This window comes from Bradyrhizobium betae (genome assembly GCF_050632175.1).
GTDB lineage: Bacteria > Pseudomonadota > Alphaproteobacteria > Rhizobiales > Xanthobacteraceae > Bradyrhizobium > Bradyrhizobium betae_B.
In genome coordinates this window covers 1231205-1288012 of the sequence record NZ_CP192576.1, presented here as the reverse complement: position 1 = coordinate 1288012, position 56808 = coordinate 1231205, and the positions used below count along the sequence as shown (strand labels likewise).

Annotated in this window: 48 protein-coding genes and 5 pseudogenes (2 of these 53 only partly in view); 25 read left to right on the top strand and 28 right to left on the bottom strand. The window is 65.2% G+C overall.

What is annotated here, in order from left to right; all coding sequences use genetic code 11:
* Positions 1-787: the 5' portion of a L,D-transpeptidase gene (locus tag ACQ86E_RS06460; protein ID WP_431204701.1), read on the bottom strand. The gene continues 5 nt to the left of window position 1, outside the view; the window shows 787 of its 792 coding nt (coding positions 1-787); the start codon lies at positions 785-787; its stop codon lies off the left edge, out of view.
* 304 nt (positions 788-1091) lie between these two features.
* Here ACQ86E_RS06460 and ACQ86E_RS06455 point away from each other — a divergent pair, with 304 nt between their 5' ends.
* The gene (locus ACQ86E_RS06455; protein ID WP_431204700.1) at positions 1092-1415 is read left to right on the top strand and encodes a hypothetical protein; all 324 of its coding nucleotides are present in this window, start codon (positions 1092-1094) and stop codon (positions 1413-1415) included.
* 52 nt (positions 1416-1467) lie between these two features.
* Here ACQ86E_RS06455 and ACQ86E_RS06450 read toward each other — a convergent pair whose 3' ends face one another.
* Entirely contained in the window at positions 1468-2229 is a 762-nt protein-coding gene (locus ACQ86E_RS06450) for an ABC transporter permease (RefSeq protein ID WP_431204699.1), read from the bottom strand.
* Positions 2226-3149, bottom strand: a complete 924-nt coding sequence (locus tag ACQ86E_RS06445) for an ABC transporter ATP-binding protein (protein WP_431204698.1) — start codon at positions 3147-3149, stop codon at positions 2226-2228. The genes ACQ86E_RS06450 and ACQ86E_RS06445 overlap by 4 nt, the downstream gene beginning before the upstream one ends.
* A gap of 273 nt (positions 3150-3422) precedes the next feature.
* On the opposite strand from ACQ86E_RS06445, the gene ACQ86E_RS06440 reads away from it, so the two are divergent.
* Entirely contained in the window at positions 3423-4139 is a 717-nt protein-coding gene (locus tag ACQ86E_RS06440; RefSeq protein WP_431204697.1) for a hypothetical protein, read from the top strand.
* Between the two features lie 428 nt (positions 4140-4567).
* Positions 4568-5557: a zinc-binding metallopeptidase family protein gene (locus ACQ86E_RS06435; protein ID WP_431204696.1), complete on the top strand. Its 990-nt coding sequence runs from the start codon at positions 4568-4570 to the stop codon at positions 5555-5557.
* Positions 5558-5575: 18 nt separating this feature from the next.
* Here ACQ86E_RS06435 and ACQ86E_RS06430 read toward each other — a convergent pair whose 3' ends face one another.
* Positions 5576-6424 carry an alpha/beta fold hydrolase gene (locus tag ACQ86E_RS06430; RefSeq protein WP_431204695.1) on the bottom strand — a complete coding sequence of 283 codons (849 nt, stop codon included), beginning with the start codon at positions 6422-6424 and terminating at the stop codon, positions 5576-5578.
* 125 nt (positions 6425-6549) lie between these two features.
* Here ACQ86E_RS06430 and ACQ86E_RS06425 point away from each other — a divergent pair, with 125 nt between their 5' ends.
* The 3 genes and pseudogenes from ACQ86E_RS06425 to ACQ86E_RS06415 all read left to right on the top strand — a co-directional run bounded on the left by ACQ86E_RS06425 (position 6550) and on the right by ACQ86E_RS06415 (position 10054).
* The gene (locus ACQ86E_RS06425; RefSeq protein ID WP_431204694.1) at positions 6550-7167 is read left to right on the top strand and encodes a CGNR zinc finger domain-containing protein; all 618 of its coding nucleotides are present in this window, start codon (positions 6550-6552) and stop codon (positions 7165-7167) included.
* 248 nt (positions 7168-7415) lie between these two features.
* Positions 7416-8264 (top strand): annotated as a pseudogene (locus ACQ86E_RS06420) (DUF3313 domain-containing protein).
* 852 nt (positions 8265-9116) lie between these two features.
* A pseudogene (locus ACQ86E_RS06415) lies at positions 9117-10054 on the top strand (LysM peptidoglycan-binding domain-containing protein).
* A gap of 283 nt (positions 10055-10337) precedes the next feature.
* Here the strand turns inward: ACQ86E_RS06415 and ACQ86E_RS06410 are convergent.
* The 4 genes from ACQ86E_RS06410 to ACQ86E_RS06395 form a co-directional block, all read right to left on the bottom strand.
* A complete protein-coding gene (locus tag ACQ86E_RS06410) occupies positions 10338-10568 on the bottom strand; it encodes a hypothetical protein (protein WP_431206414.1) in 231 nt (76 codons plus the stop codon).
* A gap of 25 nt (positions 10569-10593) precedes the next feature.
* Positions 10594-10911: a hypothetical protein gene (locus ACQ86E_RS06405; RefSeq protein WP_431204693.1), complete on the bottom strand. Its 318-nt coding sequence runs from the start codon at positions 10909-10911 to the stop codon at positions 10594-10596.
* A gap of 122 nt (positions 10912-11033) precedes the next feature.
* A complete protein-coding gene (gene hspD / locus ACQ86E_RS06400; protein ID WP_431204692.1) occupies positions 11034-11489 on the bottom strand; it encodes a small heat shock protein HspD in 456 nt (151 codons plus the stop codon).
* 238 nt (positions 11490-11727) lie between these two features.
* On the bottom strand, positions 11728-12801 hold the full coding sequence (locus ACQ86E_RS06395) for a tartrate dehydrogenase (protein ID WP_431204691.1): 1074 nt from the start codon (positions 12799-12801) through the stop codon (positions 11728-11730).
* A gap of 154 nt (positions 12802-12955) precedes the next feature.
* Here ACQ86E_RS06395 and ACQ86E_RS06390 point away from each other — a divergent pair, with 154 nt between their 5' ends.
* A complete protein-coding gene (locus ACQ86E_RS06390) occupies positions 12956-13780 on the top strand; it encodes an aspartate dehydrogenase (RefSeq protein ID WP_431204690.1) in 825 nt (274 codons plus the stop codon).
* Between the two features lie 3 nt (positions 13781-13783).
* Here the strand turns inward: ACQ86E_RS06390 and ACQ86E_RS06385 are convergent, their stop codons facing one another.
* From ACQ86E_RS06385 to ACQ86E_RS06345, 9 genes and pseudogenes are all read right to left on the bottom strand, one after another.
* Positions 13784-15088, bottom strand: a complete 1305-nt coding sequence (locus ACQ86E_RS06385; RefSeq protein ID WP_431204689.1) for a PQQ-dependent sugar dehydrogenase — start codon at positions 15086-15088, stop codon at positions 13784-13786.
* A 118-nt stretch (positions 15089-15206) separates the two neighbouring features.
* Positions 15207-15416, bottom strand: a complete 210-nt coding sequence (locus ACQ86E_RS06380) for a hypothetical protein (protein ID WP_431204688.1) — start codon at positions 15414-15416, stop codon at positions 15207-15209.
* An 83-nt stretch (positions 15417-15499) separates the two neighbouring features.
* Complete coding sequence (locus ACQ86E_RS06375) at positions 15500-16126, bottom strand: methyltransferase family protein (protein ID WP_431204687.1); 627 nt, start codon at positions 16124-16126, stop codon at positions 15500-15502.
* Between the two features lie 31 nt (positions 16127-16157).
* Positions 16158-17189 (bottom strand): NAD-dependent epimerase/dehydratase family protein, encoded by a 1032-nt coding sequence (locus ACQ86E_RS06370; protein ID WP_431204686.1) that lies wholly within the window; start codon positions 17187-17189, stop codon positions 16158-16160.
* 29 nt (positions 17190-17218) lie between these two features.
* Positions 17219-17755: a DUF962 domain-containing protein gene (locus ACQ86E_RS06365; RefSeq protein WP_431204685.1), complete on the bottom strand. Its 537-nt coding sequence runs from the start codon at positions 17753-17755 to the stop codon at positions 17219-17221.
* Positions 17756-17907: 152 nt separating this feature from the next.
* Entirely contained in the window at positions 17908-18576 is a 669-nt protein-coding gene (locus tag ACQ86E_RS06360; RefSeq protein ID WP_431204684.1) for an OmpA family protein, read from the bottom strand.
* On the bottom strand, positions 18576-18992 hold the full coding sequence (locus tag ACQ86E_RS06355) for a hypothetical protein (protein WP_431204683.1): 417 nt from the start codon (positions 18990-18992) through the stop codon (positions 18576-18578). The genes ACQ86E_RS06360 and ACQ86E_RS06355 overlap by 1 nt, the downstream gene beginning before the upstream one ends.
* A gap of 88 nt (positions 18993-19080) precedes the next feature.
* Positions 19081-19367, bottom strand: a pseudogene (locus tag ACQ86E_RS06350) (type II toxin-antitoxin system HicB family antitoxin).
* Positions 19368-19375: 8 nt separating this feature from the next.
* Positions 19376-22003, bottom strand: coding sequence for an ATP-dependent helicase (locus ACQ86E_RS06345; RefSeq protein WP_431204682.1), 2628 nt, complete (start codon positions 22001-22003; stop codon positions 19376-19378).
* Positions 22004-22241: 238 nt separating this feature from the next.
* On the opposite strand from ACQ86E_RS06345, the gene ACQ86E_RS06340 reads away from it, so the two are divergent.
* A complete protein-coding gene (locus tag ACQ86E_RS06340) occupies positions 22242-22415 on the top strand; it encodes a DUF1328 domain-containing protein (protein ID WP_431204681.1) in 174 nt (57 codons plus the stop codon).
* Positions 22416-22419: 4 nt separating this feature from the next.
* On the opposite strand, the gene ACQ86E_RS06335 is transcribed toward ACQ86E_RS06340, so the two are convergent.
* Positions 22420-22923 carry a thioesterase family protein gene (locus tag ACQ86E_RS06335; RefSeq protein WP_431206413.1) on the bottom strand — a complete coding sequence of 168 codons (504 nt, stop codon included), beginning with the start codon at positions 22921-22923 and terminating at the stop codon, positions 22420-22422.
* An 83-nt stretch (positions 22924-23006) separates the two neighbouring features.
* On the opposite strand from ACQ86E_RS06335, the gene ACQ86E_RS06330 reads away from it, so the two are divergent.
* Both ACQ86E_RS06330 and ACQ86E_RS06325 read left to right on the top strand, forming a co-directional pair.
* Positions 23007-24431, top strand: a complete 1425-nt coding sequence (locus ACQ86E_RS06330) for an FAD-binding oxidoreductase (RefSeq protein WP_431204680.1) — start codon at positions 23007-23009, stop codon at positions 24429-24431.
* 49 nt (positions 24432-24480) lie between these two features.
* Entirely contained in the window at positions 24481-24843 is a 363-nt protein-coding gene (locus tag ACQ86E_RS06325) for a hypothetical protein (protein WP_431204679.1), read from the top strand.
* A 6-nt stretch (positions 24844-24849) separates the two neighbouring features.
* Here ACQ86E_RS06325 and ACQ86E_RS06320 read toward each other — a convergent pair whose 3' ends face one another.
* The gene (locus tag ACQ86E_RS06320) at positions 24850-26517 is read right to left on the bottom strand and encodes a SulP family inorganic anion transporter (protein ID WP_431204678.1); all 1668 of its coding nucleotides are present in this window, start codon (positions 26515-26517) and stop codon (positions 24850-24852) included.
* A 184-nt stretch (positions 26518-26701) separates the two neighbouring features.
* Positions 26702-28198, bottom strand: coding sequence for a caspase family protein (locus ACQ86E_RS06315; RefSeq protein WP_431204677.1), 1497 nt, complete (start codon positions 28196-28198; stop codon positions 26702-26704).
* 410 nt (positions 28199-28608) lie between these two features.
* On the opposite strand from ACQ86E_RS06315, the gene ACQ86E_RS06310 reads away from it, so the two are divergent.
* The 3 genes from ACQ86E_RS06310 to ACQ86E_RS06300 are packed head-to-tail and all read left to right on the top strand — an operon-like array spanning position 28609 to position 32508.
* Positions 28609-29640, top strand: a complete 1032-nt coding sequence (locus ACQ86E_RS06310; protein WP_431204676.1) for a TRAP transporter substrate-binding protein — start codon at positions 28609-28611, stop codon at positions 29638-29640.
* A gap of 22 nt (positions 29641-29662) precedes the next feature.
* Positions 29663-31516 (top strand): TRAP transporter large permease subunit, encoded by a 1854-nt coding sequence (locus ACQ86E_RS06305; protein ID WP_431206412.1) that lies wholly within the window; start codon positions 29663-29665, stop codon positions 31514-31516.
* Between the two features lie 14 nt (positions 31517-31530).
* On the top strand, positions 31531-32508 hold the full coding sequence (locus ACQ86E_RS06300; protein WP_431204675.1) for a hydroxyacid dehydrogenase: 978 nt from the start codon (positions 31531-31533) through the stop codon (positions 32506-32508).
* Here the strand turns inward: ACQ86E_RS06300 and ACQ86E_RS06295 are convergent.
* Positions 32505-33670 (bottom strand): annotated as a pseudogene (locus ACQ86E_RS06295) (ABC transporter substrate-binding protein). The gene ACQ86E_RS06300 and the pseudogene ACQ86E_RS06295 sit on opposite strands and share 4 nt — an antisense overlap.
* A gap of 286 nt (positions 33671-33956) precedes the next feature.
* On the opposite strand from ACQ86E_RS06295, the gene ACQ86E_RS06290 reads away from it, so the two are divergent.
* From ACQ86E_RS06290 to ACQ86E_RS06275, 4 genes are all read left to right on the top strand, one after another.
* Positions 33957-36386: a bifunctional diguanylate cyclase/phosphodiesterase gene (locus tag ACQ86E_RS06290; protein WP_431204674.1), complete on the top strand. Its 2430-nt coding sequence runs from the start codon at positions 33957-33959 to the stop codon at positions 36384-36386.
* A 91-nt stretch (positions 36387-36477) separates the two neighbouring features.
* Positions 36478-37779 (top strand): MFS transporter, encoded by a 1302-nt coding sequence (locus tag ACQ86E_RS06285; RefSeq protein ID WP_431204673.1) that lies wholly within the window; start codon positions 36478-36480, stop codon positions 37777-37779.
* 157 nt (positions 37780-37936) lie between these two features.
* On the top strand, positions 37937-40522 hold the full coding sequence (locus ACQ86E_RS06280) for an EAL domain-containing protein (RefSeq protein ID WP_431204672.1): 2586 nt from the start codon (positions 37937-37939) through the stop codon (positions 40520-40522).
* Positions 40523-40661: 139 nt separating this feature from the next.
* Positions 40662-41567 (top strand): LysR family transcriptional regulator, encoded by a 906-nt coding sequence (locus ACQ86E_RS06275; RefSeq protein WP_431204671.1) that lies wholly within the window; start codon positions 40662-40664, stop codon positions 41565-41567.
* 44 nt (positions 41568-41611) lie between these two features.
* Here ACQ86E_RS06275 and ACQ86E_RS06270 read toward each other — a convergent pair whose 3' ends face one another.
* The 4 genes and pseudogenes from ACQ86E_RS06270 to ACQ86E_RS06255 all read right to left on the bottom strand — a co-directional run.
* Positions 41612-42037 carry a putative quinol monooxygenase gene (locus ACQ86E_RS06270; protein WP_431204670.1) on the bottom strand — a complete coding sequence of 142 codons (426 nt, stop codon included), beginning with the start codon at positions 42035-42037 and terminating at the stop codon, positions 41612-41614.
* A gap of 58 nt (positions 42038-42095) precedes the next feature.
* The gene (locus ACQ86E_RS06265) at positions 42096-42956 is read right to left on the bottom strand and encodes a VOC family protein (RefSeq protein ID WP_431204669.1); all 861 of its coding nucleotides are present in this window, start codon (positions 42954-42956) and stop codon (positions 42096-42098) included.
* Between the two features lie 102 nt (positions 42957-43058).
* Positions 43059-44069, bottom strand: coding sequence for an aldo/keto reductase (locus tag ACQ86E_RS06260; protein ID WP_431204668.1), 1011 nt, complete (start codon positions 44067-44069; stop codon positions 43059-43061).
* A gap of 152 nt (positions 44070-44221) precedes the next feature.
* A pseudogene (locus ACQ86E_RS06255) lies at positions 44222-44824 on the bottom strand (TetR/AcrR family transcriptional regulator); the annotation flags it as partial.
* A 127-nt stretch (positions 44825-44951) separates the two neighbouring features.
* On the opposite strand from ACQ86E_RS06255, the gene ACQ86E_RS06250 reads away from it, so the two are divergent.
* The 4 genes from ACQ86E_RS06250 to ACQ86E_RS06235 all read left to right on the top strand — a co-directional run bounded on the left by ACQ86E_RS06250 (position 44952) and on the right by ACQ86E_RS06235 (position 51715).
* Positions 44952-46184, top strand: coding sequence for a cytochrome P450 (locus ACQ86E_RS06250; protein ID WP_431204667.1), 1233 nt, complete (start codon positions 44952-44954; stop codon positions 46182-46184).
* Positions 46185-46322: 138 nt separating this feature from the next.
* Complete coding sequence (locus tag ACQ86E_RS06245; protein WP_431204666.1) at positions 46323-49952, top strand: AsmA family protein; 3630 nt, start codon at positions 46323-46325, stop codon at positions 49950-49952.
* Between the two features lie 376 nt (positions 49953-50328).
* Positions 50329-51447, top strand: a complete 1119-nt coding sequence (locus tag ACQ86E_RS06240) for a DUF2336 domain-containing protein (RefSeq protein ID WP_431206411.1) — start codon at positions 50329-50331, stop codon at positions 51445-51447.
* Positions 51448-51481: 34 nt separating this feature from the next.
* Positions 51482-51715 (top strand): hypothetical protein, encoded by a 234-nt coding sequence (locus ACQ86E_RS06235; RefSeq protein WP_431204665.1) that lies wholly within the window; start codon positions 51482-51484, stop codon positions 51713-51715.
* Positions 51716-51728: 13 nt separating this feature from the next.
* On the opposite strand, the gene ACQ86E_RS06230 is transcribed toward ACQ86E_RS06235, so the two are convergent.
* Entirely contained in the window at positions 51729-52361 is a 633-nt protein-coding gene (locus ACQ86E_RS06230; protein ID WP_431204664.1) for a class I SAM-dependent methyltransferase, read from the bottom strand.
* On the bottom strand, positions 52351-53292 hold the full coding sequence (locus tag ACQ86E_RS06225; RefSeq protein WP_431204663.1) for a cupin domain-containing protein: 942 nt from the start codon (positions 53290-53292) through the stop codon (positions 52351-52353). The genes ACQ86E_RS06230 and ACQ86E_RS06225 overlap by 11 nt, the downstream gene beginning before the upstream one ends.
* 226 nt (positions 53293-53518) lie before the next feature.
* Here ACQ86E_RS06225 and soxC point away from each other — a divergent pair, with 226 nt between their 5' ends.
* The 4 genes from soxC to ACQ86E_RS06205 are packed head-to-tail and all read left to right on the top strand — an operon-like array spanning position 53519 to position 56157.
* On the top strand, positions 53519-54790 hold the full coding sequence (gene soxC / locus ACQ86E_RS06220) for a sulfite dehydrogenase (RefSeq protein WP_431204662.1): 1272 nt from the start codon (positions 53519-53521) through the stop codon (positions 54788-54790).
* A complete protein-coding gene (locus ACQ86E_RS06215) occupies positions 54777-55325 on the top strand; it encodes a c-type cytochrome (RefSeq protein ID WP_431204661.1) in 549 nt (182 codons plus the stop codon). The genes soxC and ACQ86E_RS06215 overlap by 14 nt, the downstream gene beginning before the upstream one ends.
* A gap of 11 nt (positions 55326-55336) precedes the next feature.
* Positions 55337-55807, top strand: coding sequence for a DUF302 domain-containing protein (locus tag ACQ86E_RS06210; protein WP_431204660.1), 471 nt, complete (start codon positions 55337-55339; stop codon positions 55805-55807).
* A gap of 32 nt (positions 55808-55839) precedes the next feature.
* Positions 55840-56157 (top strand): hypothetical protein, encoded by a 318-nt coding sequence (locus ACQ86E_RS06205; RefSeq protein WP_431204659.1) that lies wholly within the window; start codon positions 55840-55842, stop codon positions 56155-56157.
* A 247-nt stretch (positions 56158-56404) separates the two neighbouring features.
* Here the strand turns inward: ACQ86E_RS06205 and feoB are convergent, their stop codons facing one another.
* Positions 56405-56808, bottom strand: partial view of a ferrous iron transporter B gene (gene feoB / locus ACQ86E_RS06200; RefSeq protein ID WP_431204658.1) — the 3' end only. 1468 nt of this gene lie beyond the right edge of the window; 404 of the gene's 1872 nt are visible here — the last part of the coding sequence; its start codon lies off the right edge, out of view; the stop codon is at positions 56405-56407.

The window sequence follows — 56808 nt, the reverse complement described above, 5'->3', positions numbered from 1 at the left end:
TCTGGTAGTAATAGCCGCGCGGCTGATAAACCTGCCGGGGCTGAGGCTGATAGTAGGAGCCCTGCTGGCCGTAGCCCTGATTGTAATATTGCTGCGGTTGCTGCTGATAGACCTGCGCATCATAGAGCGGACGGTTGCCGCGCGGCGCCGGATAACGCGCGCCGGTGTCGCTGCCGTCGGCCGGATAGATGTAGTTGTCGTCCTGCGGCATGTAGCGGCGGGCGGGCTGCGCCGGCGGCGTCAGGTTCACGGGATCGCCCGACGTGGCGTACTGCTCCTCGGCCGGCTGCGGGGCGCGCGCGACCGCGTTGTTGGTTCGGCCGCGCGGATTGCGGGCGAGCGCCACCTGCGCCGAGCCGGTCAGCGTCACCGTTGTGTTGAGCACGCCCTGCTGCTGCACCAGCGCGTAGAGCGTCGAGGCGTTCTGGCGCGACAGCCGCACGCAGCCGTGCGAGGCGGGCGAGCCGAGCCGGCCGACCGAGTCGGTGCCGTGGATGGCGTGGCCAACTTTCGTGAAGAAGATCGCGTGCGGCATCGGCGCGTCGTCGAATTCCTTGGAGTAGTGATCCTCTTCCATGCGGAAGGTGCGGAATGCGCCGTTCGGCGTTTCGCGCGAGGGGATGCCGGTCGACACCGGCCAGTGATAGCGCGCGACGCCGTCGACGGCGACGGTCATCTGCTGATTGTCCTTGTCGACGGTGATCTCGACCTTGGCCTGCGCCGTGCCGGCGCTCAAAAGCATCAGGGAGGTAAAAGCGATGAGATAGGAACGCATCTGGAAACGCATTTGAGTTCTGGCCTCCGGCCTGTTCACGCTAGGCGCCGCGGCTCTCCGTCCCCGGCGTGCAATATGCCTGCAATCCGGCATTCGTTCCAGCGGCCTGCCAAGCCATCGTTAACGTGATGCCGGGCGTAAGCAAGGCCGCTTGGTGCCGCGCAGGCCGCGGCCCTGCTGACATTTTCGCGAGCGGATCCGTTCATGATGGCGCCAATTCGTCATGAAGAGGCAACCAATTGGCCGCATCTGCGTTAGTGCAGCGCTGATCTCTCGGCCAGCGGCCATCGCGGCCGGCTCACCCTTAGGAAATCCAATGAACAGAGTTCGTGTCGCCGCCGCTTCGTTGCCGGCCGGTCGTTCTGCCCGCCTGCTCCTCGCAGGTGCCGCTATCCTCCTCGGCCTTTCGTGCCTGCCTCAGCCCGGTCACGCGCAAGGCATCGTGCGCGGCGCTCAGGAAGGCTCCTATGAAGGCAATCGGATCGCCGGCCCGGTGGGTGGCGCGGTCGGAGGCGTCGTCGGCGCTGGTGTGGGCGGTGCCGTGGGTGCGGTCGAGGGCGTATTCGGCATTCCCCACCGCGGCCATCGCCGCTGCCGCGGCTATTACGACGGCCACAATCGCTTCCACTGCTACAGGTGACGTCCACCGTCGTCATTCCGGGCTCGCGCTACGCGCGCTCCGAAATGACAGCTCAATTCTTCAACCGGTACCCGGTCCGGAAAATCCACCAGATCACGGCGAGGCAAATCACCAGGAACGTCAGCGTCATGCCGATGCTGACGGCAACGCTGACATCCGCGATCTCGTAGAAGCTCCAGCGGAAGCCGGAGATCAGGTAGACGACCGGGTTGAGCAGCGCCACCGTGCGCCAGGTCGGCGGCAGCATGTCGATGGAATAGAAGCTTCCGCCGAGGAATGTCAGCGGCGTCACCACCAGCATCGGGATCATCTGGAGCTTTTCGAAGCCGTCGGCCCAGATGCCGATGACGAAGCCGAACAGGCTGAACGTTACCGCCGTCAGGACCAGGAAGGCCAGCATCCATATGGGATGATGGATGTGGAGCGGCACAAAGAGCCCGGCGGTCGCCAGGATGATCAGTCCTAAAATGATCGACTTGGTCGCGGCGGCGCCGACATAGCCGAGCACGATCTCGACATAGGAGATCGGCGCCGACAGGATCTCGTAGATCGTGCCGGTGAATTTCGGGAAATAGATGCCGAAGGAAGCATTGGCGATGCTCTGCGTCAGCACCGAGAGCATGATCAGGCCCGGCACGATGAAGGTGCCGTAGCTGACGCCCTCGACCTGGCTGATGCGCGAGCCGATCGCGGCGCCGAACACCACGAAATAGAGCGAGGTCGAGACGACCGGCGAGACGATGCTTTGCAGCACCGTGCGCCAGGTGCGTGCCATTTCGAACAGATAGATGGCGCGGACAGCGCGATAGTTCATGACGTCCTCACGAGGTCGACGAAGATGTCCTCGAGCGACGATTGCGTCGTGTCGAGATCGTTGAAGCGGATGCCGGCGTCGCGCAGGTCGCTGAGCAGGCTGGTGATGCCGGTGCGATCGCCCTTGGTGTCGTAGTCGTAGACCAGCGTCGCGCCATTCTCGCTGAGGTCGAGCTCGTAATGGGCAAGGCTGTCGGGGAGCGAGGTGATCCTGTTCTGCAGGTGCAGCGTCAGCCGTTTCTTGCCGAGCTTCTGCATCAAGGTCGCCTTGTTCTCGACCAGCACGATCTCGCCCTTGTTGATGATGCCGATGCGGTCGGCCATCTCCTCGGCCTCCTCGATGTAGTGCGTGGTGAGGATGATGGTGACGCCGGATTGCTGCAGCGTGCGCACCACCTCCCACATGCCCTTGCGCAGCTCGACGTCGACGCCGGCGGTCGGCTCGTCCAGGAACAGGATCTGCGGCTCGTGCGACAGCGCTTTCGCGATCATCACGCGGCGCTTCATGCCGCCGGAAAGCGTGATGATCTTGTTGTCCTTCTTGTCCCAGAGCGAGAGGTCTTTCAGCACCTTCTCGATGTGCGCAGGGTTCTTCGGCTTGCCGAACAGGCCGCGGGAGAAGCTCACGGTCGCCCACACGCTCTCGAAGGCGTCTGTGTGCAATTCCTGCGGCACCAGCCCGATCAGCGAGCGCGCCTTGCGGTAGGAGGTCCGGATGTCCTCGCCGCCGACGAGGACACGGCCCTCGCTCGGATTGGCGATGCCGCAGATGATCGAGATCAGCGTGGTCTTGCCGGCGCCGTTCGGGCCGAGCAGCGCAAAGATCTCCCCGCGCTTGATATCGAGATTGACGTTCTTGAGCGCCTTGAAGCCGGACCCATAGGTCTTCGACAAATTGGCGACGGAGATGATGGAAGACATGATGGCCGGCAGATTGGGGAGGGAGGCTGGAACCGTCCCGGGAGGGCGGTCAGCGGAGCCCTGAAATAGGAATGCACTTGCGCGGCCGCAATTGCCGGGAGAAAAATGGTCTCAAAACAGGCCGTTCGGTGGCGGGTTTCGGGCAAGTGTTGCGCGATGGTCACGGCCCGCTGCTAAGATTGCGGTTCACGCGGCTCTTTGTTGCGTCTGCGAGCAGGGCGTGGCTACGATTCCGGCCAATCGCAAAGCGTAGTGTCCCCAGGGAAAAGATCGATGAGACCGAACGGCCGTCACACCGCCGGCGTCAGCCAATTGTCCACCATCCGCGTGTGGGCGATCTGCATGTTGCTGCTGTCAGCTGTTGCCATCAACCCGGCCCCCGCCAGGGCCGCGCCCAGCCAGGCCACCGCCACGACACATGTCTACCTGCTCCGGGGCGTGCTCAACATCTTCTCGCTCGGGCTCGACACGATCGGCGCCCGGCTGCAGGCGCAGGGCATCCCGGTGACCGTCGCGAACTTCGTGTCGTGGTCCTCGCTCGCCGATGAGGCCGCGGCCAATTACAGGGCCGGCCGCATCAAGACCATCGTCCTGGTCGGCCATTCCTCGGGTGCGACCGCGCTGCCCGACATGATCGCCAAGCTCAAGCAGCTCGGCGTTCCCGTGAAGCTCGCGATCGGCCTCGATTCCGTGTTCAAGACCAAGCTCACGACGGGTGCCGAGCGCTACATCAACATCTACATCGGTGACGGCCCGGGCGAGCCGGTGAGGGCCGCCGACGGTTTCCGTGGCAAGCTCGACAATGTCGACGTGCGCGGCACCGGCGTCGGCCATATCTCGATCGACAAGAACGAGGCGATCCAGCGCCGCGTCATCGCCGAGATCGACGCCGCAATCATGCGCTCGCGCGCACCGGCAACCGCGGTCGCCGAACCCGGCGCGCCGCGCCAGGCGCGGTCGGCAGCGGCGACGGCGCCCGCCAGGAACTGAAGCACTCACCTGCAATATCCAATCTGGTCACGACGCCGTCGACTTCATGGTCGGCGGCGTCGTTGTCTTGTCGGTTGTGGGGACGTCACCGCCAGACGGGCCAAGGGCTCGCCACGTTGGCGGCGAGCCCGCCAGCGGAACCTGGCGTTCGATCCGGCGTTGTTGCATCATGGCCCAGAAACGAAATGCCGGACCGATGTCGGTTCAGCCCGAGCGATGCTGGTCTGCCGTGCCGGTCGGCGAGACTGCGCCGGCCGAAAAGCCCCGTTTGCGACTGAATCGCTTGAGCGCGAAGCGAGCCGGCCTGTTGAGGCAGCAGGCACTGCGGATGCAGCGCGCGTTGCTCGCCGGCAAGAGCGACGGTCGCAAGTTTTCGCCGAAGTGACGAGCCGGTTGTCCGGCGTGCCGTATGTTTGGGACCAGAGCACGTGAAGCTATTTCAGTGTCCGTCGTGCCGGCAGCCTGTCTCGTTCGAACACACCGCGTGCGCGAACTGCGGCACGCAGTTGGTGTTCGATCCGTCGAGCATCAACCTGACCAAACTCGCATTCAATCAGTCCTGCCGTAACCGCGAGATCATCGGCTGCAACTGGTGTGTCAAGGGCGCGGATTGGTACTGCGACTCCTGTCGCCTCACGCGCACCATCCCGCATCTCGGCAGCACCAGGAACGTCATGCTCTGGCGGCGAGTGGAGGAAGCCAAGCGCCGTCTTCTCTATGATCTTCGCCGGCTCGGACTTCCGCTGGTCTCCCGCAGCGGTGACCGCGTGGCATTCGACATTCTCTCCGACGAAATCAATCCGATCCTGACGGGGCACCTCTCGGGCGTGATCACGCTCAACCTCGCGGAAGCCGACGATGTCGAGCGCGAGGCCCGCCGCGTGGCGTTCCGGGAGCCGTACCGCACCCTGCTCGGGCATTTCCGGCACGAGATCGGCCATTTCTACTGGGACCTGCTGGTCAACGGCACGACGTTCCAGGCGCCATTCAGGCTGATCTTCGGTGACGAGACGCAGGGCTATCAAGCGGCGATCAGCAGCTATTACGGCCGCACTGATCGTTCATACGACCGGAGCGGCTTCATCAGCGAATACGCGACGTCCCACCCCTGGGAGGATTGGGCGGAGACGTTTGCGCATTTTCTCCATATCCTGTCGACGCTGGACTCGCTGGCGGGTCTGCCGTTGTCCCTCGATGAGCGCGCCCGGCAGACCCTGACGGATCCCTATCTGGAGAGCGACTTCGAGGCGCTGCTGGCGTTGTGGAGCCCGCTGTCCCGCGGTCTCAACGAGCTCAACCGCTCGCTCGGGATGAACGATGCCTATCCGTTCGACGTATCGCCGGCGGTGAAGGGCAAGCTGCACCTCGTGCACATGGCGATCGTTGCGTTTCGCGAGCAGCAGAGGTTGGCGGCGTAACGCGGCGGACAGTTTTCGCTACGTCAGGAAGGCGCGGATGGCAGCCGCGATATCGCTCGCATGCGTTTCCAATGCGAAATGGCCGGTATCGAAGAACTGCACCACTGCGTTGGGATTGTCGCGCTTGAACGCTTCGGCGCCAGGTGGAATGAAAAACGGATCGTTCTTGCCCCAGACCGCGAGGAAGCGCGGCTTGTGCGTGCGGAAATAGCTCTGAAATGACGGGTAGAGCGCCACGTTGCTCTTGTAGTCCCCCATCAAATCGAGCTGCACCTCGTCCGCGCCCGGGCGTGCGAGATAGAAATTGTCGAGGTTCTGGCCGTCCGGCGACACCAGGGTCGCGTCGGGAACGCCGTGCGTGTACTGCCAGCGCGTCGCTTCCGGTGCGAGGAAAGCGCGCAACGCGTCACGGTTGGCGGGCGAGGGGTCCTGCCAATAGGCCTTGATCGGAGTCCAGCCGTCGCTGAGGCCCTCCTCATAGGCGTTGCCGTTCTGCGAGATGATGGCCGCGATCCGCTCGGGATGACTGAGCGCAAGCCGGAAGCCGGTCGGCGCGCCGTAGTCGAAGACGTAGACCGCGAAGCGATCGAAGCCGATGACTTCGGTGAAGCGCTCGATCACGCGCGCAACGTTGTCGAAGCTGTAGCGGAACGCTTCGCGCGGGGGCATGTCGGACTGTCCGAAGCCGGGAAGGTCCGGTGCCACGATGTGAAACCTGTCTGCGAGCAGCGGGATGAGGTCGCGGAACATATGGCCTGCACTCGGGAAGCCGTGCAGCAGCAGAAGCTTCGGTGCTCCGGCGCGGCCGGCCTCGCGATAGAACACCTTGAAACCATCGACGTCTGCGGTGCGGTAGTTGGGGGCCACGGTGGTTCTCCGAAGTAACCTATTAAATACTAAAATGGAGGTTACGTTTTGCGCGGGTAACTTGTCAATAGCAATTTTACAGGTTACTTAGTCAGCGCCGTCCACCGACTGGCCCAGGACCGCTCATGGACCGCCCGCCCGCCATGTTCATCGCCGACTCGCTCGGCCTCGATTTTCTGAATTCGGTCGCGACCCCGGTCGATACGCCGGTCGACTGGATCGACGATGGCGATGGCCTGATCGACTGGCTGGCCCAGGCGGGGCTGGTGCCGTCCGATGAACTACACGCGCTGAAGGCGCGCGCGAGGCCAGGCGAACTGGACAAGGTCGCCGGCGAGGCCCGGGCCTTGCGTGAGTGGTTCAGGGAATTCGTGCGCAAGCATGCCGGCCGGCCGCTCACGGCGGCGGCTCTGAAGGAGCTCGGTCCGTTGAACAGCCTGTTGGAGCGCGATGAAGCGTTCAACCGGATCGAGCCCGTGCATGATGACGGCGGCACATTATCGCTGCAAATGAAGCGGCGCTGGCGATCGCCGCAAGCGATGCTGCTGCCGGTCGGTGAGGCGCTGGCAAAGTTCGTCTGCGAGGAAGACTTCACCGACGTAAAGCAGTGCGAGGGTCATAATTGCACGATGCTGTTCGTCGACCACACCCGCAGGCGGGCGCGGCGATGGTGCATCATGGCGGTCTGCGGCAACCGCGCCAAGCAGGCCGCGCACCGCAGCCGGCTTAAGGGCAGGGATTGATCCGAGCGCGTCTCGCCTTCTCTGCTCAGGGCTTGAGCGGTCGATCTGCGCCGGTTTGACACATCCGTTAACACTTGCCCCCGGCCGGCACGTCATTCCGCCACGATAAAATCTGAATTATGCAGTTCCATCGGTTGACGTTGAAGGGCAGTCAAGTGGTGGAATTTGGTGTTCGAGGAGCGCGTCTCGCCTTTTCGTGCGACACGCTCTCGGCCTTGCCATCCCGGTGGGCGATCCTGACGTCTGTAATGGTTGCGCTCGGTGGGTGCGCGACCGCTCCGCTCGAGCGCGCAGGCTCGCTCAGCAGCTACGATCGATTGGCGGAGGCGAACGGCCTCGTGACTCGGTCCCAAATCCGCGTGAACAAGAAGGACGTGCTGGCAGCCAAGACGATCCGGATCGCGGCGACTGTCTTTCCCGCGCGACCGGATGTGGCGCTGAGTGAAAAGGAGCGCCGCCTGGTCGCAAACGCGATCAGTCGCGAGCTGTGTCTGCGCCTGAGCGAACGCTTTCGCATCGTTGCTGCCGATGACGATGCTGATCTCACGGTGCAGGCAACGGTGACCCACGCCACGCCGACCAATCCGACGGCCTCCGGTGCATCGAAAGCCCTGACGATCGCCAAGACCGTTGCACTCCCGGCGGTACCTGTCCCGGTGCCAAGGCTTCCCGTCGGACTCGGTACTCTCTCGGTCGAAGCCGAGGCGCGCGATTTCGCGGGCTTCCAGAAGGCGGCAATGGTCTGAGCGCGTAGCGCCAACTCGATCGGGAGTTCCGCGCGTGTCGCCAACGAGGGCGACGCATACGATCTCGCGGCCGATTTCGGCACCGACTTCGCCAAGCTGGTCACGACCGGAGAATCCCCGTTCGGCGGCATTCCTGCGCTGCCTCCGATGGACAGCATTCCCGTGCGGTTCGGAGGTGCGCCCAAATATGTCGCCTGCGAAGCGTTCGGACGGTTTCCCGGCATCACCGGTTTCGCGGGGCAGGGGCTCGGCTTGCCGCCGGCCTGGACGGATTCGGGCGCCAGGGAGAGTTCGACCGACAACCCGTCCCCGGCGCCGCAGCCGAATTCAGAGCAGTCGCTCACGCAATGATCCCTGACGTGTTCGTTGCGTTCGATCCCGACAATTTCGTAGCCGACCAGAGTCAAGGACATGCTGACCCAGCGAACGCGGACCCAAGGAACAACTCGCCCTCTGCGTCAAAACGCAGCGCGCGCCGATGCGCGTACGAACGTGGCAACCGTTCCCCTCTTCGCGGCCGATGAGGCGTGGAGCCGGGTGAATTCGGATCGGCGTGTTGCCGGCGAGACGGATGACCAGGAGGGGCTCCGCGAACCCGGTTTCTGGATGACGGCCATGGTTGCGTTTCTGCCCACGGTCGCAGGTTGCCTCTATCTCTTTCTGACCCAAGGATGAGGTGCGTATCGAGCGCGGCGGCCTTGCCTGCCGGCCTGTCCGCAGCCATGTCCGCAGCCTTGGCGCTCTTGCTGGCGGGCTGCGCGTCGAGCGCAAATCTCCCGCCCGTCTATCATCCTCCAGGGCCGCCCAGCGCCAAGGCGGTGAAAGAAGGCGTCACGAAAGCAGCGGCCGACATCAAGCTGACCGGGGGCTGGAGACATCCGCAGTCCGCCATTCCGACCACGGACCGGGATCGTATTTCGTCTGCCTGAGGCAGCGCGGTCCGTCAGCGGGCGGACGCGCCGCCTATTCGGTCTTTTTCGACGATGACAGCTATAAGGGAATCCAGAGTTCGGTGATTTCCGAGGCCTGCGAAGCCGAACCATGGGTTCCTTTCAACTGATGCCGCGATTCCGGGGCCGCCAGAATCAATCCTCTGGCCAGCGGGCGTCACGAACCGGGTTCCGTGCCCCAAATTCCACCCAATCGGTGGTCACTAAGCGTCCGGGGGAGGCCTCTTCCTTCCGTGGTGGGACTGCTGGACTGATGCTTGATCCAAGGCGAATTGTCGTGCTGGCAGCGGTTGCGCTGCTCGCCCTGGGCCCCGGCTTGGCCGTCGCCTCACCCGCCAAGTCGAAGCGCGCAGCGGTTGCGACCGCCGCGCCGCCACCACCTCCCGCTCCGATCGAGCCTCTGCCGCCGCCGAAGATCTACCTGTTCCGCGGCGCCATGGGGCCGATCTTCTCGACCGGCATGGACCGGCTTGAGGAGAAGCTGACGAAAGCCGGCTTTTCGGCCAACGTCTACGAATTCACCATTTGTCGATGGATCGGCGATCGCGCGATCGCCAGTTACAAGGAAAGCCCGGCGCCGATCGTGCTGATCGGCCACTCCATGGGCGGTCTGTGCTCGATCGTCATCTCGGAGATGGCGGCCAAGGAGAACATCCCGATCAGCCTCGTCATCGCCATCGATCCCGCGCATGCAACCGGCGACGTACCGCTCAACGTCGAGCGCTTCATCAACATCTTCCTGTCCGACAGCGTGCTCGGTGGCGGCGACGTCGTGGCCGTGCCCGGCTTTCGGGGCCACTACGCGAGCTACGACCTCAAGGAGAACAGCCGCGTCTCGCACATCAATATCGAGAAGTCGGACGACATCCATCGCCAGATCGTCGACATGGTGACGCAGTTGCCGCGCATCCCCCTCAGACCCAGGCCGATGCCGTGCCGCTGCGCTACCTCGTGCCCGGGAATACGCTGGTCGAGCTGTGGGACAGCGGCGTGCGGCTCCCCGTGCGCGCCGGCGACACCATGGCGAGCATCGCAGCCGCCAATCGCGTGCCGCTGTGGACGCTTGCCCAGAGCAATTCACTGGCGGAGAACGCGCCGCTCACCCCCGGCCAAACCATCATCGTCCCGCGCCATCTGACGCCGCCCGAACCGGTGGCCGCGATGGCGGCGCCCGCGCCGGGCCGGCGGTAAGACGGCTCTGCCGCCTCTTTTCACTGGCGCCGCGGCAGCCACCTCGATGCAGACACCGAGGTGGAGCGAGCAATCGGAGAAACGCGGCCCGCCGGTCGACGGGCCGCGGCGAGAAGCATCAGAAACAAGGCCCGTTCAGCAGCGTATTTGGCAGCGGGGCGGCCAGTTTCGGACCCGTGCACGACGAGACGTCCTTCCGTCGTGCAAACGCGCCATCGCCATGTCCTTCGGCCGCACCTCTTCAAGAACACTTCGAATGTCGGGAAGGTCTCGGACATCTCGGCTAGCCATGGCTCGCAGTGAGAGCGGTTACGTTCTGGATCGCCCTGTTTGGAGCTTGGAAGGCGAGCGGGAAGGTGGTCGCGGAGAGTCTTTCGATCGCGGAGCGTTCTTCCGACAAACGCCGCTCGATGAACCGCCGCTCGAACTCGGTCAGTTCGGTCTTGAGCAAACGCTGGTATCGGCCGATGTTATTGCGATGCGCGCGCAACAAGGCCAGTTCGTCATCAATCATCATCGTCTCCCGGGTCGCGTGTTGCCTAGGCCGCGAGGCCGGTTCGCAAGACGGATTTCGTGCGGACCGGTTTGCCACCCGGAGGCCCCTTCGGATGGTGATCGAGCATCGCGAGCGCTTCGAGAATCTCGTCGATGGTGGCGGCTCTGTCCGAGCCGGGGAGCTCTCTCAGCGCCGGGTTTGACGCGACGCTGGCTGCGTCCGAGGCCCAGGATGCCAGGATCGCCCGCTTCTCTCCGGTCGACAAAGCCGGGTCCGCGACGACGTCGCGCGGATGATCGTAGACAGAGCCGGGGTGCAAGATCGCTTTCAGGTCGATGATGTTGTCCGCATGATCGATCATGAGAGGTCCTCCTTCTCCTTTCGATAAAACCTCTGATTTGCATTCCGGGGTGCGCGATCAAAGGCTATGGTCGATCCCACCCGACGAGCGGGCGGGATCACCAGGCCTCCGACACACGAAATTCAGGCGGCCTTGCCCTCGAGTTGGTGGACGGTGCCGGATGGCGCGCCATTGATGGCAATTCGCCGCGGCTTCATGGCTTCAGGAATTTCCCGGATCAGTTCGATCCTGAGCAGACCGTTCTCGAACGCGGCACTCCGCACCTGAACATAGTCGGCCAGGTTGAACTGCCGCTTGAAGGGCCGCGCGGAAATGCCCCGGTAGAGATATTCGCGTTCGGCCTTGTCCGCCTTGTTGCCCTCGACGATCACCGCGTTCTGCTCGGCTGTCACCGAGATCTCGTCGGGTGAAAAGCCCGCGATCGCAAGCGAAATCTGGTAGCGATCCTCGCTGACGCGTTCGATGTTGTAGGGGGGATAATTGTCCTCGCCGGCACGCTGTGCCGTCTCCACGAGGTCGAAGAGGCGATCGAAACCAATGGTCGAACGCCACAGGGGAGAGAAGTCGTAAGTGCGCATAGCCAGATCCTCCAAGGAGCAAAATGGATACGAGCGGCACCGGACACGACCGGTGCCCGTCTCAGTCGCTCCCGACCCGTCAGGCGCCGGGAACGCCACCTCTCGGCGGCAACTGAAAAATAAAAAACGCCATTTTGGTTTCAAGAGGGGGTCCAAAAATTTTTCGAACCCCGCCCCTCGGGAAACAGGCGAACGATCGCTGACCGCTCGCGACGCGGTGCAGATGCTGTTCAGCTCCTTAAACGTTCGAGCCGTGGATCGCCTCGATCACGGCGTCGGTGACCTCGTTCGTCGTCGCCTTGCCGCCGACATCGGGCGTCAGCACGCCGGCCGCACAGACGCGTTCGACCGCCGCCATCAGGCGGCTCGCCGCCTCCTTCTCGCCGAGATGTTCGAGCATCTGCGCGCCGGTCCAGAACGTCGCAACCGGGTTGGCGATGCCCTTGCCTGTGATGTCGAAGGCCGAGCCGTGGATCGGCTCGAACATCGAGGGGAAGCGGCGTTCCGGATCGATGTTGCCGGTCGGCGCGACGCCGAGGCTGCCCGCAAGAGCGCCGGCGAGATCGGAGAGGATGTCGGCGTGCAGGTTGGTCGCGACGATGGTGTCGAGGCTCTTCGGATGCAGCGTCATGCGCACGGTCATGGCATCGACCAGCATCTTGTCCCAGCTCACGTCGGGGAATTCGGCTGCGACCTCGGCGGCGATTTCGTCCCACATCACCATGCCGTGGCGCTGCGCGTTCGACTTGGTCACCACGGTCAAGAACTTGCGCCGACGCGATTGCGCGAGCTTGAACGCATAGCGCATGATCCGCGTCACGCCGACGCGGGTGAACACGGCGACCTCGGTGCCGACCTCCTCGGGGAGGCCCCTGTGCGCCCGGCCGCCCATGCCGGCATATTCGCCTTCCGAATTCTCGCGCACGATCACCCAGTCGAGATCGCCGACGCCGACATTGCGCAAAGGCGAGGCGACGCCTGGAAGAATCTTGGTTGGCCGCACATTGGCGTATTGGTCAAAGCCCTGGCAGATCGGCAGGCGCAGGCCCCACAGCGTGATGTGATCGGGCACGTCGGGCGCGCCGACTGCGCCGAAATAGATCGCGTCGAATGTCTTCAGTTCGGCGAGGCCGTCCGCCGGCATCATCACGCCGTGCTTCTTGTAATAGTCCGAGCCCCAGTCGAACGTCTTGATGGTGAAGGCGAGGTCGCCGCTGCGTTTGGCCAGCGCCTCAAGCACGCGGACACCGGCGGAGATGACCTCGGGGCCGATGCCGTCGGCGGGAATCGCTGCGATCGAATGGGTGCGCATGGAAATGCTCCGTGAGAAGTATTTGTGTCGGCGGACCACGGGTGGGGCCCGCAGTGGGCTTTGGCGGGACGGACGGCCGGGCGAAGTCAATTCGCGCTGGTCTTGATGGAAAATGCTACGCTATGACCGCAGTCCAGAGGGAAGGTGATATCAGATGACGGATCAGAAAGCTTCGAGCGAATTGCGGGTGGCCATTGCCGGACTGGGCTCGATCGGCACCAAGATCGCGACCGCGCTCGATCAGGGCATCGAGGGCCTGACGCTGACGGCTGTCGCCGTACGCGATCCCGCAAAGCATCAGGCCTTCCTCGATGGCCTGCGCCAACCGCCGCAGATCATGCCGATCGACCAGCTCGGCGACGCCGCCGACATCGTGGTCGAGTGCGCGCCGAGCAGCCAGCTCCGCGCGATCGTCGAACCGGCAGTGAAACGCGGCAGGGCCGCGGTCGTCGTCAGCGTCGGCGGACTGCTCGACAATTTCGATCTCGTCGATCTCGGCAGGGCCAATGGCGGCCGCATCATCGTGCCAACCGGCGCTCTGATCGGTCTCGATGCGGTCAATGCCGCCGCGGTCGGCACCATCCATTCCGTGAAGATGGTCACGCGCAAGCCGATCGACGGTCTGAAGGGCGCTCCGTTCATCGTCGAGAACAAGATCGACATCGACAATCTGCGCGAGCCTCTGAAACTGTTCGAGGGCAGCGCGCGCGAAGCGGCGAAGGGCTTTCCGGCCAACGTCAATGTCGCGGTTGCGCTGTCGCTGGCTGGCATCGGGCCCGATCGCACCCAGATCCAGGTTTGGGCGGACCCCACTGTGACGCGCAATGTTCATCGCATCGAGGTCGAAGCGGATTCGGCGCGGTTCTCGATGGGCATCGAGAACATCCCGTCGGAGAATCCCAAGACCGGGATCATCACGGCGCTGTCCGTGATCGCGCTGCTCCGCAAGCAACGCGCCACGCTGTGTGTGGGGACGTAACTCTCACGCGCCCGTGACGCGCCAGATCACGTTGCCGACGTCGTCGGCCATCAGCAGCGATTTCTTGTCGGGGCCGATCACGACGCCGACCGGGCGGCCGTAGGATTCCTTCTCGTCCGGTGCGAGGAAGCCCGACAGGATGTCGCGGCCGGGCCCGGAGGGCTTTCCGTTCTCGAACGGGATGAACACCAGTTTGTAGCCGGACAATGTGCTGCGATTCCACGAGCCGTGCTGGCCGATCACCATGCCATCGGGGAAGCCGGGCAGGGTGCCCGCCGGCATCCAGCACAGGCCGAGCGAGGCGGTGTGCCCGCCGAGCGCGTAGTCCGGCGTGAGCGCCTTGGCAACCATCGCCGGATCCTGCGGCACGCGGTCGTCGACGGTCTTGCCCCAGTAGCAATAGGGCCAGCCATAGAAGCCGCCGTCGCGCACCGAGGTCAGATAATCCGGCGGCGTCTCGTCGCCGAGACCGTCGCGTTCGTTGACGACGGTCCAGAGCACGTTCGTGTTCGGCTCCCAAGCCAATCCAACGGGATTGCGCAGGCCGGCGCCGAAGATGCGAGGCGTGCCGGCGACGAGGTCGAGCTCGTAAACCGCGGCGCGGCCTTCCTCGACCTCCATGCCCATCTCGGCAATGTTGCTGAGCGAGCCGACACCGGCATAGAGCTTCTTGCCGTCGGGGCTCGCGAGCAGGCTGCGCGTCCAGTGGCCGCTCGGCTTGAAAGTGGTGAGCCGCTTGCCCGGCGCGGTGATGCTGTCGGCATTGGCGACATAGGGAAAGGCCATCACGCCGTCGGTGTTGCCGACATAAAAGGTGTCGCCGACCAGCGCCATGCCGAACGGCTGGCTGAGATTTTCCATGAAGGCGCCGCGCACTTCGGCGACGCCGTCACCGTCCTTGTCCCGAAGCAGCGTGATGCGGTTGGCGGAAACGCCGAGTGCTGCGGCGCGCCGCATCGTCGCCTGCATCGCGTAATGAAACACGGACCTTGGCGGCCCCGCGATCTGCGTTGCTTCGGCGATCAGCACGTCGCCGTTAGGCAGCACCTCGATCCAGCGCGGATGGTCGAGGCCGGTTGCGAACGCATTGACCTTGAGCCCGTGCGCGGCGGTCGGCTTCTGTCCTTCGCTCCAGCCCCGTGCTGTCGGCATCTTCAAGGTCGGCAGCGCGCCTTGCGGCTTCGCTTGGGGAATGGCGGGGGCCTGGCCCCATGCGGCCGCAGGCGTGGAGCCCGAGAGCTTCCGCCATTGCAGCGCGATGCCGCCGACGAACGCGACGAACTGCGCAAAGATGCTGGAAAAAGTCATGAGGAGCCCCCGATTGCGGGCGCATCCAACTGGTTGACGGGGCCGGCGTCAACCTGTGCGGCCCATTGTCGGGGCCTATTCCGTCGGAATGGCAGCCGATCGAATTTGCATGGAAGATTTAGCGGCCGATCTGCCGCTCCAACCGTCGCGCCGCGCGAAAATCGTCCATGTGATGGACGTTGGGCGCGAGCGCGGCCTCGCGCGCCAGCAGGTGATAGACCCGGGCCACCGTGCGCTGTTTCTGCTTCGTCCGGCCGGGCGGCAATCCGCGTGCCTTGCGGACGGCGGCAATGGCATGCTCGCGAAAATAATCGTAGGCGTCCGACATGGCTCGATGCTCTGCGATCAATGCAGGGTTCGAGAGGTAACGGATTTGAGGAGGGGTAGTTCCTGCGGAACGACCGCGGGCCCTTATCGCGGCGACAGGAACGGGATGATCATCGGCACGCGGCGGCAATAGGCGCCGTAGGCATCCTCGCCGAGCTCCTTGGACAGGAAAACCTCTTCCATCCGGCCCTTCTGCCACATGCCGAGCGAGATCAGGATCGCGCCGAGGATCGTCGTGACCAAGCCGATCGCGATCCCGGTGACGAGCATGCCGAAGATCAACCCGGTGTAGATCGGGTGACGCACGATGCCATAGGGGCCGGTGTCGATGACGCGGTGGTCTTCCTTGTGGGTGATGGTGTTGGACCAGAACTTCCCGAGATGAAGCCGGCCCCACCAGGCGAAGGCGATACCGGCGATCGAGAGCACCGCGGCGACATAGATGCCGCTGTTGCCGAGCACCCAGAGCGGCTTCCAGCCCAGAAGCTCCGCAACCCAGGGGGTGTACAGGATGCCGCCGACCAGGATCGGCAGGCTGTAGCGCTGCGACTCCAGCGTCATGACCTGCTTCTTGGTCCGGCCCTGCCAGAACGAGGCACCGACCCAACTGCAGAGAAAAGCGAGCCAGATCAGCGCCAGGAGTTCGGTCGGCCACGCGGTGGTCCAGCCGCCCCAGGCGACAGAGAGAAGCTTGCTGAAATCGAAGGACATGCCGAAATGTTCTTTGCGTTTGGCGGAGAGCTCAGCTCGCGCGCGAGGACAGCGCGTGATGCTTGATGGCGCCGGAGGGTGCTTCGCCGCCGCGGGCGAGCAGATGGGTGATGGTTTCGCGCAGCACCGGCTCGATCGGGCGCGGCGCGTAGCCGAGCTCGTTGCGGGCCTTGTCGATCGAAAGATCGCTCGCGGCCAGCGCGATGCGCACGCCCTCGGCGGTGCCGTTGGGCGGCCGGTGCGTGAAATTGTCGGAAATGTATTCGAGCATGATCGCGGAGAGCTCGGCGATCCTGCCGGGCACCACGATCGGAAACTGCCGGCGTCCGCTCATCGCCGACATCATCCGCAGGATGCGGCCGAGCGGGACGCAGTCACCGCCGAGGATATAGCGCTGGCCGATACGGCCGCGTTCCATCGTCAGCACGAGGCCCATCGCGACGTCGCGGACATCGACGAGGTTGACCAGGAAGTTGAGATGCGGCTGAACCTTCTTCTGGAGGAAGTACCAGAGCATCGCGGTCGGCGGCGTCAGATTGTGGTCGGCGGCGCCGATCGGCATGGTCGGCGTGCCGATCACGAGCGGAAAGCCGGCGGCCGCGGCCTTCGCGGCGTGATGCTCGGCGAGCGACTTCGAGCGCGTATAGGCGCCGGGCATGGCCTCGGCCGGCTGCAGCGCCTCCTCGGCGGCAACGCCGCCCAGGTCGGAATAGGGGAACAGGATCGATTCCGTCGAGCAGTGCAGGAACCGCGACACGCCGCGCTTCATCGCAGCCGCGAGTACGATCTCGGTTCCGCGGCAATTGACGTCGTGAAAGTCCTGCTTGTCGGCGACCCACATGCCCGGCAGGCCGGCGAGGTGATAGACCTGATCGACGCCAGCGATCGCGGCATCGACCGCGGCGCTATCCAGCACTGAGCCATGGACATGTTCAACGTCGGCATTCGCCGCGGCCGGGGGCCGGACATCGAGCACGCGTACCCGCTGCCCACGGGCGCGGAGCGCTTCTACGAGGTGATGTCCGATGAAACCACTGCCACCGGTAACCAGTACGAGAGCCATGCAGAAGGTTTGCTGTTTCGCTTCTAGAACTATCGGGTTGAAAGGGAATTGGTCGAAAGAGGCGCCAGAATCGCGGCAAGGTCGCGACGGAAGCCCAGTGCAATGAATAATTTCGCCATCACGAACATCGGACCGAGCAGGAAATGCGTGGGGTGGTCGACCATCGACGGCTGCCGTTCCTCGAAGACCTTGTGACCGACGATCTGGGCCGTGACGCCGAACCCGATCAGCACCGCAAAAATCGACCACATCATGACGATCGAGACCTGATTGCCGATCGCGGTTGCGACCGATAGCAGCACGATCATGGCGGCGAGGATGCCGAGCCCGATCCCGGCATCCAGCATCAGCCAATAGACCAGCACCGGCAGGGCCAGGACCACCGCCAGGCTGACCTCGATCCCGAAGATGGGGAAATGCACGAGGGTCAGCGGCAGCACGGCGCCGGTGAAGAGCAGGAGGATGCCGACCACGTGCATCGCGCAGTTCCACGGATCGCGATGATATTCGACGTAGTCGGCCAGTTGGCGTTGAAAATAACTGGCCATCTCGGTCTCGTGCATCATGGGGTCGGGAAGGGTGAAATCAGCCTATAGCACTGGATAGGGCAGCGCACAAACCGGCACTATTGTCGCTTAAAACGGTGCTGGGGCGCTGTGAGACGGATCACAAAGCGGAAGAACTTCAACGGGTTCCGCGAGGTCCCATCCCCTCCCGCTCAGCGCTTCTTGGCTGGCTTTTTCGCCGCAGGCGCAGGCGCCGCCGGATGCGAGGGCGCTTCCTCCGGCAGCTTGGCATAGGTTGCGATTTGCAACTGGCTGTTGGCGGCCGAGGTCGGCTTGGCCCGGTCGAGAAACTGCTCCTCGCCGAGGCCGATCGGATGCAGCCGCTTGGTCGAGATCTTGAACGTGTTCACCAGCACGTCGCGGATCGCATCGGCGCGGCGCTGGCTCAGGATCGCATTGGCCTCGCGCGTCTTCGCATTGGATTCGACGTGGCCGACGATCAGGAAGGTGTAGGGCAGCAGCGAGGAGTTAACCAGCGCGTCCGCGATGCGGCCGACGGTCTGGTAGGAGGCCGGCTGGATGATCGGGGTGTCGGCGTCGAACTGGATCTGCGCATTGAAGGTGGGCAGCTTGGCCAGATCAGGTGCGATCAGCGGCCGGTTGACCGGACCCGGGTCGTTCTTGATCCTGGCCTTGGCGCGCTCCATCACCTGCTGCTTCAGTGCGGGAAGATCGACCTCGGCGGCTTCTTCGAAATGGTTGAGCTTGCCGATGATGTCATCGCGGGTCGGTGCCGCCGTCTGCGCGTTGGCTCCGCCCGCGAGCAGGGCGAGACCGAGTGCGATGGCCGTTCCGGCGCTGAAGAGCCTGTTCGCGCGCATCACCGATACCCCGCGTCGTCGACGGCCTTCAGGCAATTGTTGCTGATGCCCTTGGGGGTCGAGACCAGGCAGGGGATCGACTTGCTGGTTTCCTTGGTCGAACCGCCGCAGACCTTGACGATCTCGCGCTGGCAGGCGTTCGCGACCGTGACGCGGGCGGCGACGCGCTTCTGGATGGCGTCGAAGGCGCCGAGATAGTCGCTCGCGCATTGCTGGGACAGCACGTCGCGGTTGCGCGACAGGCACTCCTTCAGGCGGGTGGAATCCGGATTGACGCCGCGGCAATTGGCGACGATTTCCGCTCCGCAGCTCTTGGCCAGGAGCCCGATCGAATCGCCAAAGCTCATGGTCTCCGCCGCGGCAAGCGACGGCATCCCCAATGTCAGCAAGATCAGTGTGATGGAGCCCCGGACCATGGGCGCATCTGATACGGGGAAGTTCGCGATGGTCAAGAGGCGATCGGACCAGAACTGTCGAGAGTTCGAGCAGTGCGGCGAACAGTCCTCACTCCGTGATCTCAGGGAGGGGCGGCCATTCGATCAGGGCGACCGTGTGTTTTGCCAGATCGTCGGCCAATTCAAGGTCGGCCTTGAGTTCGTCCAGCGTCCGCGGCGGGGAAGCTCGCGGCCGTCCGCGGTCATCTCCTGCGCATAGAACGCGAGCGCCTCGGGCGCGCCCTCCAGGGCCTCGTCGACATCGTCACCGCCGGAAATACAGCCCGGCAGGTCGGGAAACCACAAGCTGACGGCGTCCGGGTCGTCGTCCTCGATGATGGCGATGTAGTGGGGCATGCTCGGCTTCACGCCATCTGCACAAAGCTGTCCACGACCTTCTTCTCGCCGGCCTTGTCGAAGGCGATGGTGAGTTTGTTGCCGTCGACCTTGGTGACGCGGCCGTAGCCGAATTTCTGGTGGAAGACGCGGTCGGAGAGCGAGAATTCCGAGGTGGTGCCGGTGGATTTGGCCACCAACTCGCCCTCGATCGTCATCGGGCCGCGGCGGCGCGAGGAGAAGCTGCCGAAATCGGGGCCGGGTGACGAGGCGGATGTGAACGACGAAGTCTGTTCCTCGAAGCTACCACTTCCGCCGCCGCCATTGCGGCCGCCGCCCCGGTTGCGGTTGGCTTGCGCGCGCTGCCAGCCCGGGGTCGAATAGGTCGAGCCGAACGCCTCCATGTCGTCGAAGCGCGAGGCGCCGTAGCCTCCGGTGCCGCCCCAGGCTGAGCCGCCCTTGGATTCCGTGATCTCGACGTTGGCCGCCGGCAGTTCGTCGAGGAAGCGCGACGGGATCGTGGTCGACCAGGTGCCGTGAATGCGCCGGTTGGTCGCGAAATAGATTTTCGCGCGGCGCCTTGCGCGGGTGAGACCTACATGGCCGAGCCGGCGCTCCTCTTCCAGGCCGGCGCGGCCCTGCTCGTCCAGAGTGCGCTGGCTCGGGAACAGGCCTTCCTCCCAGCCCGGCAGGAACACGTTGTCGAATTCGAGACCCTTGGCCGAATGCAGCGTCATCAGCGACACCGCATCCTCGTCGGCGCCGCTGTCGCGGTCCATCACCAGCGAGATGTGCTCCAAGAACCCCTGCAGGTTCTCGAACTCCTCCATCGAGCGCACCAGCTCCTTGAGGTTCTCCAGCCGGCCCGCGGCGTCCGCCGAACGGTCCTTCTGCCACATCTCGGTATAGCCGCTCTCGTCGAGAACGATCTGGGCGAGATCCGTATGCGCGGTGACCTCGCGCTGGGCGCGCCAGCGGTCGAACTGGGCGACAACCTCGCGCAGACTTCCGCGCGCTTTCGGTTTCAATTCGTCGGTGTCGATCACCGCGCGTGCCGCTTCGAACAGCGGGATGCGCCGCTTGCGGGCGTGGTCGTGCAGCATCTGCACGGTGGCGTCGCCAAGGCCGCGCTTGGGCACGTTGACGATGCGCTCGAAGGCGAGATCGTCGGCGGGTGAATTGATGACGCGCAGATAAGCCAGCGCGTCGCGGATTTCGGCACGCTCGTAGAAGCGTGGGCCGCCGATCACGCGATAGGGCAGGCCGAGCGTGACGAAGCGGTCCTCGAACTCGCGCATCTGGTAGGAGGCGCGCACGAGAATGGCGATCTCGTTGAGCTTCTCGCCCTGGCGCTGGATCTGCTCGATCTCCTCGCCGATGCCGCGGGCTTCCTCTTCGGAATCCCAGGAGCCCGTGACCGTGACCTTCTCGCCGTCCTGGTCCTCGGTGCGCAGCGTCTTGCCGAGCCGGCCTTCGTTGTGCGCGATCAGATGCGAGGCGGCGGCGAGGATATGACCGGTCGAGCGGTAGTTGCGCTCGAGGCGAATGACTTTCGCGCCGGGGAAGTCGTGGTCGAAGCGCAGGATGTTGTCGACCTCCGCGCCGCGCCAGCCATAAATCGACTGGTCGTCGTCCCCGACGCAGCAGATGTTCTTGATGTGGTTCTTCTTCTCCTTCTCCCCGCTTGCGGGATCGCGACCAGCTTCGCTCGCGCTGAGAAGGTCGGGATGAGGGGGAGTCTCCACGAGCTCGGTGCTCGGAGACTCCTCCTCACCCGCCGCGCTCTGCGCGTCGGCCTCTCCCCGCACACGGGGAGAGGCGAAGGAAGGAGCAGAGGGCGCCTGCGACAGCAGCCGCAGCCACAGATACTGCGCGACGTTCGTGTCCTGATACTCGTCGACCAGGATGTATTTGAAGCGCTGCTGATACTGCCTGAGGATATCCGGGTGCTCGCGGAAGATGCGGATGTCTTCGAGCAGCAGGTCGCCGAAATCGGCGGCGTTCAAGATCTTCAGGCGCTCCTGGTAGCTCGCATAGAGCTTGCCGCCCTTGCCGTTGGCGAACACGGCGGCTTCGCCTGGGGGCACCTGCGACGGCGTCAGGCCGCGGTTCTTCCAGCCGTCGATCAGGCCGGCCAGCATGCGCGCCGGCCAGCGCTTGTCGTCGATGTTGTCGGCTTGCAGGAGCTGCTTCAGCAGCCTCACCTGATCATCGGTGTCGAGCACGGTGAAATTGGACTTGAGCTGCGCCAGTTCGGCATGGGTGCGCAGGATGCGGCCGCCGATGGAATGGAAAGTGCCGAGCCACGGCATGCCTTCGACGGTGTGGCCGAGCATCTGGCCGAGCCGGTGCTTCATCTCGCGCGCGGCCTTGTTGGTGAAGGTCACCGACAGGATCTCGGCGGGGCGGGCGCGGCCCTGGCTCAGGATGTGGGCGATGCGCGTGGTCAGGACGCGGGTCTTGCCGGTGCCGGCGCCGGCCAGCACCAGGACCGGGCCGTCCAGCGTCTCCACGGCGTCGCGCTGCTCGGGGTTGAGGCCCGCCAGATATTTCGGGCCCACCGAGGCGCGCGCACGCGCGGCGATGCCGCCGGCCGCTGGCTGATGGTCGGGGACGCTCTCGGAGGTGATCTTGCTTGGCTCGGTCATGCGAATCATTGGCCCCACGATGGCACCGCGGGGTGGCGGAAGGGAGCCTTCATAACAGGGATGATCCCCATATGGGGCGCCGGGGAGGGGTTTTCCACGTGCGCGGCGGGGCGATTTTGTTCCTCCGGACGGGCGAATATCCGGCGGGAACGGGCAGGAACCAATGTTCCGCTCTGGAGATTGTTTGGGCAAGTGAGGCGCGTCAGCCGCGCCAATCGCAGACAGTCATCGAAATGGAGGTTCGGCCATGCTGAGCTGGGTTGTGACGTTTCTGGTTATCGCACTGATCGCCGGTGTTCTTGGCTTTGGCGGCATCGCCGGCGCGTCGATCGAAATCGCCAAGATCATCTTCTTCATCGCCATCGTCCTGTTCCTGGTCTCGGCCGTGGTCGGCCTGGCCCGCGGCCGCAGCAGGGTTTAGCGGCCTACCGCTTCGAGGGCATCGCCACGCTTCGGCCGATGCCCTCGGGCCTCGGGATTGCGCTATGGGCCCCGACCACGCCGCGAATGCGCTCGCTTATATCGATCGGAAACGGCGCCACCTTGCGCGAGCCCATGTCGATATGGAGCGACATGTTTTCCGAGGTGGCCGACAGCCAGCCCTCGGTCGCGTGCCGCAACTCCTGGAATGTGTGCAGCCGCTTGTCGTCGGCCTCCAGCAGCCAGACCGAAACCTGCACGGGATCGCCGAGATGAATCTCGCGTAAATACCGCACGTGGCATTCGGCGGTGAAGGTCGAGCCGCCTCGCTCCTTCATGTAGCCCGGGCCGATCCCGAGCTGTAGCCACATCTGGTCGATCGCCCGGTCGAACATCACGTTGTAATAGGCCATGTTGAGATGGCCGTTATAGTCGATCCACTGCGGCTCGATCTGCATGATCGAGGCGCGGAAAGGCTCGGCTGTTGGCGCAGTGGCAGTCACGGGCAGGTTTCCTTCCAGCTATGCGTCCGGTCGCTTGACTTGACCGGTTTTATGTCCTTTGCCACGGTTCTTCTGTCGGAGGAATTTCCGTGGGTACAACCATCACCAATAATCCGCCGCGGCCGGAGCCGAAAGCCCTCGCGAGCGCCCTGGAGCAGCTTGCCGCACGCTTCGGCAACCGCCTCATCACCTCGCAGGCCGTCCGCGAGCAGCACGGCCATACCACCACGTGGATCGTCAACCAGCCGCCGGACGGCGTGGTGATGGCGCAGGAGACCGCCGACATCCAGGACGTGGTGCGGATCTGCGCCAAAAATGGCGTGCCGGTCATTGCCTTCGGCACCGGCACCTCGCTGGAGGGCCAGGTCAACGCGCCGGCCGGCGGCATCTCGATCGACCTGCGCGACATGAACAAGGTGCTGGCGGTGCACGCCGAGGACCTCGACTGCGTGATCCAGCCCGGCGTTACCCGCAAGGCGCTCAACGAGCATCTGCGCGACCAGGGCCTGTTCTTCCCGATCGATCCCGGCGCGGATGCCTCGCTCGGCGGCATGGCCTCGACCCGCGCCTCCGGTACCAACGCTGTGCGCTACGGCACCATGCGCGAAAGCGTGCTGGCGCTCAAGGTGGTGCGCGGCGACGGCGAGATCATCACGACGGGCACGCGTGCGAAGAAATCCTCGGCCGGCTACGACCTGACGCATCTGTTCGTCGGCGCCGAAGGCACGCTCGGCATCATCTCGGAGCTGACCATCCGCCTGCGCGGCATTCCCGAGACGATTGCCGCCGGCGCGGTGTCGTTCGAGACCGTGCACGGGGCGTGTCAGGCCGTGATCCTGGCGATCCAGACCGGCATTCCCGTGGCGCGCATCGAGCTGCTCAACGCCGCGCAGGTGAAGGCCTGCAATGCCTATTCGAAGCTGACGCTGCCGGAGACGCCGCTGCTCCTGATGGAATTCCACGGCAGCGAGATCGAGGTCGCCGAGCAGTCCAAGGCCTTCGGCGAGATCGCGAAAGACTGTGGTGGCGGCGATTTCTCCTGGACCACCAAGCCCGAGGATCGCACCAAACTCTGGCAGGCCCGCCACGACGCCTATTGGTCCGTGAAGGCGCTGCGGCCCGGCGACAGCATCGGCGTGGTTGCGACCGACGTCTGCGTGCCGATCTCGCGGCTTGCCGAATGCGTCGGAGAAACTGAGGAAGACCTCAAGCGTCTCAACCTGTTGTCGCCGATCGTCGGCCATGTCGGCGACGGCAATTTCCACTGCTCTTTGGTCTGCGACACCCGCGATGCCGACGAGATGGCGCGCGGCGAGGAGTTCATGCATCGCCTGGTCGAGCGCGCCCAGGCGATGGACGGCACCTGCACCGGCGAGCACGGCATCGGCCAGGGCAAGCAGAAATATCTCAAGGCGGAATTGGGGCCCGAGGCGATCGACGCGATGCGCGCGTTGAAGAAGGCGCTCGATCCCCAGAACATCTTCAATCCCGGCAAGATCGTGCCGGAGGCGTAGCGCGCGGCAAGGCCGCCGTTTATGCTCGCTCCATCATACGGAGCGGGCAATGCGCTGGTTCGCGCGAAAGACGCGACAAGACATCTGGGATGAGACGATCGAAGGCTCGCTCGGCGACATCGAGGCCGCCGAGCGCATCCGCGCGATCTGTGACGCTGCCACCGCGTGCGCGGCAGGCTCCGGGCGCAACGACAAGCGCGACAGCGAGCGCTACGAGCGCGCGGCCAAGGTCGCGATGGAAATCGCAATGAAGATCTCGGACGGATTGATGCGCGACGACGCGGTGCGCCGCATCGTCGATCTCTGCATGATGGCGAACGACCTCAAGACCGCGCAGATCCTGTTCCGCGCGATCCATGCCAGCTGGATCCGCGAGACGGTGCAGCGGGATCATCCGACGCTGGCGCAGTGAGCGCGATTATTTCGCGAGCTTGCGCACGGCCTCGTCCACACTGTGGAAGACGTGCTCGCGGGGCAGGGCATCGAACAGTCTGAACCGTTCGAACGCGTCCTGCGCGCGCACCGATTCCAGCCGCGCCAGCGCCACCGTGACACCCCGTTCGCTGCACGCCTTGAAGATGTCGAGCAGGATCTGCGCGGCGGTGAAATCGATCTCGACCATGCCGCTCGCCTCGAGCACCAGCAGTTGCGGCGTCGATGTCGAGAGAACCTCGTTCACGTCGCTGCGGAAACCGGGAGCGTTGAGGAACGAGAGCGGCGCCTGCAGGCCGATCACGGCGACGCCGTCGATGCGCTCGCCGGTGATGTGCGGATGGGTCGGCCACCAGATCGTGGTGCCCGGGACCCGCTCGAACGCGACGAGCCGCGCGCGCGTCGTGCTCCAGATGCCGTGCAGCAGCGAGAGCATGATGCCGAGGAATGCGCCCTGCTGGATCGGCAGCACGATGATCAGCGCAGCGGTCGCGACGATCAGCAGGAATTCGCTTGGGGATTGACGGTAGATCGTGCCGATCTGCTTGAAACGGATGATCCGCAGCGCCACGAACAGCAGGATGCCGCCGAGCGCCGCGTCAGGGACGTGCTGCAGCAGTCCGGTGCCGAACGCGAGCAGCGCCAGCACGATGGCCGCGGCCGCAAGCCCCGCGAGCTGCGATTGTCCGCCGGTCTCGGCGACAATGCCCGTCCGCGGCGGACTGGCATTGACCGGAAACGCGCCGAACAGGCCCGAGAGCACGCTGCCGGCGCCGGTGCCGAGGAAGTCGCGATCGACATCGGCGGGCTTGTCGGGATCGGACGGGAACGACCGCGTTGTAGCGGCAGTCTGCACCATCACCACGACGGTAATCACGAAGGCGAGCGGCACCAGACGAACCCATTGCTCCGGCGCGAGGTCGGGCAAGGTCGGCCGCGGCAGCGTGCCTGGCACGCTGCCTACGACGCTGACGCCCTTGCTCTCGAGGCCGAGTGCGATCACGGCGAGCGTTGCGGCCACGAGCCCGATCAGTGCGCCGGGAATTTTGGCGCTGATCGTCTCGGAAACGAAGACCACGGCCAGCACACCGAAACCGATGCACAGCGTGAACGGATTGGCGCGGCCGAGTTGGCCGGCGAGCACGACGATGCGATCGAGCGTCGGCCCGCCCGGCGATTGAAGTCCGAGCACGCCCGGCAATTGCGAGACGATGATGTGGACGGAGATGCCGGCGAGGAAGCCGACCATGACCGGCACCGACAACAGGTTGGCGATGCCGCCGAGGCGGAATGCGCCGCTCGCGAGCATCATCGCGCCGACCATCAGCGCAAGTGCGATCGCGAGCCCCTGATACTCGGGCGAGCCGGCGGCGGCCATGGCCGCAAGCCCGCCGGCAAAGATCGGTGTGATCGTGGAATCGGCGCCGCAGGACAGGAAGCGATTGCCGCCGAGCAAGGCAAATCCGAGGGACCCCGCCATGAAGGCGAAGAAGCCGATCTGCGGCGCGAAGCCGCCGAGCCGCGCGGTGGCCATCTGCTCGGGGATCGCGATCGCCGCCAGCGTCAATCCCGCCACGAGGTCGCTGGACAGGGAATAGGAGGAGAGCGAGCGAAACAGCGGCCAGGAACGCGTGGCGCGAGAGTCGTGCGGCATCGATGGAGAGTCCCCGGAAAAGCTGGCGCTGGCTGATCAGACTACAGCATTTGCGGAAGGTGTGCGTGTCCCGGACGCGGTGCGGCTCCGCAAAGCCGGGGCACGAGAGCGACGGCGCGGTACGATCAACAACAATGTCCGCAGGCGGGGCTGCGGACATCCAGTCGCATGGCAAGAGGTGATCTCAATACCTGCTGCGATAATTGTCGCCGCGTACCGGCCCGCCGTAGCCACCGCCCCCGTAGCCGCCACCGCCATAGCCGCCGCGGCCGATTCCAATCCCGATGCCGACACCGACACCGACGGGCGGCGGCGGTGGGGCGCGTTCGTAGACGATGACTTCGTCGGGCGGCGGCGGCCGGCGCGGTTTCGGCGTCTCGACCACTTTGCGCTTGGGCGGCGTGTCGTCGACGCGCTTCTTGATGACGGGCGCCACTGCCGGGTTCACAGGCGTTGCCGGAGGCGAGGGCGTCGAGCACGGGCAGGTCGGAGCCATCGCGACGGCGACCGGCGCGGGCGTCGCCGCGGCCGCAACCGGCACAGCATAGTTGCGGTTCTGCACGCGGAGCAGCATCCTGCGCGCTGTCGCGGCGAGATCGCTGTTGTCCCAGTTGTTGAGATAAGCCTCGAACGAGGCGCGGGTGTTGATCGCGGTGGCGCGCTCCCAGGCCAGCATCTGGCGCCGGCGCTCCAGCACCGTGCGCAGGCGCGGCGTGCGGGTGTCCTGCGCGTAGAGCTCGACATAAGCCTGATAGGCCGGGACGGTGTCGTCGATGATCACGAGCTCATAGGCAACCTTGGCGGGCTTGCCCTGCAAATCCTTGCGCCAGTCCTCGACGCTGCGGGTCCCTCCGGCGAGTGCCATTGCGGACGCGCCCGGCAGAGCGGGGGTATTGCCGCTGCTTTCGCCGAAGAACTTGAAGTCTGTCGTCAGCGAGGAGCTTTCCCAGGGGATCTGCCGCCCGTCGGTCGATTGGGCCACGGCGACGCGGATGCGCTTGAACACTTCCTCGATCGGCAGGTTCGGCTGCCGCGCGACCGACAGCGCCGCGGCGGTGTAGGGGCTGTCGGCGCCATTGCCGTCCTCGGCTTCCGCGCCGGGCGAGGTCGAATAGGAAATGAAGGAGCCGGGGGCGCCGGCCTTGGTGTCGACGATCGCAAGCCCGTGGCCGGCGCCGCTGAGCGCCGGGAACGGATTGTTGCGGCAGGCGTCGAGCATGAAGATGCGCGCCCGCGTCGGCAGCGCGCCGAGCGTGTTGAGCAGGTCGTTCAGCCGCACGCCCTGAAGCGGAATGTCGGCCTCGCGCTTGGGATCGAGATCGACCGGAACCAGATAGTTCTCGCCGTCGATCTGCAGGCCGTGGCCGGCATAGAACACCAGCGCGACGGTGTCGGCGCCGCTGGCGCTGACCTTGCCGGCGAAATCGGAGATCGCCTGGCGCATGTCGTTCTGGACCAGATTGGATGCCGTGGTGACGGTGAAGCCGGCATTGCCGAGCAGCTCCGTCATGCCCCTGGCGTCGTTGGCGGCGTTGGGCAGTTCCGGAACGGTGCGATAGGCCGATTGGCCGATCACGAGTGCGAGCCGCGCCTCGGCGGCGGCCTCCGTCGGCGTCATCAACTGTGCGAGGGCAAGAAGGCCTGATGCAAGGGCCAAATTGGAAAGAAATGGACGGCGCATGGTGTCACCTTCATCGGCAATACGGCGAGGATATCACTCCTTCTAGGTCGCCGTTGAAAGTCTGTCTGTGCACTGGATCACGCTGAGCGTGCGGCAAAATGGGGCAGGGGTCTGCCAGAGCATCGTTCGGTCGGCATCCATGTGAATAGCGCATCGATCCATGCGCCAATTGGATCGATCCTTGCCGATGGACGAAAGCGTCCTCTCGCATACCGGGAAGCGGGCCGGTCCCGATCGAAAATCGCTGAAAAGCATGGTCGTTTCGCCGGCGTTCGCGCCGTCGATGTTCGTATCGCGTGGCTTTGCGCCTGCCGGCGGCCCGCTTGCCTGCCCCGTCCCTTTGGCCATACAGTCGAGCCAAGAGGCTGCGGCAACGATCGCGGCTGCAAAAAATACTCGGGGAGAAACTCATGACCATCGTGCCCGTCAACCGTCGCACGTTCATCAAGTCGTCGACGGCGGTGACCGCCGGCCTCGTGCTCTCTCCGGCCATCATCGGCCGCGCTGAAGCCGCGACGCTGAAGCTGAAATGTTCCTCCTCGCTGCCGAACGATCCCAAATTCGCCAATGGCCGCGTCTATTACGACAACCTCGTCAAGAATCTGAAGGGAAACGGGCTCGGCGAGCAGGTCGAGGTCGCCTTCTTCCCCGACAACCAGCTCGGCCAGGAAATCGACGTCATCAATTCGGTGAAGCTCGGCGTCATCGACCTCATGGTATCGGGCTCCTCGATCTCGGCCAATCTGACGCCGCTGGTCGGCACCTTCGACCTCGGCTTCCTGTTCTCGAGCTTTCCGCAGCAGACCAAGGCGTTCGAGTCCGGCGCCGCCAAGCCGATCGAGGACGCGCTGCTCAAGGGCAGCAACATCCGCATCATCGCCTGGGCCTATAATTTCGGCTCGCGCAGCGTGTTCGCGAAGAAGCCGGTCAAGACGCCGGAAGACCTCGCCGGCCTGAAGATCCGGACCCTGCCCAATCCCGTCATCACGGAATGCCTGCGCCTGATGGGCGCCGCCGCGACGCCGCTGGCATTCGGCGAGATCTACACCGCGTTGCAGGCCGGCGTGCTCGATGGCCTCGAGCACGATCCGCCGACCATCCTCGCCAGCAAGTTCTTCGAGACCGCAAAGTTCTACGCACTGACGCAGCACAATTTCTCGCCGCTCGCGATCTATTTCAGCGACACGACCTACAACCGCATGGACCCGAAGCTGCGTGACGGCTTCCTCGATGCCGCGAAGAAGGCTGCGGCCGACACGCGCGCCCACGGGCTTGCGGTCGAGAAGGAGGCGCTGGCGGCCCTGACCGAGAAGGGCGTGACGGTCGCCGAATGCGATCGCGAGGCGTTCAAGAAGCGCGTGGCGCCGCAGCACGAGAATTTCATCAAGGCGCGGCCGGAATCCAAGGCCGTCATCGACATCATCCGCGCGACGCAAGCCTGAGATGGCCAAATCCGAGCTGGCGATGACGGGCGCCGTGCCCCTCTCGAGCGGCCGCCATGGCAGCATCGCCCTGCTGCTTCGCCTCAGCGACGGGATTGCGGCCGTTCTCCTGGCCGCCGATCTCGTGGTCGTCTGCGGTTCCGTGCTGCTGCGCTTTTTCTTCAACGCACCGGTCGAATGGTCTGATGACGTCGCGCGCGGCCTGATGGTCGGCTCGGCCTTCTTCGGCGCGGCCAGCGCGCTCGCGCGCGGCGAGAATGTCGGCGTGTCCTTTTTCCGCGACTTGCTATCGGTGCGCCCGCGGACGCTGGTCGACGCCGCGAGCGCCGTGCTCGTCGCGCTGATCTCCGGCTACGTCGCCTATCATGCGATCAAGCTGGGTTCGATCACGGCCGGCCAGACCACCGGCTCCGGACTGCCGCTGGAGTTGACCTTCTACCCGATGGGCGCCGGCGCGCTGTTCATGACGGTGTTCGCGATCGACCAGCTCTGCGCAAGGCCGCTCCCCGACATCGTCAGGGGCCTCATCGCTGTCGTCATCGTCGCCGGCCTCTATCTCGCATGGGATTATCTGTCGCCGTCGTCGGTGCCGTCGGCGGGCACGCTGATGCTGATCGGCTTCTTCGCGACCCTGTTCGGCGGACTGCCGATCGGCTTTGCGCTGGCGCTGGCCGCGCTGATCTTCATCTGGGTCGAGGGCGCGCTGCCCGGCGTCATCTTTGCCCAGCAGATGGCGCGCGGCATCGACAATTTCGTGCTGCTCGCGATTCCCTTCTTCATCCTCGTCGGCTACCTCATGGAAGCCAACGGCATGTCTGTGCGCCTGATCGAGCTGCTGCAACGCGGGGTCGGCCGCATGCGCGGCGGCCTCAACGTCGTGATGGTCGCCTCGATGGTACTGTTCTCGGGCATATCAGGCTCGAAGATGGCCGATGTCGCCGCGGTGGGCTCCGTGCTGATTCCGGCCGCACGCCGCTCCAGGCAGAATCCGGGCAGCGCGGTGGCGCTGCTCGCGGCATCCGCGGTGATGGCGGAAACCATCCCGCCCTGCATCAACCTGATCATCCTCGGCTTCGTCGCGAACCTGTCGATCGGCGGCCTGTTCGTTGCCGGCCTGCTGCCGGCGGCGCTGATGGCAGCCGTGCTGATCGTCGTCTCCATCATCTTCGGCAAGCGGCCGGCGGAAGCCGAGGACGTCGCGCCACAGATGCCGGTATCGGGTCTGTGGAGCGGTGCGATCGCCTCGTTCGGCCTGATCTTCATGATCTTCTTCGGTTTCAAGAGCGGCTTTGCCACGGCCACGGAAATCTCCGCGTTCGCGGTGGCTTATGCGTTGATCGTCGGCAGCGTGGTGTTCCGCGAGCTCACCTTCAAATCGGCCGCTCACAGTTTCGTGCAGGGAGCAACGCGCGCGGGGCTCGTGCTGTTCATCGTCGCCGCCGCACAGTCGCTGGCGTTCACGCTGACCCTGCAGCAGGTGCCGCATGCGGTCGGCGATTTCATGCTGGGACTGTCCAAGACATCGGGCACGTGGCTGTTCATCCTGCTCGCCATCGCCGTGCTGATCGTAATGGGCTCGGTGCTGGAGGGCGCCGCCGCGCTCATCATCTTCGGGCCGCTGCTGCTGCCGGTCGCGGTGCAACTCGGCGTCGATCCCCTGCATTTCGGCGTCGTGCTGGTCATCGCGATGGGCATCGGCCTGTTTGCGCCGCCGCTCGGGCTCGGGCTCTACGGCGCCTGCCTGATCGGCAACGTCCCGATCGAGCAGACGGTGAAGCCGATCATGGGCTATCTCGGCCTGCTGTTCCTCTGCCTGCTCGTCATCGCCTTCGTGCCATGGCTCTCGACCGCGCTGCCGCGGGCATTCGGCTACTGAAGGAGCTTCGTCGCGTGAAAGTCCTGCTCGCCCATACGCCGGAGATGCGGCGGAACTATTACGGCGATCGCAGCCTGAACGGCCTGCGCGCGGCCGCCGAGGTGATCCTGCACGAGAGCGACGACACGCTGGATGCGGTCGGCCTCGTGCGCGCCGCCAGGGATGCGGACATCATCGTCGCCGACCGCATGACCGAAGGCCGCGGCGAGATCTTCGCGCAACTGCCGCGCCTGCGTGCCTTCGTCCGCTGCGCCGTCGACATCCGCAACGTCGACGTCGATGCTGCCTCGGAAGCCGGCGTGCTCGTGACCCGCGCCGGTCCCGGCTTCGTACAGGCCGTTGCCGAACTCGCGGTCGGCTTCATGGTCGATCTCTCCCGCGGCGTGTCGCGCGCGACAGCCGACTACCAGGCGGGCCGCAAACCCGAGGCGCGGATGGGACGCCAGCTCGCCGGCAGCCGGATCGGCATCATCGGCTACGGCAGCATCGGGCGCTACCTCGCCGAGATTGCCAAGGTGATGCGCATGGAGGTGCTGGTCTGCGATCCTTTCGCTGATGTCAGCGACGGCGCCATTCGGCAGGTCGGTCTCGACGAGCTTCTCGCTGCGTCCGACTATGTCGTCTGCCTCGCCATTGCCAACGAGCAGACCGAGAATCTGATTGGAGACACGGCGCTGGCGCGCATGCCGAGACATGCCGTGTTCATCAATCTCTCGCGCGGCAATCTCGTCGACGAGGCCGCATTGGCGCGCGCGCTGCGCGAAGGCCGCATCGCAGGTGCCGCGATGGATGTCGGCCGCGCACCCGATCAGATGCCGACCCCGGAACTGGCGAAGCTGCCCAACGTCGTCGCCACGCCGCATGTCGGCGGGCTGACGCCGCAGGCGATCGAATACCAGTCGCTGGAGACGGTGCGGCAGGTCGAGGCGATCGTCAAAGGCGAGGTCCCGCAAGGCGCCGTCAACGCGGAGCGATGGACGCGGCGGCCCTAGAGCCGATCGACCGCCTTGAACGTGCCGTCCTTCTGGATCACCGTCAGGAATACTTTCGGCGGCGCGTCGATCGCGCGAACGCCGACGGTGACGATGCTGCCGCTGATGTCGAAGCGGCCGACATCGTTGATGGTGCGCAAGAGGCTTGCGCGCGTCGGTTTCGGTCCGGTTTTTCCAGCGCCGAAGCCGCGAGGCGGCCGGATAGATAGCCCTCGAGCGACACGAAGTCCGGTGTCAGCGTCGGGTCGAGCGCCTTCTGCGCCGCCTGGTAATCGCTGACGAGCTTGAGCGAGCGATCCCAGGGAAACGGCACGACCTGGGCGACGACCACGCCTTCGCCGTCGGAGCCGAGTTCCCTGGCCAGCGCAGTGGCGCCGACGAAGGAGATGTTGGCGAAGGTCGGATGGGAGCCGCTGCGGTGCGCGAGCTTGATGAATTCCGCGCAGGGGCCGTAGGTCCCGACCATGACGACGGCCTCGGGTTCGGCTCGCTTGATCCCGCGCCAGGCCGAGCCGACCGCGCGCGTGTTGCGCTCATAAGTGCCTTCGGCCGCAAGCTCGAGATTGCGCATCGCGAGCGCGCGCTTGACGCTGACGAGAACGTCCCGGCCGAAGGAATCGTCCTGGTAGAAGATGCCGATCCGGGTGAATCCGCGATCCTCGGTGAGGTGCTTGATGAACGATTCGGCTTCGGACTCGTAGCTCGCGCGGATGTTCACGACGTTCGGCAGCTCGAGGTCGCGCAGGAATTCGGCGCCGCTGAACGGGCCGATGAAAGGGACCTTCCTCGCGCTGGTGATCGGAATCGTCGCCATCGCAGTCGGGGTGCCGACCGCGCCGATCAGCGCGAACACCTTGTCCTCGTCGATCAGCCGCAGCGTCTGCGCCACCGAGCGGTCGGGGTCGTAGCCGTCGTCGCGGCTGATCAGTTGAAGCCTGCGGCCGTGGACGCCGCCCTTGGCGTTGATCTCGGTGAACGCCGTGACGATGCCTTGCCGCAGGCGCTGCCCGAGCATCGCGGAGGGGCCTTCGAGGGCGGCGGCCTGGCCGAACAGGATCGCGTCGTCGCTGACGCCGGCCTCGTCGCTCTTTGCGGAGAGCGGCGCCAGGGCGAGCAGTGCGAGGGTCAGGGCGAGGTAGGTCGCGGGTCGCGATCGTATCATGAGGGCGCTGGCCAGATGCGGGTGAGTTGGGGAAAGGATAGCTCTGCGCGCTGAACAGGCCGCTAATCCGCCCTGCAACGATAGCCCGTAAAACTCCGGGGAAGACCCGACAGTTGCTGCCAGACTGACGCAAACTTGTGGGTCAATCGTTAACTAAGCCGCGCGTTGTGAGGCGGCCGGGTTCCGAAATTTTACGGTTCTTAACCGCGATCCTTGTCCGATAGCAGTTGCGGCAGCTCAACCAGAAGTTCGGCCGGCCGGGCCGAGGGGGACGTGCGGATTGAAGATGGGCGATCACGATCAGAACGATCAGGATCGGAAGGGTGTAGCGGCGTGGTGGCGTGCCTCGCCGCTGCTCGGACTTTATCGCCCTGCGCTCGTCGCGGCTGGCGTCGGCCTGCTGTTCTCGATCGTGGGCGCGGCCGCCGTGGCGCGATGGGAAGACCGCGTCAACAAGATCGAGTTCGAGAACGCGGCCGAGACCGAAGCGATCGTCATGCAGAACGGCATGAGCGAGTATATCAGCAGGCTCGTCGCGCTGCGCACGCTGTTCGAATCGACCAACGAGGAAATCACCCGCAGCGAATTCGAGACCTTCAGCACGCGCCTGTTCGAGCACCATCCCGGGATGCTGCGCATCGGCTGGCTGCCGCGCGTCAATCGCAAGGAGCGCGCCGAATACGAGGCCGCCGCGAACGCCGACGGAGTGTCCGGCTATCGCATCAAGACGCTGCAAGGTGACAGCTTTGCGCCGGCGCCTCAGGAGGACGAATATTTCCCGATCTTCTATTCGACGCAGCCGAAGTCCTCGCCGGTCTACGGCATGGACTATAAGAGCGTGCCGGAACGTCGCATTGCACTCGAGCGCGCCCGCGACAACGACCGGATTACCGCAATCCGGTCGCGACTCTATGTACCGCGCGAAGGAGGCGGGTTGCCCGACGTCATCGTTGCCGTGCCCGTCTATGCCAAGGGGACCTCGCGCGAGACAATCGCGGACCGGCGCCGCAATCTCGCGGGCTACGTCGTCGGGGTGTTTGACCTGCCGCTGCTGATACGATCCATCCGCGTAACGACGGGAGCAAGCCCCGCCGTCAGCGTGAACGTCTATCCGCCTTTCACCGGGCGGATCGTCAGCATGGCGCAAGCGCTGCCGGATTTCGCATCGTCGGCCGCCGCCCCGCAGTCGATGCGCGATGTCGCGCAAGGCCGGCACTGGTCCGGCATTCTCAGGATCGGGGACACCGACTGGCACGTGCGCGCGGTGCCGACGGCCGGTGGTCCGCTGGAGACGGCCTACGACCGCGCCGTCGGGGTCGTCATCGTCGGCATGCTGCTGACGCTGTCGCTTGCAACCTATCTCATGCTGGCAAGCCGCAATTCGCGGCGGCTGTCGCTGGCGAACCGGCGCGTGCTCGAGCTCGCGCAGACCGACGTCCTGACCGGGCTGCCGAACCGCGCGTTCTTCCTCGCCCGGCTCGACATGATGAACAGCCAGTTGAGCGTGAGGGGCCTGCCGTTCTCGATCCTGATGCTCGATCTCGACCGCTTCAAGAACGTCAACGATTCGCTCGGCCATGGCGCGGGCGACGTACTGCTGCGCCAGGTGGCGTCGCGCCTGCGATCCGCATTGCGTGAGACCGACGTGCTGGCGCGGCTCGGCGGCGACGAGTTCGCCATCATCCAGGAAGCCTGCGACGACCAGCGCGGCAGCGCGACCGAGCTCGCCGCACGGATCGCCAGGCTGGTGGCCGAGCCGTTCCTGCTGCCCGGCCATCGCGTCGAGATTGGGACCAGCATCGGCATCGCGATCGCGCCGGACCACGGCAGCGACCAGGAGCAATTGCTGAAGAAGGCGGACCTTGCGCTCTATCGCTCGAAATCGGCCGGCCGCAACTGCTTCACGGTCTACGACGAGGCGATGTCGGCCGAGCTCGAGGCGCGCAACACGCTGGAAGGGGATCTGCGCGACGCCATCGCGCTGTGCCAGCTCGAGGTGCACTATCAGCCGTTCGTGGACGTCGCCAGCGGCGGTCGTCGTGGCTTCGAGGCACTGGTGCGCTGGCGGCATCCGAGCCGGGGCCTGATCCCGCCGGACCAGTTCATCGCGCTTGCGGAGGAGACCGGGCTGATCGTGCCGCTCGGCGAGTTCGTGCTGCGACGCGCCTGCGCGGACGCCGCCGCCTGGCCGTCCGATCTGATGGTCGCCGTCAACCTGTCGCCGATCCAGTTCAAGGAAGCCGAACTGTTCGAGACGATCTGCGCGGCGCTGGCCGATGCCGGCCTGCCGCCGCAACGGCTGGAGATCGAGATCACGGAATCGGTGCTGCTGGAACGCGGCGTGGAGAACCACGCCTTCATGGAGCGGCTGAAGCATATCGGCATCGAGCTTGCGCTCGACGATTTCGGCACCGGCTATTCGTCGCTGAGCTATCTCACCGCGTTCCCGTTCGACAAGATCAAGATCGACAAGTCGTTCATCCGCAATCTCACGCATCAACCCCGCAGCTCCGCCATCATCTCCTCGATCGTGACGCTGGCGCGCGGGCTGGACATGTCGGTGACCGCCGAAGGCGTCGAGACAGCCGAGGAGTTCGAGCGGCTGACGGCGCTCGGCGTCGATTTCGCGCAAGGCTATCTGTTCGGGCGTCCGCAGCCGGTCGACCAGATCACATTCGACGCTCCCGTCCAGCGATCGCAGCGCGACGCGGCCTGAGCATTCCGCCAAGCGGGCGGCCACGAAAATCACTTGACCCGGGCGGCCCCGGATGGTCGGTAGCACCATCTAGGGATGAAACAAGCACATCATGCGTCTTCCGTTCTTCTACGGCTGGGTCGTGGTCGCCGTGACGTTCGTCACCATGGCCATCGGCGTCAACGCGCGCACCGCCTTTTCATTGTTCTTTCCTCCCATCATTTCCGAATTCGGCTGGGAGCGCGGCGTCACCGCGGGCGCCTTCTCCTTCGGTTTCGTGGTGTCGGGCATCGTCAGCCCGTTGATCGGCCGCCTGATGGATCGCGCCGGGCCGCGCGCAGTGATGGAACTCGGCGTGGTGCTGATGGGCGGCGGGCTGCTGCTCGCCCCGCTCACCAGCGCCCCCTGGCATCTCTATGTGACCATCGGCGTCATGGTCGGCGCGGGCAGCGTTTGCCTCGGCTATTCCGGCCAGTCGCTGTTCCTGCCGAACTGGTTCATCCGCAAGCGCGGCTTTGCCATCGGCATCGCCTTTGCCGGCGTCGGCATCGGCTCGGTGACATTGCTGCCATGGGTGCAGCACATGATCGAGCAGACCGGCTGGCGTACCGCCTGTACCGCGATGGGCCTGCTCATCCTGGTCGTGCTGGCGCCGATCAATCTGTTCCTGCACAGGCGGCCCGAGGACATCGGCCTTCAACCCGACGGCGACGCCGCGCCTTCCGCAGGTGCGGCAAAGCCGGTTTCCAACATCGTCGATCCCGTCTGGGTCGGTACCGACTGGACGCTGAGGCGGGCGGTTGCCACGGCGCGGTTCTGGTGGATCGCGCTCGGCTATTTCTGCGGCCTGTACATCTGGTACGCGGTGCAGGTGCACCAGACCAAATTCCTGCTCGACATCGGCTTCAGCCCAAATGTTGCGGTGTGGGCGCTCGGCACCGTCAGCCTGCTCGGCATTCCCGGCCAGATCGTGCTGGGCCATGTCTCCGACCGGATCGGACGGGAGTGGGTGTGGGCGATCAGCTGCGCGGGTTTCGTCATCTGTTTCGCGGCGTTGATGGCGCTGAAATTCCAGCCGTCGCTGTGGCTCGTCTATCTCATGGTGCTCACGCAGGGTGCGCTCGGTTACGGCCTCACCTCGATCATGGGCGCGGTCGTGTTCGAGATCTTCCAGGGCAAGCACCAGGGCAGCATCTTCGGCACGATCATGCTGGCGGCGCTGGCCGGCGGCGCGGCCGGACCTTGGCTGACCGGCTTCCTCTACGATCGCACCGGCGATTACACCCTCGCCTTCGCCATCGCGATGGTCGTGAGCGGCTTGTCGGCGCTGTCGATCTGGCAGGCCTCGCCCCGCAAGGTGCGGGCCGTGGCCGGCCGGCTGCACATGCTCAAAGCCGGGGCCGGCGCCGAATAGGTTCCGCACGCATCAAGATACTTTCGCCTCTTTCGCGGAATGTTAAGCATGCCGCATCTTGGCAGGGCTCAACCTTGTCGCGAGAACGTCTTGGACACCATCGGACCGCTAGCGTCGGAGCGATTGCCGTTTCTTCCCGATGCCGCCGGGTCTACCGATGACTGCTTCCGATCACCCAGTGACCGAAATTCCGGATGTACTGCGCGCCGCGTTCGAATGCGCCGACGATGGTATCGTCGTCGTCGATGACGCACACCGCATCACGCATTTCAATGCGAGCGCCGAGCGGGTATGGAAGCTTGCGCGCGCCGAGGTGCTCGGTCGCGACGCAGGCGTCCTCGGCCTCGCATTCCTTCAGGCCGATCCGGTCGCGGATTTCCGCGACGAGATCAGCCTCGTGCGGCCCGACGGCAGCCGGATCAGGGCGTTGGTGTCGCTGTCGTCCACGACTGTCGGCGGCGCGACCCATCACATCGTGTTCGCGCGCGACGTCACCGCTGAAGCCGAGCGCCGCGTCAGGATCGGGCTTCTCAACGCGGTCTCGGACCAGACCAACCGCGCGGTGATCATCACCGATACCGAGCAGAACATCCGCTACGTCAATGCGTCCTTTACGGCGCTGTTCGGCTATACCAGCGAGGAAGCGGAGGGGCGGCGTGCGGGAGAGCTCATCGCCGGATGCCATACCAACCGCACGGCCATCGCCAAGCTCTTCAAACGCCTGATCGACGGCGGTCGCCGCGGCAAGGTGGAGACGCTGGTCTACAACAAGGACGGCGAGGAGATCTGGGTCTGTGCCAGAATCGATGCCTTCCGCGACAAGAAGGGTCGCGCCAAACACATCTTTGCGCTGATCGATGACATCACCGAAACGCGGCAGTTGCATTCGCTCCAGCAGCTCATCATGAGCGCGCTCGCCGACGAAATTCCGATCACCGAGATCGCCGACCGGCTGTGCCGCCGGGTCGAGGAGATTGCGCCGGACGTCGTCTGCTCGCTGCTCCATATCGACTCCGCCGGGTTGATCCATCCGCTCGGCGGCCCAAGCCTGCCCGAGGACTATTCCCGTGCACTGGACGGCATTGCGATCGGCCCCAATGTCGGCTCCTGCGGCACCGCCGCCTTCTACGGCAAACCGGTGCTGGCAACCGATCTCGACACCGATCCGCGCTGGCAGCCCTACAAGGCGATGCCGCTCGGGGTTGGTCTGCGCGCCTGCTGGTCGACGCCGATCAAGGCCAAGGACGGCCGGGTCATCGCCACCTTCGCCTTCTATTTCCGCGAGTCCCGCGCGCCCAGCAATTGGCACCGGCGCATCGTCGAGGCCTGCGTCAACCTCGGCGCCTTCGCGATCGAGCGCAAGGAGGCACGCGCCGAGATTGCGCGGCTCGCCTATCACGACATCCTCACCGGCCTGCCGAATCGCGCGCAGCTGCGGCACCTGATCACCACGGCGATCGACGCCTGTCCGAACGGGAGCCATGTCGCGCTGGCCTTCCTCGACGTCGATCACTTCAAGGACGTCAACGACACGCTCGGTCACGCCGCCGGCGACGAGCTGCTGGTCCAGCTCGCGCAGCGTCTGCGCGAGCACATCGGGCCCGAAGACATGCTGGGCCGGCTCGGCGGCGACGAATTCGTCGTGCTGCTGCCAAAGCGCAATGTCGAGAGCGCCGAACGCGCCGCGGCCGGGATCACCGAAGCGCTGTCCGTGCCGCTGCGACTCGGATCCAGGCTGTTGCCGATGTCGGTGAGCATCGGCATCAGCCTGTATCCCGATCATGCCACCGACATCGACACTCTGATGCAGCAGGCCGATGCCGCCATGTACATGGCCAAGCAGGCGGGCCGCTCGACCCATCGCGTCTTCAGCGCCGAGATGAACGGGCTCGCCGAGCAGCGGCTGGCGTTGATCGCGGCGCTCCGCCGCGCCGTCGTCGAGGGCGCGCTCACCCTCAGCTACCAGCCGCAGATCCGCGGCTGCGACGGCGCGATCCACGGCGTCGAGGCGCTGGCGCGCTGGCACGATGCCGCGCTCGGCGACGTCTCGCCGGCAAAATTCATCCCGCTCGCCGAGGAATGCGGCCTGATCGAGCAGATCGGCCTGTGGTCGGTGCGCGAGGCCTGCCGCCAGATGGCGAGCTGGCGCGGCGCCGGGCTCAATATCCCCTGCGTGTCGGTGAACCTGTCGCCGATCAATTTCCGCCATGTCGCACTCGCCGCCCGGCTCAAGGACATCCTCGACGAATACGCGCTGCCGCCGGACGCGTTGATGCTCGAGATCACCGAGGGCACCTTCATGCAGGACGGCGCCGCCGCGCTGGAGACGATGCATGCGATCCGTGCACTTGGCGTCGGCCTGTCCGTGGACGATTTCGGCACCGGCTATTCGAGCCTCAGCCGGCTCGCGCATCTTCCGATCCGCGAGCTCAAGATCGACCGCAGTTTTATGCGCGACATCGAGCGTGACGCCGGCGCCGTTGCAATCGCGACCGCCGTGGTGCGCGTTGGCCAGGGCCTCGGCATGACCGTCGTCGCCGAAGGCGTCGAGACCGAAGGCCAGCGCAAGGTGCTGGCCGAGCTCGGCTGCGACGTCATCCAGGGCTTCCTCTACGCTCCCGCGCTTGCGCCTGTCGCCTTCGAGCGCTGGCTTATCGAGCACTGCGCCGAGCAGGCGAGGGCGATGCTGGCGCGGCTCGACGTCGCGTCAGTGGAGCGCGGAGCGGTGAAACGGTCGGCATAGGCGTCGTTTCGTCGCACGGTGCATTCGGACTGATCCAAATCGCACGATTTGGTGTGGTCGATCTTGATGGATGACGCGACTTCGCAGTATCGCCTTGCTAGTCTCCCGCGCATTCCCGAAAGCGATGTGCAGGAGCGGTATGGATAATCGTGCAGGCGAGATGCTGGTGTTTGTGCGCGTCGTCGAGGCCGGCAGCTTTTCTGAAGCAGCCCGTCTCATGCTGATGACGCCGTCCACGGTCTCGAAACTGATCGCCCGGCTGGAAGCCCGGCTCGGCGTCCGCCTGATCGAGCGGTCGACGCGGCGGCTCGCCCTCACGGTCGAAGGACAGTTCTACTTCGAGCGCAGCCAGGCGCTGCTGGCGTCGCTCGACCAGACCGAGCAGCAGATCGCACAAGGCGGCGCGAATGCCGAAGGGATTATCCGCGTGACCTGCTCGGTGACGTTCGGCGCCGCCGCGCTGGAGCCGATACTGCCTGCTTTCTTCGAGTCTTACCCCAACATCGTCGTTGATCTGTCGCTTTCGGACGAGGTGGTCGACCTCTATCTCGATCGCACCGATGTTGCGATCCGCGTCGGTAAGCTGGCGGATTCCAATTTGATTGCACGCAGGATTGGAGAGACGCGACGGCGCATCGTCGCCTCGCCCGCCTATCTCGCGCGGCACGGTACGCCGAAAACTCCGGAGGACCTCGTCCACCACAATTGCCTGGGTTTCAACTTCCGCCGCACAATGCCGGTATGGCCGATGCGCGAGGGCGGACGCATTGTCGAGCGGATGCTCAGCGGGTCACTGCTCGCCAACAATGCCGAGACGCTTCGCCGCATGGCGATCGCGGGTGTCGGCATCGTTCGGGCGGCCGACTATCACCTGCGCCGGCCTATCGCGCGCGGCGAGCTGGTCGAACTGCTCGCGGACAGCGATTATGGCGTGACCGACGAGATCCACGCGCTGTTCCGCGGCGCGCAATTCCTGCCTGCGCGGGTGCGGGCGTTCCTCGATTTCACGGTGCCCCGCATGCAACAGTTTCTTGTCGAGGGATAGGAAAGGCGGCCGGGGCTTGGGGTTCACCCCGGCCGTGCAGAGTGTCAACGCCGCGCCTGTCCCAGGATTTCCATGCGCATGACCTGGACGCCGCCATCGGCAAGCGACGGAAGCTTGGCGAACCAGTCCTTGACGTAGGGCGTCGCATTATGCGCGTCGAAATCATCCTTCGTGGCGAAGACCTCGTAGAAGATGAAATGGCCGGGACGCTCGCGGTCTTCCTGGAGGAAATAGACGAGGTTCTTGGGATCGCTGCGCACCTGCGCGATCAGCGGCAGCGTGGCCGCACGCAGTTCGGCCTCCTTGCCGGGCTTGGCACGCACCTCGGCGACAATCGAATAGGCGCCGGCCGGGATCTTTGCGTAGCTTATGCCGCTGGCTTCCTTGGCCACGACAGGGGCGGACATGGCAACCACACCGGCTCCGAGCAGGATGGCGAGTGCGCAGGATTTGGCAAATAGGGATTTCATTTTCGGGTTCTTCCATTTCACGAGAAACAGGCAGCAGCCTGATCGGCGTCCATCCGGATCACTGCCCGGCCAGCATGCGCTGCCGGACGGCGTGCGCGTCGGCAAAGCGCTGCTTCACCGGTCCGAGCGCCTTGACGAATTCGAGCTGCTCGCCCTCCGGGCCCTTGCAGTAGATCAGCTCCCAGCCGTCCGACGGGGCGACCGTCACCTTGTTGGTGTTGGTGTTCTCGGGGGCAGACTTGCGCTCGGCTTCGGTCCGAACGCGAATGATGCGGTTGGCCCGCACCTGCGTCATGCCACGGCGCGCGGATTCGGTTTCGAGGTCAGTGATGAACTTGTTGAAGTCGACATCGTCGCGCACGTAGAAGCAGATGTGCATCATGCGCGGGTACGCCGGGCTCATGTTCTGCACCGGCGGCGCGAAGCTGTTGGCGCTGCCCATTGGTTCCTGTGAGTTGCGATATTGCAGCAGCTCGATCACGACGTTATCGAACTGGACGAAACGGACGTCGAGCCGCTGATCGCCGTCTCGCAGGTTCGGCACGCCGATCGTCTGCGGATCGACATGAAGCTCGCCCGCGCGGATCTCCTGGTCGGCGAGCAGCGTGTTCTGCACCTGGTCACCCTGGAAGTCTCCGTGGCGAAACACTTCCGTGCCGCCGAGCACCTGGGTATAGAATTCGAAGGCGCGCTCCATGTTCTGCACGGTCAAGCCGAAGTGCTGAACGCCCTGCAGGCGGACCGCCAACGCGCCCGCGTTGCGCTCAGCCGCCGAGAGTGTGTTGATCCCGCCTGCCGCCGGCGTCGCGGCGAGCGCCGGGCCCGCCGTCGCGGCGCCCGCGATCATGGCGGCGCCCGCGGTGAGGAGGATGTCGCGGCGGCTGGGATCGGCTGCCTTGTCGGTTTCAAGATCTCGCATGGTTCTTCTCCTTTTGGTTGGTTGAGATGCGTCGATTGGGGACACGGTGGGCCAGCCGGGCGAAGCGGACTTCGACCGGTGAGCGTTTCCGAGTTTTCGGGGTCAGCGCGCGATGGGAAGCGGTGCGGCCGGGTTGACCAGGCCTGCCGCACGCAATTCGCGCCAAAAGTCGGCGGGGATCGTCTCCTCCAGCGCTGCGCGGTCTTCGGCGATCCGGCCGGGCCTGCTGGCGCCCGGGATCACGGCCGCCACGGCCGGGTTGGCCAGCGCGAACTGAAGACCGGCCGCCTTCATGCTGATCCGATGACGATTGGCGATCGCCTTGATCGCCGCGACCTTGGCGAGGATGGCCGGCGTCGCGGGCGCATATTCGAAGTTCGGACCTCCGACGAGTGCCCCCGAGCTGTAGGGACCGCCGACGACAATGCCGAGCTTGCGCTCCGCCACCATGGGCATGACGCGCTGGAGCGCCCGGTCATGGTCGAGCAGCGTGTAGCGGCCGGCGAGCAGGGAAACGTCTGGACGCGGCTCGTCGAGTTCGAGCAGCAGCTCGATCGGCTCGACCCGGTTCACGCCCAGGCCCCAGGCCTTGATCACACCTTCGTCGCGCATCCGCTGCAGCGCACGGAAGGCACCCTTGCGGGCGCTTTCAAACACGCTCAACCACTCGTCGCCGTAGAAATCCTGCGCGACGTCGTGGACGAAGGCGATGTCGATGTGATCGGTCCTGAGCCGGTTCAGGCTGTCCTCGATCGAGCGATAGGTCGCGTCCTCGCTGTAGTCGTTGACTATCTTGTTGCGGCGGCCATGCGCAAACACGCTCCCCTTCTCGCCATTGTCCCGCGGGCTCTGCTCGATCTCGTCGAGAACGACGCGGCCGACCTTGGTGCTGATGACATAGGCCTCGCGGGGCTTGCCGGCGAGCGCCTGTCCCATGCGGATCTCGGCGAGGCCCGCACCATAAAACGGCGCCGTATCGAAATAGCGGATACCGTCGTTCCAGGCTGCGTCGACCGTCGCTTGCGCCTCGGCTTCGGGAATATCGCGGAACATGTTGCCGAGCGGCGCGGCACCGAAGCCGAGCTTGCCGGGCAGGATGTTGTTCAGTGCCATCGTACTGACCCTTTCGTCAAAGCGGGTTCCCGGACCCGTCGTCCGGTGTCGATGGCTGACATACATTCGGCTCCGCTTGCGCAGTAGCCGGGCACTGATCCCAGCACCTTGGATTTGAATTCACAGGTCGGGGGTCGTGCGTGGTTACTCCCCGCCAGCCCCGTCTTCCGCCGCAAATCCGTGATCGCGCGCAGGAAACTGTCTGCCGGCGTGGTCTCCGGATCGATCAGCCGGTGCAGGCGAAAGCCGTCTTCCAGCGCCAGCACGACGGAGGCCATCCAGGGCGGGTTCAGCGAGCCGTTCTTGCCGTTGCCCTTCAACGTCGCCTCGACGATGTCGGCGACCAGCTTGCGCCGCGCGCGCAGGCGCTTGGCGAGCTCGGGGCGGCGCTTCTCGGCGCGCGCGACGAACAGGATCATCTCCATGTGGAGCAGGGGCGAGCGGCCGAGCGGGTCCTGCCTGGTGCGATCCATCGCCTTCAGCGCCGCGATGAAATCATCGAGATTGTCGTGCTGCGCGAGGATGTCCATGTTGCGCCGGATCGACTGCTCGACATGGTCCTCGAGCATGGCGATGATCAGCTCGTCCTTGCTCTTGAAATTCGAATAGAACGCGCCGCGGGTGAAACCCGCGGCGGCCGCGATCGCCTCGATGCTGGCGCCGCCGATGCCGTCAGCCTCGAACACGCGCGCGGCCGCCTCGAACAGTCTGTCGCGTGTGTCGTCCCTGGTCGGTCTGGTTCTCACCCTTGACATCGGCGCAGGCTAGGGCAGGATGCAACTCGATACAACAATGTATCGTGTTGATAATTTCAGGGATGGTTACGCGGGCATCGGGGCTGCCGGCGTATTCGTGTCATGCGGCAACCGATGTGAGGTCACCATGAACGAGCAAGTGCAACCCGCCGGCGGCGATCCGCTGTTCAACCCGCTGTCGCCGGACTTCATCCGCGATCCCTATCCGCACTATGATCGGCTGCGCACGCTCGATCCGATTCACGTGACGCCGTTCGGCCAGTTCGTCGCCAGCCGCCATGCCGACGTCAGCCTCGTGATGCGCGACAAGCGCTTCGGCAAGGACTTCGTCGAGCGCTCCAAGCGCCGCTATAGCCCGGCCATCATGGACGAGCCGGTGTTCCGCAGCATGAGCCACTGGATGCTGCAGGCCGATCCGCCCGACCACACCCGCCTGCGCGGCCTCGTCGTCAAAGCTTTCACGGCGCGCCGGGTCGAGGACATGCGTCCCCGCATCCAGGCGATCGTCGACCAGGCTATCGACGCCGTGATCGACCGCGGCCACATGGACCTGATCGAGGATTTCGCCTTCCGCCTGCCTGTCACCATCATCTGCGACATGCTCGGCATCCCCGAAGACCATCGCGAGGTCTTTTACAAGAGCTCGCGCGACGGCGGCCGGCTGCTCGATCCCGTGCCGCTCTCGAAGGAGGAGATCGCCAAGGGCAACGCCGGCAACATGATGGCGCAGATGTACTTTCAGCAGCTGTTCGAGCTGCGCCGCAAAAACCCCCGCGACGACCTCATCACCCAGCTCGTGCAGGCCGAGGAAGACGGCAACAAGCTCAGCAACGAAGAACTGACCGCCAACATCATCCTGCTGTTCGGCGCCGGCCACGAGACCACCGTCAACCTGATCGGCAACGGCCTGCTGGCGCTCCACCGCAATCCGGACCAGCTCGCGCTGCTGAAAGCGCGGCCGGAACTGATGGTCAATGCCATCGAGGAGTTCCTGCGCTACGATTCCTCGGTGCAGATGACCGGCCGCGTCGCGCTGGAGGACATCGACGATCTCGGCGGCAAGAAAATCCCGAAGGGCGAGACCGTGCTTTGTCTGCTGGGCTCGGCCAACCGGGATCCCGCGGTCTACCCCGATCACCCCGACAGGCTCGACGTCGTCAGGCAGAACGTCAGGCCGCTGTCGTTCGGAGGCGGCATCCATTTCTGCCTGGGTGCCCAATTGGCGCGCATCGAGGCCGAGATTGCCATTGCGACGCTGCTGCGGCGGCTGCCTGATCTGCGCATCGACGACGTCGAAAACCCCAAATGGCGGTCGACCTTCGTGCTGCGCGGCCTGACGGAGCTCCCCGCCAGCTGGTAGGCCGGGGCGTTAACCTCCGCGCGCAACAGTCGCTGTGACTTCGCCACACTTCCCCCTATATAAGGGACAGTTCCGGCGCGCCTGAAACCTTCCAGGTCAAGGTTTGGCCCGGGTCACGGTTTGGCCGAGGGGAGACCCGTGCAGACGACGCTGCTCGGATTGGCGATTGCCTTCATCTTGGCGCTGCTCGCCGCGCTGATCGGGCCTTACTTCATCGACTGGAACCAGTTCAGGCCCCAGTTCGAGGCGGAGGCCGGCCGGATCATTGGCGTGCCGGTGCGGGTGGCGGGCGAGCTCGACGCGCGGCTGTTGCCGGCGCCGACCCTGCGGCTGCGCGCGGTCACCTTCGGCGGCAACAACGATCTCGGCCGCCTGCGCGCCGACAAGCTCGACGTCGAGTTCAGCCTGAGCTCCCTGATGCGCGGTGAATGGCGCGCCACCGAGCTCACGGTGGGCGGCATGGCGGTCGATCTCGGCCTCGACGCCAGGGGCCGGGTCGATTTGCCGTCCACCGCGAGCGGCACCTTCAATCTGGCCTCGCTGGCCATCGAGCGGGTCAACCTCACCGGCCGCATCGCCCTGCACGACGCCGCCAGCCGCTCGACGCTGGAGCTCAACGACATCGCTTTTGCCGGAGACGTGCGCTCGCTGGCCGGCGCGGTCCGCGGCGATGGCAGCTTCACCGTGACCGGGGTGCGCTATCCGTTCCGCGTCTCCTCCGGTCCGAGCGCCGACGGCAGCGCCACCCGTCTCCACCTCAACATCGATCCCGGCGAGCGCGCCATCCTTGCCGATCTCGAAGGCGTGCTCGCCTTCGACAACCGCCTGCCGAAATTCGACGGTGCGTTGACGCTCGCCGTGCCCGCGCCAAAGAAGGGCGAGACCGGGCCGATGCCCTGGAAGCTCACGACGAAGCTCAAGGCCGATCCGGCCGGCGCCAAATTCGAGCAGGTCGATGCCAGCTTCGGCGCTGATGACAATGCGTTGAAGGTCGGCGGCGTCGGCGATCTCAGGTTCGGCGCCTCGCCGCTGCTGCGCGCGGTGCTGTCGGCGCGTCAGGTCGACGCCGACAAGCTCGCCGCCAAGGACGATTCCGAGCCGCTCCGCATCCTGCCGGCGCTGCGCGCGGGCCTCGCCGCGATCCCGCAGGCGCCGATCCCGGCGCAGATCGAGTTCAACTCCGACCAGATCATGCTCGGTGGCCGTCCGCTCCAGAATATCACGACGGAGCTTCAGACCGACGGCCGGTCCTGGACCTTCCAGCGTCTTGAACTGCGCGCGCCCGGCATGACGCAGCTGTCGCTCAACGGCGCCACGCCCGGCGCCGACAGTTTCAGCGGCCGTCTCAGCGTGGAGTCGTCCGACCCGGATACGCTGGTGGCGTGGCTCCAGGGCCGCAGCGAGGTCAACCGCCGCAGCACGCGGCCGCTGCGGCTTGCCGGCGACGTGACGATTGCAGCCAACCATTTCGCCATCGACAAGCTGAAGGCCGACATCGAAGGCGGCACCGTCGAGGGCCGCATCGCCTTCGTCCAGACCGGCGCAAGCAGGGGCTCGCGGATCGACGCCGAGCTCAAGGCCGACCGTCTCGATCTCGACGCCGCCGCGAGCTTTGTCCGCGCGCTCGGCGGCCCACAGGGCGAATGGCCGGAGGAGGCCACGTTGTCGCTCGACGTCGGTCGCGCGATCTCCGCGGGCCAGGAGCTGCGGCCGTTCACGGCAAAGCTCGGTTACGGGCCCGCGGCGCTGTCGCTGGAGCAGTTGCGCTTCGGCCAGGCCAGCGGCGTGACCATCGAGGCGAGCGGCGGCTTCGACCGCGCCAAGGCCACCGGCAAGCTCGCGCTGAGATCTTCCGCCAATTCGCTGCGCGAACTCACGGCGCTGATCGAGCCGTTTGCGCCGGCGGTGCGCGCTCGCTTCGATGCGCTCCCACCGCTGCCCGGCGCGACCCGGCTGAAGCTCGACCTCAGCCTCGACAGGAATGCGGAGCATGCCGATCGCAGCGACGCCCGCGTCGTGCTAGACCTCGACGCGCCACAGCTCAAGGCCACCGCGATGCTTGTCGCGCAGACGCCGGCTGCAGCCGTCAACGGCATCGATATCGACCGCTTGCGCAACAGCGACTTCACGCTGGAGTCGAAAGCCTCGACGCCGCAGGCCAGTGCATTGCTGGCGCTGCTCGGGCTCGATCGGGTGGTGGCCGCAGGCGAGGGTGCCTCGCAGTTCGAAGGCAAAGTCACCGGCGCCTGGCGCCGGCCGCTGCAATTGACCGCAAAGGTCAGTGGCGGCGGCCTGGACGCGGATGCGCAGGGAAGCGTCGATCTGTCCGCGCCGGAGCTGAAGGCCAACGTGAACCTGCGCGTGCGCAACGCCAATCTGGCGCCGCTGTTCGGCACCAGCCCGACCGACAAATCGACCCAGAATGTCAGCCTGTCATCGCGCGTCGGGCTGTCAGGCAATCGCCTGACTTTCGACGATCTCGACAGCAACGCGGCCGGCTCGCATCTGCGCGGCCATCTGTCGGTGACGCTGGATCAGGAGAAGAGCGTAGACGGCGAGGTCGGCCTCGACTCGCTCGACCTGATGCCGGCGCTCGCGATGGCCATCGGCGCTGCCGGACATGATGCCGGCGAGCCGTTGAGCCCCGGACTTCTCGGCGGTTGGCGCGGTCGCGTCGCATTCCAGGCGTTGCGCGGGACGTTGCCAGGCGGCATCGAGCTGCGCCCTGTCGGCGGCACGATCCGGAGCGACGGCCAGTCGCTCGCGCTCGATGCGCTGAAGGGCGGCATCGGCGGCGGCGAGATGTCGGCAAGCCTTGACGCGCGGAATGGTGCTAACGGCCTCGCGCTGAATACGCGCATCGATCTCGGCAATGTCGATGCGACGACGCTGCGTTACCGCGATCTGGCGCTGCCCAAGGGGCGCGCCTCGATCCAGATGGCGTTGTCGAGCCAGGGCCGCAGCGTCGCGGCCCTGACCGGCGCGCTCGCCGGCAACGGCACGGTGACGCTGGAGTCGGCCGAGATCGCCGGCCTCAATCCGCGTGCCTTCGAGATCGCCATCCGCGCCAGCGACGGCGGCCAGGTCGCCGACGACGTCAGGCTACGACAACTGGTCGAGCCCGCGCTTGCCGCCGCGCCGATCGCGGTCGCCTCGGCACAGTTCCCGTTCACGATCCGCGACGGACGCTTGCGCGTCGGTGCAACGACGCTCGAGGCGAAGAACGCCCGCGCCATCGTGTCCGGCGGCTACGACATTCCTGCAGACCAGGCCGACATCCGCGCCAGCCTGACGCCGATCATGACCGGGCTGTCCGGTGCTCCGCCGGAGATCCTGCTGTTCGCAGCGGGTCCCCCTGACAAGCTCAACCGCACAATCGACCTGTCGCCGCTGTCGTCGTGGCTTGCGGTGCGCACGATCGATCGCGAAACCCGCCGGCTGGATGCGATCGAGCGCGGCGAGCCGCCGCCGGCGACCGCCGCGCTGCCGACGCTGGTCTCCCCGGACCCCGCGCCGGAGCCGTCGCTGACCGACGTGCCGCTGCCAGGCCGCGATCCGCGCCGCGCACCGCCGAAGCCCAAAGCTGCGCCGACGCCGAAGGCGCCGCAAGCTGCCCCCGCCGCGCCAAGCCCTTCAATCACAGGTCAGCCGCTCACGAGCCAGGCCGCTCCGCTGCCGCCCCCGATCGAGGTGAGACCGGCGCCCGGCCCGCCGCCTGCGAAGCCGAGGCCGAAACCGCCGCTGGTGCTGACGCCGTCGAATCCGTAAGGGCAGAGTTGGTTAGCACGGAACGGGCCGCTGGCTCGGTCAACCTCGCCCGCTTGCGGGAGAGGTCGGCGCAGAGCGCCGGGTGAGGGCTCTCTCCTCTGGGGAGTCTCTCTGCGGAGATACCCTCTCCCCAGCCCACTCCCGCAAGCGGGAGAGGGAGCGCACTTCCCGGGCCGTTGCCACGCCTCACCCTCCGGTAAACCCATTCCCTCGCATTTGAACGAATTCTCGTCAGCAAAACTGATCTGCCGACTTTACCGGATTCCAGCGTTTGTTCCCTAATGTCTGTTCCCAGAGGAATTCGGCATCCTGCCAGCACAAGCAGGATGGGCGCGCCAAGAACTGGGAAGAACTGGGAAGAACCGGGGTGAACGACATGAACGGGGCGAAATCGCTTCTACAGGATCTGGACGACGCCATCGCGCGCGGCTCCGACGAAAGCCGGGCCAAGGCGTTGTGGCATGCGACCGACATCCTGATCACCGGCCGCTACAGCGAGACCGAGATCAGCACGTTCGGCGAGGTCATCGGGCGTCTCGCCGACGAGATCGAGGTTGCCGCGCGGGCGCAGCTCTCCGAACTGATGGCGGGCTGTGATCACGCCCCGCTCAACGTCATCGCCAAGCTCGCCCTCGACGACGAGATCGATGTCGCCGGTCCCGTGCTGCGCGACTCCAATCGCATCGACGAGAAGATGCTGGTCGAGAGCGCCCTGACCAAGGGCCAGTCGCACCTGCTGGCGATCGCCCAGCGCAAGTCGATCGGCGAGGCCGTGACCGACGTGCTGGTCAAGCGCGGCGACCAGGAGGTCGTGACTTCGGTCGCCAGGAACGAGGGCGCGCGCTTTTCAGGCTCGGGCCTGCTGCACATGGTCAGGCGTGCAGAAGGCGATTCGATCCTCGCCGAGCAGCTCGGGCTGCGCAAGGACGTGCCGCGTCACGTCTTCCAGCAGCTCATCTCCAAGGCGTCGGAAGACGTCCGCCGCCGGCTCGAGAGCGAACGCCCCGAGATGATGTCGCAGATCCAGAGCTCGGTGACCGAGGTCACCGGCGATCTGCAGTCCAAGTTCGGTCCGTCCTCGCGCAGCTATTTCGTGGCCAAGCGCGTGGTGACGACGCAGTACCGCCAGGGCAACCTCAACCAGGACTCGATCTCGAATTATGCGCGCCAGCACCGTTTCGACGAGGTGCAGATTGGCCTGTCGCTGTTGTCGTCGCTGCCGGTCGACGTGATCGAGCGCGCGATGATGGACCGCAACCGCGAGATGATCCTGGTCTTGTGCAAGGCGCTTGATTTCTCGTGGGATACGACGATGTCGCTCCTGTTCCTCGGCGCCAAGGACCATCTGATCACGGCGCGCGAGCTCCACGACAACGAGCGCGAGTTCGGCCGGCTCAAGATCGAGACCTCGCGCAGCGTCTTGAAATTCTACCAGTCGCGCAAGACCGCGAATGCCGATGCGGGCCGTCAGCCCGAGCTCCAACAGGTGCACTGAGCATCATCCCGGAATTCGAAAGGGAGTATTTGCAATGTTGCCTCAATTCGGCACCGCGGTTCGCAAGACCAAAAGCCTCAACGCCGACACCAGCGGGTCGGCTCCGGAGAGGGCCACGGTCGATGCCGCTTGGCTCGTGCTGGAAGCCGCCAACGATCTCGGCGATCACGCCGCGATCGAAGCCTGCCGCCGCGTCATCGACGCCGAGCTGAACGGCACCGTCGCCGGCAGTTCGGATACCGATCTCGTGCTGGGTTATTTCAGGTAAGCCATCTTGCGGGCTACGAGCCGACGCTCGCGGCCGCAGCCGCGTTGCGTAACCGTCCGATCCAGACGGTGAGCCGGCCGCATTCGGGATCCTCGACCACGTGGTCGGCGACGTCAAAACCGTTGCTGTCGAGCAATTGGCGATACTCAGCCGCATCGAGGCTCGCGTGATAAAGCGGCTCGCCCTCGAACGTCCCCATGGCTTCGCCGAAGGACGGGCCGCTCGTGAACATCAGCGCCGCGCCTGCAGCGGCATGTCGCCGAAAAACCGGAAACATCCGGCGCTGGTCCCCAGGGTTCAGATGAAAGAAGCTGTTCCAGGCGAGCAGGCCGTCGAACGTCGCGTCGAGGTTCAATGAGCGCATGTCCGAAACGAGCCAGGTCGCGCCCGGAAAAGTGTCCTTTGCGATGTCGATCATTTCTGGAGCGGCATCGATCCCTGTGACGGCACACCCCGTTTCGAGCAGATAGCGCGCGATCGGCTCGCCGGGGCCGCATCCGATATCGAGCACTTTCGGCTTGGCAGGCAGAAGCGCGACAAGTCGGTCGAGCCACTTGCGCTCCGTCAGATGCCGGCCCCGCTGACGCAACCAGGCCGCCGCGTGCCGGCGATACAATCCGACGATGTTGTCGGCATCAGAATTCATTCGCCGCCTCACCGATTCTCAGCGCGCCGGGCCGCACGCCGTATTTGCGCATGATGGCCTTGCTCAAGGCGCCTTCGGACGCATAGCCGACTTCGCCGGCGATCTTCGCGATCGAATCGGAGGTCCCGGCCAGCCGTTTGCGCGCGGTCGTCAGTCTCAAATTGGACAGGAACGTCATCGGAGTTGTCCCTGCGTGCTTTCGGAAGGCACGCACCAACGTCGCGCGCGACGAGATAGCGACTGCTGCCATCTCGTCGAGCGTCCAATCCCTTGCAAGATCGTTGAGGATCGCCGACACGACACGGGCCGTCGTGCGGTCGCGCAATAGAGAAACGGTATTGTTCCCGGAGGCATCGTCCGCCAGATGGTCGCGGAGCATCATAACGAACAGGGCCCTCGCGAGGTCGGCAGCGACCATCTCCGATCCGACCCGTCCTGCGTCCAGCTCATCGCGGATGTCGGTCAACAGGTGCCGAAACCTTTCTAGAATCGGCTCTCCCGCTGTGTGAAGGACGATTTCATCGGGAAGCGCCGCGATCAGCGGGTTCGCGGCCGACGTTTCAAACAGGAGCCTGCCGCAAAGGAATTCGGTATCGGCCTCAGCGTCGACCGTGGCGCGGTGGCGGACACCGTTTCGCATATTGCTTGATATCCGCGTTGCGCCGCGGCTCGCTTGACCTCGTACCACGTGACTATCGCCGTGCGGCAGAAGCAGAATGTCACCGGTTTCCAGCCTCTGCGAACTCAGGCCCGGTCTCTCGACCACGCAAGAGCCGCGCGTGACCATGTGGAATTGCGCCCATCCCCTGCCGTTTGGCGCGTGTAGCGATTCCCAGCTGCCACCAAATCTGCAGGAGTCGTCGATAACGGGGCGGATTTTGAACAGCGGCACCATTGCTTTCAACCATTCCGCTGCTTCCGCCCTCGGCATTCGTCACCCCTTGATCCGCCCGGACATGACTCCGAGCCGCCCGGCCATTCTACCGAGCCGTGAGCGCTTCTAAATCATAATCGATCGCGCGAGTCATCGCGCCAATGGGTGCCTGAATGCTCATGGAATCTAACACAACCTAACGCGCAATTTCGCCGGCGTCCGGTAAATGTCGGGATGAAAGCGGCAGGCATTCCAGAAGCCACGATTATCGACGGGAGACTGCATGACCTCCAAGATGCAAATAGAATCATTGCCGCGGCCTGCGAATCTGTCGCGCCGCGGCTTCGTGGGAAGCCTCTCGGCGGGCATTCTTGGCGCGGTTGCGACCGAGGCGGCCGGCGCCGAAACGCTGGCCGATGTTCCCGATCGCGGGCCTGGCGCTGATCTCAGTGCGCACAGCGAACGTTCCCGTTTTGCCAAAATCGATCGCATTCCCGAGGCGACACCGGGCAAGCGCAACGTCGATCCCGGCGATGCCATCAATTCCAAGACTCCGCACCAGAAGCTGGTGGGCAACATCACGCCGACCGATCTGCATTACGAGCGCAGCCATTCCGGCGTGCCCGACATTGATCCCGCGCAACACCGGCTTCTTATCCATGGCATGGTGGGGAAGCCGCTGGTCTTCAGCGTGGACGATCTCAAGCGCATGCCGTCGATCACGCGCGTGGTCTTCATCGAATGCACCGGCAACGGATGGGAGAACTGGAAACAGGCCGATCCTGACATCACGGTGCAGAACACGCATGGCCTCGTCAGCACCAATGAATGGACCGGGGTGCCACTCAAATTCCTGATCGACCTCGTGAGCAAGGACAAGGGCTCGAACTGGATGCTGGCGGAAGGCGGCGACGGCGCCGGCGTCGATCGCAGCATTCCCCTCACCGACGAGATCATGAACGAGGCCTTCGTCGCTTACGGGCAGAACGGTGAGCCGCTGCGGCCGGCGCACGGCTTTCCGATGCGGCTGGTGATGCCGGGCTTCGAGGGCAACCTCAACATCAAGTGGCTGCGCCGCCTCAAGTTCGGTAACGCGCCCTGGATGACGCGCTGGGAGACGGCGCGCTACACGCAACTGCTGGCGAACGGCAAGGCTCGGCAGTTCCAACTGCGGATGGAGACCAACTCCGTCATCACCCAGCCCTCGGGCATGATGCAGATCCAGCCGGGATACAACCGCATCACCGGGCTTGCCTGGAGCGGTCATGGCAGGATCGCCAAGGTCGAGATCTCGACCGACGGCGCCAGGACATGGAAGCAGGCACAACTGAGCCAGCCGGTGCTGGCCAAGGCGCAGGTGCGCTTCCAGATGGATTGGGTCTGGGATGGCAAGCCGACCAAAATCGTGAGCCGCTCCACTGACGAGCAGGGCCATGTTCAACCGGACCGGCAGTCCTTCATCACCGCGATGGGGACCAATGCGCTGTTCCACTACAACGCCCAGCAGACCTGGAGCATCGACGAGGCCGGGAGGGTCCGCAATGTCCTCGCATAGCAAGCTGCTTCTCGCGAGCCTGTTCGTCACCGGACTGCTCGCTGCGCCCGCGCTGGCGTTCGATTTCGGGCGCCCGGCGACGCCGGAGGAGATCAAGCTGTGGGACATCGACGTCGGGCCCGACGGCAAGGGCCTGCCTGACGGCAGCGGCACGGTCGCGCAGGGCAAGCAGGTCTTCTCCGACAATTGCGCGGTCTGTCACGGCGAGAACGGCCAGGGCGGCATCAAGGATCGTCTCGCCGGTGGTCAGGGCACGCTCGCGTCCAGCGCGCCGGTCAAGACTGTCGGCAGTTTCTGGCCTTATGCGACGACGTTGTACGACTACATTCATCGCGCAATGCCGTATCCGACGCCGGGCTCGCTCAGCATCGACGAGACCTACGCCGTCACCGCCTACATCCTGAGCCTCAACGGCATCGTCCCCGCCGACGGCAAGGTCGACAAGGACACGTTACCGAAGATCAAGATGCCCAATCGCGACGGCTTCATTCCTCAGCCGGAATTCGACCCGGCGAAGCTGTTCCGCAAGAAGTGAGCGAGTGGCGCATGAAGCTTTCGGCGCTGATCAAGATCCTCGCTGTGATTGCAGCGACATGTTCATGGGAGACACCTGCAATGGCCGCAGACGGACTCATCACCATCAAGAGCAGTTTCGGGCCGGAAGATACGATGAAACGGCTGGAAGCCGAAGTGAAGGCCAAGGGCCTCACGGTGTTTGCCCATGTTGATCATGCCGCGGGTGCCAGCGCTGTCGGCCTCAACTTGCGGCCGACCGATCTCATCATCTTCGGCAACGCCAAGGGCGGCACGCCGTTGATGCAGCAAGCGCAGACTGTCGGCATCGACTTGCCGCTGAAGGCGCTGGTCTGGCAGGACGAGCAAGGCGTCACCTGGCTCAGCTACAACGATCCCGCCTGGCTCGCCGGGCGTCATGGTGTCGGTGAGCCGGCCAAGGCTGCCGTGACTGCGATGACCGGGGCCCTGCATGCGATCGCGACCAAGGCCACCGCACCGTAAGCGTGACGCGACTGCCGCCCGAGGAGATCTCCATGAACAGCACTGACGGACAACCGGCATCATCCGTTCCGCAAGGCGGCAGGCTCGCCAGATGGACTGTCATCGCGGTGCTCTGCGCGATGCTCGTTGCGGCGTGCGTTCTCGGCTATCTCGGCTGGATCAGCACCGATACCAGCGTGCCGGCGTCGGGCTATGTCGCGCTGGTGCTCGGCGTCGTGTTTTCGCTGGTCGTCGGCGTCGGCTTGATGGCGCTGGTGTTTTACAGCAGCCGCAAAGGCTATGACGAACCCGCCGTGCTGATCCCGGAGCCGGACAACGATCCGGACGATGGACAGGGCAGCCAGCGCTGACTGGCAAGGATCGACTTTGCCATCATGCTCCTGTTTTGCCCGACGGGTCAACGGATTTTCCGAAGAAGCGCAGGTTGGGCGTACAGGAAGGCTCTGTCGATCTCACGAGCTGCGCGGTCAGAATCCCGGATTTCGCTCCGCTCCATCCCGGCTACGGTCGAAAGATCCTCGCACACGCGTAACCCATTGATCTCACAGCATCGGTCTACTGTGCATGGGGTTGTTTTCGCGGTTTTTGTTTCGGGGGCTATCCCGCCCCGAGCGCCACGGCGACGTTGTACGTCACGAGGCTCGCCGCATAGGCCAGCACCAGCATGTAGCTGAAGGTCACCGCCATCCAGGTCCAGCTTCCGGTCTCGCGCCGGATCACCGCCAGCGTCGAGGCGCATTGCGGGGCGAAGATGTACCAGGCCAGCATCGACAGCGCGGTCGCGAGCGACCATTTCGTCGCCAGCACCTGGCCGATCTGCTCGGCCGCTTCCTTGCCGCCTTCGATCGCATAGACGGTGCCGAGCGCGGCGACCGCGACCTCGCGCGCCGCCATGCCGGGGATCAGCGCCACCGCGATCTGCCAGTTGAAGCCGACCGGGGCGAGCAGCGGCTCGAGCGCCTTGCCGATGATCGCGGCGAGGCTGAAGTCGATGGCGGGCT

Excerpts from the sequence above, each read along its gene's own strand:
- ACQ86E_RS06455 (WP_431204700.1), top strand. The coding sequence starts at position 1,092 with ATGAACAGAGTTCGTGTCGCCGCCGCTTCGTTGCCGGCCGGTCGTTCT.
- ACQ86E_RS06450 (WP_431204699.1), bottom strand. The coding sequence starts at position 2,229 with ATGAACTATCGCGCTGTCCGCGCCATCTATCTGTTCGAAATGGCACGC.
- ACQ86E_RS06445 (WP_431204698.1), bottom strand. The coding sequence starts at position 3,149 with ATGTCTTCCATCATCTCCGTCGCCAATTTGTCGAAGACCTATGGGTCC.
- ACQ86E_RS06440 (WP_431204697.1), top strand. The coding sequence starts at position 3,423 with ATGAGACCGAACGGCCGTCACACCGCCGGCGTCAGCCAATTGTCCACC.
- ACQ86E_RS06425 (WP_431204694.1), top strand. The coding sequence starts at position 6,550 with ATGGACCGCCCGCCCGCCATGTTCATCGCCGACTCGCTCGGCCTCGAT.
- ACQ86E_RS06410 (WP_431206414.1), bottom strand. The coding sequence starts at position 10,568 with ATGATTGATGACGAACTGGCCTTGTTGCGCGCGCATCGCAATAACATC.
- ACQ86E_RS06405 (WP_431204693.1), bottom strand. The coding sequence starts at position 10,911 with ATGATCGATCATGCGGACAACATCATCGACCTGAAAGCGATCTTGCAC.
- hspD (WP_431204692.1), bottom strand. The coding sequence starts at position 11,489 with ATGCGCACTTACGACTTCTCTCCCCTGTGGCGTTCGACCATTGGTTTC.
- ACQ86E_RS06395 (WP_431204691.1), bottom strand. The coding sequence starts at position 12,801 with ATGCGCACCCATTCGATCGCAGCGATTCCCGCCGACGGCATCGGCCCC.
- ACQ86E_RS06390 (WP_431204690.1), top strand. The coding sequence starts at position 12,956 with ATGACGGATCAGAAAGCTTCGAGCGAATTGCGGGTGGCCATTGCCGGA.
- ACQ86E_RS06385 (WP_431204689.1), bottom strand. The coding sequence starts at position 15,088 with ATGACTTTTTCCAGCATCTTTGCGCAGTTCGTCGCGTTCGTCGGCGGC.
- ACQ86E_RS06380 (WP_431204688.1), bottom strand. The coding sequence starts at position 15,416 with ATGTCGGACGCCTACGATTATTTTCGCGAGCATGCCATTGCCGCCGTC.
- ACQ86E_RS06375 (WP_431204687.1), bottom strand. The coding sequence starts at position 16,126 with ATGTCCTTCGATTTCAGCAAGCTTCTCTCTGTCGCCTGGGGCGGCTGG.
- ACQ86E_RS06370 (WP_431204686.1), bottom strand. The coding sequence starts at position 17,189 with ATGGCTCTCGTACTGGTTACCGGTGGCAGTGGTTTCATCGGACATCAC.
- ACQ86E_RS06365 (WP_431204685.1), bottom strand. The coding sequence starts at position 17,755 with ATGATGCACGAGACCGAGATGGCCAGTTATTTTCAACGCCAACTGGCC.
- ACQ86E_RS06360 (WP_431204684.1), bottom strand. The coding sequence starts at position 18,576 with ATGCGCGCGAACAGGCTCTTCAGCGCCGGAACGGCCATCGCACTCGGT.
- ACQ86E_RS06355 (WP_431204683.1), bottom strand. The coding sequence starts at position 18,992 with ATGGTCCGGGGCTCCATCACACTGATCTTGCTGACATTGGGGATGCCG.
- ACQ86E_RS06345 (WP_431204682.1), bottom strand. The coding sequence starts at position 22,003 with ATGATTCGCATGACCGAGCCAAGCAAGATCACCTCCGAGAGCGTCCCC.
- ACQ86E_RS06340 (WP_431204681.1), top strand. The coding sequence starts at position 22,242 with ATGCTGAGCTGGGTTGTGACGTTTCTGGTTATCGCACTGATCGCCGGT.
- ACQ86E_RS06325 (WP_431204679.1), top strand. The coding sequence starts at position 24,481 with ATGCGCTGGTTCGCGCGAAAGACGCGACAAGACATCTGGGATGAGACG.
- ACQ86E_RS06320 (WP_431204678.1), bottom strand. The coding sequence starts at position 26,517 with ATGCCGCACGACTCTCGCGCCACGCGTTCCTGGCCGCTGTTTCGCTCG.
- ACQ86E_RS06315 (WP_431204677.1), bottom strand. The coding sequence starts at position 28,198 with ATGCGCCGTCCATTTCTTTCCAATTTGGCCCTTGCATCAGGCCTTCTT.
- ACQ86E_RS06310 (WP_431204676.1), top strand. The coding sequence starts at position 28,609 with ATGACCATCGTGCCCGTCAACCGTCGCACGTTCATCAAGTCGTCGACG.
- ACQ86E_RS06305 (WP_431206412.1), top strand. The coding sequence starts at position 29,663 with ATGACGGGCGCCGTGCCCCTCTCGAGCGGCCGCCATGGCAGCATCGCC.
- ACQ86E_RS06290 (WP_431204674.1), top strand. The coding sequence starts at position 33,957 with ATGGGCGATCACGATCAGAACGATCAGGATCGGAAGGGTGTAGCGGCG.
- ACQ86E_RS06285 (WP_431204673.1), top strand. The coding sequence starts at position 36,478 with ATGCGTCTTCCGTTCTTCTACGGCTGGGTCGTGGTCGCCGTGACGTTC.
- ACQ86E_RS06280 (WP_431204672.1), top strand. The coding sequence starts at position 37,937 with ATGACTGCTTCCGATCACCCAGTGACCGAAATTCCGGATGTACTGCGC.
- ACQ86E_RS06275 (WP_431204671.1), top strand. The coding sequence starts at position 40,662 with ATGGATAATCGTGCAGGCGAGATGCTGGTGTTTGTGCGCGTCGTCGAG.
- ACQ86E_RS06270 (WP_431204670.1), bottom strand. The coding sequence starts at position 42,037 with ATGAAATCCCTATTTGCCAAATCCTGCGCACTCGCCATCCTGCTCGGA.
- ACQ86E_RS06265 (WP_431204669.1), bottom strand. The coding sequence starts at position 42,956 with ATGCGAGATCTTGAAACCGACAAGGCAGCCGATCCCAGCCGCCGCGAC.
- ACQ86E_RS06260 (WP_431204668.1), bottom strand. The coding sequence starts at position 44,069 with ATGGCACTGAACAACATCCTGCCCGGCAAGCTCGGCTTCGGTGCCGCG.
- ACQ86E_RS06250 (WP_431204667.1), top strand. The coding sequence starts at position 44,952 with ATGAACGAGCAAGTGCAACCCGCCGGCGGCGATCCGCTGTTCAACCCG.
- ACQ86E_RS06240 (WP_431206411.1), top strand. The coding sequence starts at position 50,329 with ATGAACGGGGCGAAATCGCTTCTACAGGATCTGGACGACGCCATCGCG.
- ACQ86E_RS06235 (WP_431204665.1), top strand. The coding sequence starts at position 51,482 with ATGTTGCCTCAATTCGGCACCGCGGTTCGCAAGACCAAAAGCCTCAAC.
- ACQ86E_RS06230 (WP_431204664.1), bottom strand. The coding sequence starts at position 52,361 with ATGAATTCTGATGCCGACAACATCGTCGGATTGTATCGCCGGCACGCG.
- ACQ86E_RS06225 (WP_431204663.1), bottom strand. The coding sequence starts at position 53,292 with ATGCCGAGGGCGGAAGCAGCGGAATGGTTGAAAGCAATGGTGCCGCTG.
- soxC (WP_431204662.1), top strand. The coding sequence starts at position 53,519 with ATGACCTCCAAGATGCAAATAGAATCATTGCCGCGGCCTGCGAATCTG.
- ACQ86E_RS06215 (WP_431204661.1), top strand. The coding sequence starts at position 54,777 with ATGTCCTCGCATAGCAAGCTGCTTCTCGCGAGCCTGTTCGTCACCGGA.
- ACQ86E_RS06210 (WP_431204660.1), top strand. The coding sequence starts at position 55,337 with ATGAAGCTTTCGGCGCTGATCAAGATCCTCGCTGTGATTGCAGCGACA.
- ACQ86E_RS06205 (WP_431204659.1), top strand. The coding sequence starts at position 55,840 with ATGAACAGCACTGACGGACAACCGGCATCATCCGTTCCGCAAGGCGGC.